The 57671-nt window shown below is 41.8% G+C and carries 55 protein-coding genes, 1 other RNA gene and 3 pseudogenes (2 of these 59 running past the window's edge); 32 read left to right on the top strand and 27 right to left on the bottom strand.

Annotation, left to right across the window (positions count from 1 at the left end; genetic code table 11):
* The 5 genes from minE to ACNQO6_RS03055 all read right to left on the bottom strand — a co-directional run.
* Positions 1-259 carry the 5' portion of a cell division topological specificity factor MinE gene (minE, locus tag ACNQO6_RS03075; protein ID WP_004655180.1) on the bottom strand. 14 nt of this gene lie to the left of the window's left edge, so only the first 259 of its 273 coding nucleotides appear in the window; it begins with the start codon at positions 257-259; its stop codon lies beyond the left edge, outside the window.
* A gap of 2 nt (positions 260-261) precedes the next feature.
* Complete coding sequence (gene minD, locus ACNQO6_RS03070; protein WP_009516152.1) at positions 262-1074, bottom strand: septum site-determining protein MinD; 813 nt, start codon at positions 1072-1074, stop codon at positions 262-264.
* A 65-nt stretch (positions 1075-1139) separates the two neighbouring features.
* On the bottom strand, positions 1140-1859 hold the full coding sequence (gene minC / locus ACNQO6_RS03065; protein WP_123774949.1) for a septum site-determining protein MinC: 720 nt from the start codon (positions 1857-1859) through the stop codon (positions 1140-1142).
* Between the two features lie 116 nt (positions 1860-1975).
* The gene (locus tag ACNQO6_RS03060) at positions 1976-3034 is read right to left on the bottom strand and encodes a preprotein translocase subunit SecA (protein ID WP_440208046.1); all 1059 of its coding nucleotides are present in this window, start codon (positions 3032-3034) and stop codon (positions 1976-1978) included.
* 24 nt (positions 3035-3058) lie between these two features.
* Positions 3059-3976, bottom strand: coding sequence for an acyltransferase (locus tag ACNQO6_RS03055; protein WP_343579631.1), 918 nt, complete (start codon positions 3974-3976; stop codon positions 3059-3061).
* A 379-nt stretch (positions 3977-4355) separates the two neighbouring features.
* Between ACNQO6_RS03055 and ACNQO6_RS03050 the strand changes: the two genes are divergently transcribed.
* From ACNQO6_RS03050 to ACNQO6_RS03005, 10 genes are all read left to right on the top strand, one after another.
* Positions 4356-5009, top strand: coding sequence for an OmpA family protein (locus ACNQO6_RS03050; RefSeq protein ID WP_004655170.1), 654 nt, complete (start codon positions 4356-4358; stop codon positions 5007-5009).
* A 197-nt stretch (positions 5010-5206) separates the two neighbouring features.
* Entirely contained in the window at positions 5207-7246 is a 2040-nt protein-coding gene (gene rep / locus ACNQO6_RS03045; RefSeq protein ID WP_005229067.1) for a DNA helicase Rep, read from the top strand.
* 23 nt (positions 7247-7269) lie between these two features.
* Positions 7270-7722 (top strand): dUTP diphosphatase, encoded by a 453-nt coding sequence (gene dut, locus ACNQO6_RS03040; RefSeq protein ID WP_005229068.1) that lies wholly within the window; start codon positions 7270-7272, stop codon positions 7720-7722.
* A 193-nt stretch (positions 7723-7915) separates the two neighbouring features.
* On the top strand, positions 7916-9337 hold the full coding sequence (locus ACNQO6_RS03035) for a phosphomannomutase/phosphoglucomutase (protein WP_440208045.1): 1422 nt from the start codon (positions 7916-7918) through the stop codon (positions 9335-9337).
* 13 nt (positions 9338-9350) lie between these two features.
* A complete protein-coding gene (argB, locus tag ACNQO6_RS03030; protein ID WP_262765272.1) occupies positions 9351-10250 on the top strand; it encodes an acetylglutamate kinase in 900 nt (299 codons plus the stop codon).
* A 126-nt stretch (positions 10251-10376) separates the two neighbouring features.
* Positions 10377-11153, top strand: coding sequence for a GNAT family N-acetyltransferase (locus tag ACNQO6_RS03025; protein ID WP_005229071.1), 777 nt, complete (start codon positions 10377-10379; stop codon positions 11151-11153).
* 99 nt (positions 11154-11252) lie between these two features.
* Positions 11253-12101: a class II glutamine amidotransferase gene (locus ACNQO6_RS03020; RefSeq protein WP_343579628.1), complete on the top strand. Its 849-nt coding sequence runs from the start codon at positions 11253-11255 to the stop codon at positions 12099-12101.
* A gap of 284 nt (positions 12102-12385) precedes the next feature.
* Entirely contained in the window at positions 12386-12841 is a 456-nt protein-coding gene (locus tag ACNQO6_RS03015) for a bacteriohemerythrin (RefSeq protein WP_004770972.1), read from the top strand.
* A gap of 246 nt (positions 12842-13087) precedes the next feature.
* Positions 13088-14170, top strand: coding sequence for a hypothetical protein (locus ACNQO6_RS03010; protein ID WP_440208044.1), 1083 nt, complete (start codon positions 13088-13090; stop codon positions 14168-14170).
* On the top strand, positions 14170-14493 hold the full coding sequence (locus ACNQO6_RS03005) for an RnfH family protein (RefSeq protein ID WP_440208043.1): 324 nt from the start codon (positions 14170-14172) through the stop codon (positions 14491-14493). Before ACNQO6_RS03010 ends, ACNQO6_RS03005 begins: the two co-directional genes overlap by 1 nt.
* A 53-nt stretch (positions 14494-14546) precedes the next feature.
* Here ACNQO6_RS03005 and ACNQO6_RS03000 read toward each other — a convergent pair whose 3' ends face one another.
* Positions 14547-14945: an outer membrane protein assembly factor BamE gene (locus tag ACNQO6_RS03000; protein WP_004770975.1), complete on the bottom strand. Its 399-nt coding sequence runs from the start codon at positions 14943-14945 to the stop codon at positions 14547-14549.
* 111 nt (positions 14946-15056) lie between these two features.
* On the opposite strand from ACNQO6_RS03000, the gene fur reads away from it, so the two are divergent.
* Entirely contained in the window at positions 15057-15494 is a 438-nt protein-coding gene (fur, locus tag ACNQO6_RS02995; protein ID WP_004770976.1) for a ferric iron uptake transcriptional regulator, read from the top strand.
* 97 nt (positions 15495-15591) lie between these two features.
* Here fur and ACNQO6_RS02990 read toward each other — a convergent pair whose 3' ends face one another.
* Positions 15592-16710, bottom strand: coding sequence for a PilT/PilU family type 4a pilus ATPase (locus ACNQO6_RS02990; RefSeq protein ID WP_004770977.1), 1119 nt, complete (start codon positions 16708-16710; stop codon positions 15592-15594).
* 24 nt (positions 16711-16734) lie between these two features.
* The gene (locus tag ACNQO6_RS02985; RefSeq protein ID WP_005229075.1) at positions 16735-17772 is read right to left on the bottom strand and encodes a type IV pilus twitching motility protein PilT; all 1038 of its coding nucleotides are present in this window, start codon (positions 17770-17772) and stop codon (positions 16735-16737) included.
* Positions 17773-17899: 127 nt separating this feature from the next.
* Between ACNQO6_RS02985 and ACNQO6_RS02980 the strand changes: the two genes are divergently transcribed.
* The gene (locus ACNQO6_RS02980) at positions 17900-18592 is read left to right on the top strand and encodes a YggS family pyridoxal phosphate-dependent enzyme (protein ID WP_343579623.1); all 693 of its coding nucleotides are present in this window, start codon (positions 17900-17902) and stop codon (positions 18590-18592) included.
* A gap of 225 nt (positions 18593-18817) precedes the next feature.
* Here ACNQO6_RS02980 and ACNQO6_RS02975 read toward each other — a convergent pair whose 3' ends face one another.
* From ACNQO6_RS02975 to ACNQO6_RS02965, 3 genes are read right to left on the bottom strand one after another with little or no spacing between them, the layout of a single operon-like run.
* The gene (locus ACNQO6_RS02975) at positions 18818-19483 is read right to left on the bottom strand and encodes an HAD family hydrolase (RefSeq protein ID WP_343579622.1); all 666 of its coding nucleotides are present in this window, start codon (positions 19481-19483) and stop codon (positions 18818-18820) included.
* Positions 19484-19524: 41 nt separating this feature from the next.
* Positions 19525-23121 (bottom strand): SbcC/MukB-like Walker B domain-containing protein, encoded by a 3597-nt coding sequence (locus tag ACNQO6_RS02970; RefSeq protein WP_440208042.1) that lies wholly within the window; start codon positions 23119-23121, stop codon positions 19525-19527.
* Between the two features lie 9 nt (positions 23122-23130).
* Positions 23131-24381, bottom strand: a complete 1251-nt coding sequence (locus ACNQO6_RS02965) for an exonuclease SbcCD subunit D (RefSeq protein WP_343579620.1) — start codon at positions 24379-24381, stop codon at positions 23131-23133.
* A 163-nt stretch (positions 24382-24544) separates the two neighbouring features.
* Here ACNQO6_RS02965 and ACNQO6_RS02960 point away from each other — a divergent pair, with 163 nt between their 5' ends.
* Positions 24545-25327 carry a crotonase/enoyl-CoA hydratase family protein gene (locus tag ACNQO6_RS02960; RefSeq protein WP_440208041.1) on the top strand — a complete coding sequence of 261 codons (783 nt, stop codon included), beginning with the start codon at positions 24545-24547 and terminating at the stop codon, positions 25325-25327.
* A 29-nt stretch (positions 25328-25356) separates the two neighbouring features.
* On the opposite strand, the gene ACNQO6_RS02955 is transcribed toward ACNQO6_RS02960, so the two are convergent.
* Positions 25357-25734 carry a VOC family protein gene (locus tag ACNQO6_RS02955; RefSeq protein ID WP_343579617.1) on the bottom strand — a complete coding sequence of 126 codons (378 nt, stop codon included), beginning with the start codon at positions 25732-25734 and terminating at the stop codon, positions 25357-25359.
* Between the two features lie 161 nt (positions 25735-25895).
* On the opposite strand from ACNQO6_RS02955, the gene ACNQO6_RS02950 reads away from it, so the two are divergent.
* From ACNQO6_RS02950 to ACNQO6_RS02940, 3 genes are all read left to right on the top strand, one after another.
* Complete coding sequence (locus ACNQO6_RS02950) at positions 25896-26345, top strand: GNAT family N-acetyltransferase (protein ID WP_440208040.1); 450 nt, start codon at positions 25896-25898, stop codon at positions 26343-26345.
* A gap of 289 nt (positions 26346-26634) precedes the next feature.
* The gene (locus ACNQO6_RS02945) at positions 26635-27081 is read left to right on the top strand and encodes an ABZJ_00895 family protein (protein ID WP_440208039.1); all 447 of its coding nucleotides are present in this window, start codon (positions 26635-26637) and stop codon (positions 27079-27081) included.
* An 85-nt stretch (positions 27082-27166) separates the two neighbouring features.
* A complete protein-coding gene (locus tag ACNQO6_RS02940; RefSeq protein ID WP_343579614.1) occupies positions 27167-28072 on the top strand; it encodes a TIGR01777 family oxidoreductase in 906 nt (301 codons plus the stop codon).
* On the opposite strand, the gene thiO is transcribed toward ACNQO6_RS02940, so the two are convergent.
* Together thiO and hemB are read right to left on the bottom strand one after the other, a co-directional pair.
* Complete coding sequence (thiO, locus tag ACNQO6_RS02935; protein ID WP_343579613.1) at positions 28058-29179, bottom strand: glycine oxidase ThiO; 1122 nt, start codon at positions 29177-29179, stop codon at positions 28058-28060. The two genes, ACNQO6_RS02940 and thiO, sit on opposite strands and share 15 nt — an antisense overlap.
* Before the next feature lie 59 nt (positions 29180-29238).
* Positions 29239-30252 (bottom strand): porphobilinogen synthase, encoded by a 1014-nt coding sequence (gene hemB, locus ACNQO6_RS02930; RefSeq protein ID WP_005229100.1) that lies wholly within the window; start codon positions 30250-30252, stop codon positions 29239-29241.
* 169 nt (positions 30253-30421) lie between these two features.
* Here hemB and ACNQO6_RS02925 point away from each other — a divergent pair, with 169 nt between their 5' ends.
* The 5 genes from ACNQO6_RS02925 (at position 30422) to ACNQO6_RS02905 (ending at position 35609) form a co-directional block, all read left to right on the top strand.
* Complete coding sequence (locus ACNQO6_RS02925; protein ID WP_005229102.1) at positions 30422-30919, top strand: thioesterase family protein; 498 nt, start codon at positions 30422-30424, stop codon at positions 30917-30919.
* A gap of 265 nt (positions 30920-31184) precedes the next feature.
* Positions 31185-32600, top strand: coding sequence for an anthranilate 1,2-dioxygenase large subunit (gene antA, locus ACNQO6_RS02920; RefSeq protein WP_032867845.1), 1416 nt, complete (start codon positions 31185-31187; stop codon positions 32598-32600).
* A 3-nt stretch (positions 32601-32603) separates the two neighbouring features.
* A complete protein-coding gene (gene antB / locus ACNQO6_RS02915) occupies positions 32604-33095 on the top strand; it encodes an anthranilate 1,2-dioxygenase small subunit (protein ID WP_440208038.1) in 492 nt (163 codons plus the stop codon).
* Between the two features lie 6 nt (positions 33096-33101).
* Positions 33102-34139 (top strand): anthranilate 1,2-dioxygenase electron transfer component AntC, encoded by a 1038-nt coding sequence (antC, locus tag ACNQO6_RS02910; RefSeq protein ID WP_440208073.1) that lies wholly within the window; start codon positions 33102-33104, stop codon positions 34137-34139.
* A 135-nt stretch (positions 34140-34274) separates the two neighbouring features.
* A complete protein-coding gene (locus tag ACNQO6_RS02905) occupies positions 34275-35609 on the top strand; it encodes an MFS transporter (RefSeq protein ID WP_440208037.1) in 1335 nt (444 codons plus the stop codon).
* A gap of 47 nt (positions 35610-35656) precedes the next feature.
* Here ACNQO6_RS02905 and ACNQO6_RS02900 read toward each other — a convergent pair whose 3' ends face one another.
* Positions 35657-36643: an AraC family transcriptional regulator gene (locus tag ACNQO6_RS02900; protein ID WP_440208036.1), complete on the bottom strand. Its 987-nt coding sequence runs from the start codon at positions 36641-36643 to the stop codon at positions 35657-35659.
* A gap of 472 nt (positions 36644-37115) precedes the next feature.
* Here ACNQO6_RS02900 and ACNQO6_RS02895 point away from each other — a divergent pair, with 472 nt between their 5' ends.
* The 7 genes and pseudogenes from ACNQO6_RS02895 to ACNQO6_RS02865 all read left to right on the top strand — a co-directional run bounded on the left by ACNQO6_RS02895 (position 37116) and on the right by ACNQO6_RS02865 (position 45298).
* Complete coding sequence (locus ACNQO6_RS02895; RefSeq protein WP_440208035.1) at positions 37116-38264, top strand: HlyD family efflux transporter periplasmic adaptor subunit; 1149 nt, start codon at positions 37116-37118, stop codon at positions 38262-38264.
* A 6-nt stretch (positions 38265-38270) separates the two neighbouring features.
* Entirely contained in the window at positions 38271-39797 is a 1527-nt protein-coding gene (locus tag ACNQO6_RS02890) for a DHA2 family efflux MFS transporter permease subunit (protein WP_343580560.1), read from the top strand.
* A 306-nt stretch (positions 39798-40103) separates the two neighbouring features.
* Entirely contained in the window at positions 40104-42098 is a 1995-nt protein-coding gene (gene ggt / locus ACNQO6_RS02885) for a gamma-glutamyltransferase (RefSeq protein ID WP_440208034.1), read from the top strand.
* 160 nt (positions 42099-42258) lie between these two features.
* Positions 42259-42618, top strand: a transfer-messenger RNA (tmRNA) gene (gene ssrA / locus ACNQO6_RS02880).
* 183 nt (positions 42619-42801) lie between these two features.
* A pseudogene (locus ACNQO6_RS02875) lies at positions 42802-43455 on the top strand (tyrosine-type recombinase/integrase); the annotation flags it as partial.
* A gap of 480 nt (positions 43456-43935) precedes the next feature.
* Complete coding sequence (locus tag ACNQO6_RS02870; protein WP_440208033.1) at positions 43936-44679, top strand: hypothetical protein; 744 nt, start codon at positions 43936-43938, stop codon at positions 44677-44679.
* A gap of 37 nt (positions 44680-44716) precedes the next feature.
* On the top strand, positions 44717-45298 hold the full coding sequence (locus tag ACNQO6_RS02865) for an amidase domain-containing protein (RefSeq protein WP_440208032.1): 582 nt from the start codon (positions 44717-44719) through the stop codon (positions 45296-45298).
* 537 nt (positions 45299-45835) lie between these two features.
* Here the strand turns inward: ACNQO6_RS02865 and ACNQO6_RS02860 are convergent.
* The 6 genes from ACNQO6_RS02860 to ACNQO6_RS02835 form a co-directional block, all read right to left on the bottom strand.
* Complete coding sequence (locus tag ACNQO6_RS02860) at positions 45836-47017, bottom strand: MFS transporter (protein WP_126687410.1); 1182 nt, start codon at positions 47015-47017, stop codon at positions 45836-45838.
* A 35-nt stretch (positions 47018-47052) separates the two neighbouring features.
* The gene (locus tag ACNQO6_RS02855; RefSeq protein ID WP_309350295.1) at positions 47053-48081 is read right to left on the bottom strand and encodes an alcohol dehydrogenase; all 1029 of its coding nucleotides are present in this window, start codon (positions 48079-48081) and stop codon (positions 47053-47055) included.
* 18 nt (positions 48082-48099) lie between these two features.
* On the bottom strand, positions 48100-49182 hold the full coding sequence (locus ACNQO6_RS02850; RefSeq protein WP_309350298.1) for a flavin monoamine oxidase family protein: 1083 nt from the start codon (positions 49180-49182) through the stop codon (positions 48100-48102).
* Positions 49179-49862, bottom strand: coding sequence for a cupin domain-containing protein (locus tag ACNQO6_RS02845; protein ID WP_309350301.1), 684 nt, complete (start codon positions 49860-49862; stop codon positions 49179-49181). The genes ACNQO6_RS02850 and ACNQO6_RS02845 overlap by 4 nt, the downstream gene beginning before the upstream one ends.
* A gap of 77 nt (positions 49863-49939) precedes the next feature.
* Complete coding sequence (locus tag ACNQO6_RS02840; protein WP_046739503.1) at positions 49940-50281, bottom strand: carboxymuconolactone decarboxylase family protein; 342 nt, start codon at positions 50279-50281, stop codon at positions 49940-49942.
* A gap of 98 nt (positions 50282-50379) precedes the next feature.
* Complete coding sequence (locus tag ACNQO6_RS02835) at positions 50380-51150, bottom strand: SDR family NAD(P)-dependent oxidoreductase (protein ID WP_126687415.1); 771 nt, start codon at positions 51148-51150, stop codon at positions 50380-50382.
* A gap of 140 nt (positions 51151-51290) precedes the next feature.
* On the opposite strand from ACNQO6_RS02835, the gene gcvA reads away from it, so the two are divergent.
* The gene (gcvA, locus tag ACNQO6_RS02830; protein WP_309350306.1) at positions 51291-52211 is read left to right on the top strand and encodes a transcriptional regulator GcvA; all 921 of its coding nucleotides are present in this window, start codon (positions 51291-51293) and stop codon (positions 52209-52211) included.
* On the opposite strand, the pseudogene ACNQO6_RS02825 reads toward gcvA, so the two are convergent.
* Both ACNQO6_RS02825 and ACNQO6_RS02820 read right to left on the bottom strand, forming a co-directional pair.
* Positions 52201-52530: pseudogene (locus ACNQO6_RS02825) on the bottom strand (helix-turn-helix domain-containing protein); the annotation flags it as partial. The gene gcvA and the pseudogene ACNQO6_RS02825 sit on opposite strands and share 11 nt — an antisense overlap.
* Before the next feature lie 94 nt (positions 52531-52624).
* Positions 52625-52714 (bottom strand): annotated as a pseudogene (locus ACNQO6_RS02820) (ERF family protein); the annotation flags it as partial.
* A 37-nt stretch (positions 52715-52751) separates the two neighbouring features.
* Here ACNQO6_RS02820 and ACNQO6_RS02815 point away from each other — a divergent pair.
* Positions 52752-52889 (top strand): glycoside hydrolase family protein, encoded by a 138-nt coding sequence (locus tag ACNQO6_RS02815; RefSeq protein WP_440208031.1) that lies wholly within the window; start codon positions 52752-52754, stop codon positions 52887-52889.
* 186 nt (positions 52890-53075) lie between these two features.
* Here ACNQO6_RS02815 and ACNQO6_RS02810 read toward each other — a convergent pair whose 3' ends face one another.
* Positions 53076-53720, bottom strand: coding sequence for a glutathione S-transferase family protein (locus ACNQO6_RS02810; protein WP_440208030.1), 645 nt, complete (start codon positions 53718-53720; stop codon positions 53076-53078).
* Between the two features lie 358 nt (positions 53721-54078).
* On the bottom strand, positions 54079-54942 hold the full coding sequence (locus ACNQO6_RS02805) for a metal-dependent hydrolase (RefSeq protein WP_440208029.1): 864 nt from the start codon (positions 54940-54942) through the stop codon (positions 54079-54081).
* Between the two features lie 109 nt (positions 54943-55051).
* Between ACNQO6_RS02805 and ACNQO6_RS02800 the strand changes: the two genes are divergently transcribed.
* On the top strand, positions 55052-55675 hold the full coding sequence (locus tag ACNQO6_RS02800; RefSeq protein WP_440208028.1) for a TetR/AcrR family transcriptional regulator: 624 nt from the start codon (positions 55052-55054) through the stop codon (positions 55673-55675).
* Positions 55676-55953: 278 nt separating this feature from the next.
* On the opposite strand, the gene ACNQO6_RS02795 is transcribed toward ACNQO6_RS02800, so the two are convergent.
* On the bottom strand, positions 55954-56214 hold the full coding sequence (locus ACNQO6_RS02795) for a hypothetical protein (RefSeq protein WP_126687421.1): 261 nt from the start codon (positions 56212-56214) through the stop codon (positions 55954-55956).
* Positions 56215-56350: 136 nt separating this feature from the next.
* Positions 56351-57028, bottom strand: a complete 678-nt coding sequence (locus ACNQO6_RS02790) for a DUF421 domain-containing protein (protein WP_126687422.1) — start codon at positions 57026-57028, stop codon at positions 56351-56353.
* A 432-nt stretch (positions 57029-57460) separates the two neighbouring features.
* Between ACNQO6_RS02790 and ACNQO6_RS02785 the strand changes: the two genes are divergently transcribed.
* On the top strand, positions 57461-57671 hold the 5' portion of the coding sequence (locus tag ACNQO6_RS02785) for a hypothetical protein (protein WP_440208027.1). Its footprint extends 269 nt past the window's final position; 211 of the gene's 480 nt are visible here — the first part of the coding sequence; its start codon is at positions 57461-57463; its stop codon lies beyond the right edge, outside the window.

Genomic DNA, 57671 nt, shown 5'->3' with positions numbered 1-57671 from the left:
GTAAATTGATATTCATTTCTAGCATTTCAATGTTTGCTTCTGAACGAACCTGCATTTGAATATGCTGTTCATCCACCCCACGAACATAACGACTCACGACCTGCATGATTTCTTTTTTCATTTGGTCGATTTTGTCCTGGCCTAAGCGACGGCCCAAGCCTTGTTCAGATGCAACAATAACTTTTAAACGATCTTTGGCAGTTTGTGCACTTGATGGTTTTTCATCACTGCTAAAAAGTTTACTCCAGAATCCTGCCATAATTACGCTCCAAATAGTCTAGCTAACCAACCTTTTGGCTGTACTGCAATGTGTCGATAAGGACGGTCTTCGCCAAGGAAGCGAGCCACTAAGTCATCATAGGCTTGTCCAGCTTTTTCATCTGAATACAGAATCACAGGCTTACCTTCGTTTGATGCTTGAAGTACGCTTGGGCACTCAGGAATTACCCCTAAAGTCGGCACACGTAAAATATCTTTAGAAATATCGTCGATCGTTAACATTTCCTGTTTATCGGCACGTTCCGGATTGAAACGGGTGATACATAAATGCTTACGGATACGACCTTCGTTTTGTTCAACTTTTTTGGTTTTGCTATCAAGCATACCAATAATACGGTCAGAGTCACGTACTGATGAGATTTCAGGATTCGTCACAATGATTGCTTCATCTGCATGGTACATGGCTAAGATTGCACCACGCTCGATCCCCGCAGGTGAGTCACAAATGATGTAGTCGAATTCTTGAGAAAGTTCGTCGATCACACGTGCAACACCTTCATCACTCAACGCATCTTTATCGCGGGTTTGTGACGCAGGGAGAATATATAAGTTTTCAATATCTTTATCACGGATGAGTGCTTGTTGTAAGCGAGCTTCATTATTGATGACATTGACAAAGTCATAAACTACACGGCGTTCGCAGCCCATGATCAAATCAAGATTACGTAAACCCACATCGAAATCGATCACAACAGTTTTATGACCACGTAGGGCTAAACCTGTTGCAAAAGATGCACTTGTTGTAGTTTTACCTACACCACCTTTGCCTGACGTTACGACAACAATTTTGGCCACCGAATCCACTCCTATTTATGGTCATACGCCCCTAAAAGGGCTTTTTTGGTGTTTAATGAGATAAATTAAAACTGCAAGGCCTCAAATTCAAGTTCTTGCTTGTTATTTAAATAAATATGTACAGGCTTTTTGATCATATCTTTTGGAATATCATCTGCAACACAATAGGTCCCTGCAATCGAGATGAGTTCGGCTTCTAACGAATGGCAGAAAATACGTGCTGCAGCTTGTCCACCTGCACCTGCAATGACTCTACCACGAGCATTGCCATAAATGTGAATATTTCCAGATGCAATGACTTCCGAACCACTATTCATGCCTGCATTTAAAATGATATCACCCTGATCTTGCACCAAACATTGGCCTGTACGCAAAATTTCATCATGATACGAGGTGATATAGGCATTCGATGTGTTTTTTTGTGGTGTTTGTATTGCTGAATTATCCGCTGCTTTTGCCGGAGCTGGATCAACCACCTGTTCTTTAGATGCCTTGATACGTTGCAATGGCTGATCTACTGGCAAAACAGGAAATTGAATGGCACGGGCTTCATCGCCCAGAATGCCATCAATCACAGCCATCGGTTGCAGGCCCAGATCGATCAAGAGCTGAATTAAGGCAATCAGTTCTTGTTCAACAGTACTGTCAATAATGACCAGTGTACCGATATAGGAACCTTCATTCAGGGTGCTGGTAAGTTGCTGTCGGATTGCATTATGGTCATTTGTGTCGAACGTGAGTCGACTAAAATTCACCATTCTGCCCGTAATCCGTATATCAGCCATAATTTATCCTTCAGGGCTTTTTAAGCGCTCTATTGTGTTAAAGCAGTTGTAAATAAAAGCAAATGCTAGAACAAATTACACGAATTCTCTAGCTCGATTGGTAATTTTTCTTGTAATCATTCTGCTTTTTTATCCAATTGATCAGATTCTTGCAAAGTTTGCTGCCATTGCTTCACTTTTACTTGTTTTCTGATCGCTTCAAGGCTTTCAAATACCACCGATTCGACCAGTTCTTCCAGATATTGATTGTCAATATTCAACTGGCTGACTTGCTCGGCAATGTATTGATAATTTTCATTCGGCCGCTGAGCTGATCCCGCGGTAAACGGCTCGATCAAACCCGCACTGATATTCTCACCCAAACGTTGACCAATACTTTGAATCTGTTGTTCGATTCTTCCCCCAACAATCGGGATTAAGCGTAACAGTTGCGTCAGTTCGGGCGTATCTTCAATCGCTTGATTGACAATAACGCCGACTTTTTGGGTAATGAGCGGTTGCTGTTGTTGTAATGCTACAGCAAGTGACTCCTGTAGCATCGAGGCCAAGGTCACCGTAAACAGTTGTCGATGATGATCAACCAGATCATGAATAATTTTTTTATGATGCGAACTGGTTTGCAATTCATGACGGATTCCGTCAATGACGGTAATCACGACACGATCTGATAATTCTTCCATGACCACGCGATAATAAAACACCGCTTTGATGCGGATGCCGTCAGGTACTACTTTATAGCCGAGTTCATATAAACGGTAAGCAATCACGCCTGCACGGAACAAACGTAAAAAACGGAAATACGGAATGATTGCTAGAATTTCATACCAGTGCACAAAAGGAAAGAACCACCAGCGTGCATGATGTTTTTGCACAATCGACAGAAACCAGCGAATGACCAGTTCTACAATTAAAAAGATAATAAACCAGGCTTCTGTGGTAATCACCCACGGGTGTAGGTGAGTCCGGTAAAACTCCAGCACCGTCGGAAGCTGGATGGTATTAAAAAACCAGCTCCCGATATTGCTCATCAGGAAAAAGTTCATGCCTAAGCAGAACAGGTTAAAAACAATAATAAAGACCATAAAAATGTCATAGACCAGAAACAGCTTGAAGAACTTGCTGTTCGGATTGACATAGTTATATTTAGAGTTTTTTCCTGAGTCCGGCTGGGTCATGTCTTACTACAATTCCTTGTGAAACTATTGCTGGTATTTGGCTTTCATTTGGCTAATCAACTGGTCTTTCTCAGACCAGATTTGATCTACCCATTTCTGGAAGCGTTCACGGTAAACGGGATCATCTTCATAATTACCACCAAGTACCCAGTCTGGAATATCTATTTTACGTAAATCCACTGCAATACGAGACACATCACCCAGCCAGAATTCGCCGTAACCTGGCGCACCGTCTGGATAAACAATGGTCATGTCGACCAAAGCATCAATTTTATCACCGAGAATATTCAGTGCTAAAGCCAGACCACCGGCTTTAGGTTTAAGCAGGTTTTGATAAGGAGATTGCTGTGCAGCATGTTTTTCAGGCGTAAAGCGGGTACCTTCTAAATAATTCAGTAAGGTAAAAGGCTGACTGAGTAATTGTTCACAGGCTTTACGTGCTTCCAGCATATCACGCGATTTGAGTTCTGGATTCTTCGCGATTTGTTCTTTGGTATGACGTTTCATCATTGGGAAGCCGAGGATTTTGAATGCCTGCCCGACAAATGGAATAAAAATGAGTTCCCATTTGGTAAAGAAGCGGGTGAGCGGCATACGGGTTAGGCCAAAATACTGATTGACTGTGGTATCGACCCAGCTTTGATGGTTACAGATCATCATATATCGACCTTGCAGATTCAGGTCGAGGCTTTTATCAATACTGATATCCCAGTGTAAATCTGGCAATACATTGTCAATTAACCAGTTATTTACCCCTAACCAGCTATTGGTAATCTGAATATTGGTTTCGTCTACTTTTGATGATTTTTTAAATAATTTGGTTAAACCTAATGCCAGTACAGGAGGGCCATGAAAAAATGTACTTCCTGTAATGACTGAACTAACGGTTAATCCTTTACTGACTTTTTGCAATAAGGACGCTTTTTTATTGGCGTTAGACATAAATCGAGCCTTGAGTGCAGAGGTTTGAAAAAAGAGATGTTCCAACTATAAACAACAGATGTTGAAATACAACTGTATATTTTGAGATGTTGACAATTTTTATATATTTAGGCGGGTTAACCCTACTTTTTCCGATTAAATGTGATTTCAGGACGGGCGGAAGCGGATTGTTTTGTTTGTGATGAGTGTCACATAAAATATTTATTGTGTGAAAACCATAAACATGAAGAAATTGTGATGCTTTATTCAAGCAAAATGCATCAAAATATTACAAAAATACAAATAAAGTGTTTATTATTAACAAAATATCAATGGTCTAGGACTGTTTTCTCATTCATTATTTGTCCAGACAACAAAATACATAGACAGGAGCTACGCAATGCGTGCATTAGTAATTTCAACACTCGTAGGGGCTGGATTGGTACTTTCTGGTTGCCAAACTACAGGTAATAACATCGGTGGCGTAGAATATGACAAATCTGCTTTAGGTGCATTAATTGGTGCAGCAGCAGGTTATGGCGTATCTAAAGGTAACGCAAATACAAGTAAACAAAACAACCGTGCTGCAGCAATCGGTGCTGTGCTTGGTGCTGCTGGTGGTTTATATCTCGACAATAAAGAGAAAAAATTACGTGAGCAAATGGCGGGTACTGGCGTAGAAGTTGGCCGTAACCCAGATGGTTCTGTTCAGTTAATCATGCCTGGCAGCATTACCTTTGATACCAACAAATCAAACATCAAACCTAACTTCTACGGTACTTTAAACAAAGTAGCGCAAACTTTAGGTGAAGATAACAAGAGTGCGATCCTTGTAACGGGTTATACAGATAATACGGGTAACGATTCAATCAACATCCCATTATCTCAAGCACGTGCGCAATCAGTTAAAAACTACTTAGCTGGTCAAGGCGTATCTTCTAGCCGTATCGATGCACAAGGTTATGGTTCTTCTAACCCGATCGCTTCAAACGCGACTGCTGCTGGTAAAGAGCAAAACCGTCGTGTAGAAATCAGCATTTATGCAAAACAGTAATTTTTACTGATTTCTAAAAAACCACCTTCGGGTGGTTTTTTTATTGCCTATTCAGTCAGGCGACAAGCCGTGGCGTAGCATTTGTACAAGGCATCATAATTTATACATATCCCTAGATTTACTATTGGGATTCTAAAACATAGATGTCTATAATTGTGCTCGAAAAATCAGGCTCGGAAACGAGAGAGGAATAACCAATGTCATCTGCCAGTCAACTTAATGACAAGCAACTTGAAGCCATGAAATATGTTCAGGGGCCTTTGTTGGTACTCGCAGGTGCAGGTTCGGGTAAAACATCGGTGATTACCCGAAAAGTGGCTTTCCTGGTACAGCAATGTGGCATTCCGGCTTATCGTATTACGGCAATGACCTTTACCAATAAGGCTGCACGTGAAATGAAGGAGCGTGTCGGTAAATTACTGTCACGTGAAGAAGCAAAAGGGCTTTCGGTTTCGACCTTCCATACCTTTGGTTTGAATTTGCTCCGTCTTGAACTAAAACATTTACCGCTTAAAAACAACTTTTCTATCTTAGATGCGGACGACTGTAAGCGAATCCTGATGGATTTGATGCAGCGTGACAACTTGTCAGGGGCAGAAAGTAAAGAACTGCTTGCCAAGGCAATGAAGAAAATTTCGGACTGGAAAAACGACCTGATCGTTCCAGAACAAGCCCATTCAACTTGTGAAACGGTTGAAGACGTCCAGTTTGCCCATCTTTATCAGCTCTATGAGCGTAACTTGCGTGCCTATAACGCGGTAGACTTTGATGACCTGATCGTCATGCCGACACGTTTGCTTCAGGAAAATGCGGAAGTACGGGATAAGTGGCAAAACCGTGTTCGCTATTTGCTGGTTGATGAATATCAGGATACCAACACTGCGCAGTATACTTTGGTCAAGCTATTGGTGGGGGTGATGGGGCAGTTCACCGCCGTAGGGGATGATGACCAGTCGATTTATGCATGGCGTGGTGCCAAGCCTGAAAATATGGCGTTATTGAAAGAAGACTTCCATAATCTCAAAGTGATTAAGCTTGAACAGAACTATCGCTCGACCAGCCGTATTTTAAAAGCGGCCAATGCCGTGATTGAGAATAACCCGCATATTTTCGACAAGAAATTGTGGAGTGATAAGGGGCATGGTGAAAGTATTCGCGTGATTACCTGCTTAAATGACGATGATGAAGCAGAGCGCGTGGTGAAAGACCTGATCACGCATAAGTTGATGAACGGTAAAAACTGGAAAGATTATGCGATCTTGTATCGTGGTAACTTCCAGGCTCGCGTGATCGAAACCCAACTGCGTCAGATGCAGATTCCTTATAAATTGTCGGGTGGTCAGTCCTTCTTCGCGCGTGCCGAGATTAAGGATGTGATGAGCTATTTGCGTCTTATCATTAACCCTGAAGATGACAGTGCATTCTTGCGTATTATTAATACGCCAAAACGTGCCATTGGCCCGGTGACTTTGGAAAAACTCGGTTTATTTGCACAGGAGAATACCCTGTCTTTGCTTACGGCATCGTCTGATCAGCGCCTAAGCATGGTGTTGCCGAAGAAAGCGGCCACCCAATTGCATGAGTTTGCAGATTTTATCGCGACATTTACCCGTGAGTTACTTGATGATGATGAGCCGATGCCAAAGGTTCGTCAAATGATCAATGAAGCGGGCTATATCGATTATATCCGTGAACAGGCCGCAACGCCTGCTCAGGAAAAAACCAAGCTCGACAGTATCGAAAGTTTGTATAGCAGTATTCAAAATCTATTGAATCGAACTGATGATGTCGATGAGAAAAATATTGAAAGTGTAATTCGTAAACTGGTATTGCTGGATATGCTTGAGCAGCAACAGGAAGAAGAAGACACCGATAAAGTGAACTTGTTGACATTGCATGCGGCAAAAGGTCTGGAGTTCCCTTATGTGTATATGATTGGTCTGGAAGAAGAACTGTTACCGCATAAGAACTCGATTGCATCGGAAACTATCGAAGAAGAACGCCGTTTGATGTATGTGGGCATTACCCGTGCGCGTCAAGGTCTGACTTTGACACTGGCAGAACAGCGTAAGAATGGCGGGCAAATGCGTCAAATGACCCCAAGTCGTTTTCTGGACGAAATGCCGCAAGATGATCTGGAATGGCATGGTCGTAAAAAGAAACTGGCGCCGAATGTTGATCCAAAAGAGCAGGCACAGCAGTATCTTGCCAATTTAAAAGCACTGTTGAAACGATAAGAGTTTGTAAGTAGGAAGTTGTAATGAAAGTCCAAGTTAAAGTATTAGATGCGCGTTTAGGTCAAGAGTGGGCTTTGCCTTCTTATGCAACCACAGGTTCGGCAGGTTTAGATTTACGTGCATGTTTAGATGCAGCGATTGATATTGCACCAGGTGAAACGGTTCTAGTGAAAACCGGTTTGGCAATTTATATCGAAGATCCAAACTTTGCAGGTTTGATTTTGCCGCGTTCAGGTCTAGGTCATAAACACGGGATCGTTTTAGGTAACCTGGTCGGTTTGATTGATTCGGATTATCAAGGCGAATTGATGGTCTCGGTCTGGAACCGTGGTCAAAACACCTTCCGTTTAGAGCCAGGTGAGCGTTTGGCACAATATGTTCTGGTACCTGTGGTACAAGCCGAGTTTGAACAAGTCAGTGAATTTGTAGCAACCGAGCGTGGTGCTGGCGGTTTCGGGCATACTGGACAGCAATAATTTCCGGTAAATATCACTTAAAATGCAATGTTTTACTGGGAAACGTTGCATTTTTCATATTGATTGTTTGTTTAAAGTATATTACAAAGCAACTGATTAATTATTTTAATTTTTCTGAACAAGGGTTAGTTAATTACTTAATAATTTCGCCATTTTTGCATAATCAGAATGATTATAAAAATAGGGGCTTGCTGTGAATATACAACAAACATTTCCTTTGAATATTTTCCGTGCCTATGATATTCGCGGAAAACTTTCAAATCTCACACCAAATATTATTTGTTCAATTGCGCATGCCCTAGCTTTACACTATAAAAATGCTGGACAGAATCAGGTCGTGGTAGGCTATGATGCGCGATTAAGTAGTCCTCATTATGCTGAAATTATTCAGCACGTTCTTCAGCAACAAGGGGTGCAAGTCACCAATATCGGTTGCTGCTCATCGCCGATGATGTATTATATTGCCCGTGATTTTGGGGGTAATGGCATTATGGTCACCGCCAGTCATAATCCAAAGTCCGATAATGGCATTAAATGGATTATGAAAGGGGAGCCTCCGAGTCCAGAGATGATTCAATCCGTTGGACAACTTGCCCAGATTTCCCAGCCCGCCTCAAAAGAAAATTTCACTGCCGATATCCGACCGCATCAGATCGTTTCTCAATATTGTTTGCATTACCAACAGTCCTTAATTGATGATATTCATCTGGTACGTCCCTTAAAAGTGGCTTTGGATGGTTTACATGGCTCGGCAGGCCGTTGTGCAAAACAAGTGCTGGAAAAGTTAGGCTGTGAGGTGATCGCATTACGTTGCGAAGCCAATGGACATTTCCCTGATCATGCCCCCGATCCTTCCCATGCCGAGCATTTAAAGCAGTTACAGGCCATGATCCTTTCAGAACAGGCAGAACTGGGTATTGCTCTGGATGGTGATGGGGATCGGGTTGTATTGCTGGATGAGCAGGCGAATATTATTAGCCCTGACCGTTTGTTATCCCTATTTGCACAAATCTGTTTACAGCAGCATCCGCAAAAAGAAATTGTATTTGATGTGAAATGCTCGCGTATGGTGGCGGATACGATTCAGCAACTGGCAGGCCATGCCAAAATGATCCGGACAGGAAGTAGCTTTTTACGGGCCTATTTATCTCAATCCAAAGGCGAAGCCATTTTTGGCGGAGAATATGCAGGTCATTATGTCTTTAATGACGGACGTGGTTATGGCTATGATGACGGTCTCTATGCGGCTCTGCGAGTGATGGAATATCTGACCCAATCAACTGCAAAAAGCTTGTCTGAATTACTGAGTATTTATCCTGAACGTTACTGTACAGAAGATACCTATATCAGTACCCATGATGCCAACCCGCAACAGGTTTTAAATGAAATAGAGATTTTAAGTCACCGTTTAGGCGCACGTTTAAGTAAAATAGATGGGGTAAGACTTGATTTTGACGATGGTTTTGGCATTATTCGAGCATCAAATACGGGTGAATATTTTACCGTCCGCTTCGATGCAGACAATCCGGACCGGTTAATCGACATTCGCCAGAAGTTTGTTTCCATGTTACAAGATCATTATCCACAGATTGCACAAGAACTCGCACAGGCTTAATAAGGAGAGACGCATGCCACATGAGCATATCGGCATTGATAAAGCAAAAATTTTGATTGAAGCTTTGCCGTATATCCAACGATTTGCAGGAAAAACGTTGGTTGTAAAATATGGTGGTAATGCGATGACTGATCCTGAACTGGAAAGCTCATTTGCCCGTGATATCGTGTTATTAAAAACGGTCGGTTTAAATCCGATCGTTGTCCATGGTGGCGGTCCACAAGTAGATTCATTATTAAAACGTCTAGGGCAGGAATCTGACCGAATTGATGGCATGCGCGTAACCGATGAAGCGACCATGGAAGTGGTTGAGATGGTATTGGGCGGTAGTGTCAATAAATCGATTGTGAATCTGATTAACAAACATGGTGGTCGTGCCATTGGTTTAACCGGTAAAGATGGTAATTTGCTGCGTGCACGCAAATTGTTGATGGAAAAACAGGAAGCAGATGGTTCCATTTCACAAATTGATTTGGGCATGGTTGGCGAAGTCACAGGTGTAAAAACCGACGTCCTTGAAATGTTTACCCAAAGTGATTTTATTCCTGTCATTGCACCGCTTGGTGTCGATGAAGAAGGCAATACTTATAATATCAATGCAGACCTTGTGGCTGGAAAAGTTGCAGAAGCGTTAGGTGCAGAAAAACTGATCTTATTAACCAATATCACTGGTGTACTGGATGAAAATAAGAACCTGTTGACGGGTTTAACTACGCAAGAAGTTGACCGTTTGATTGAAACAGGTGTGATTTACGGTGGCATGATTCCAAAAGTCGGTTGTGCGCTAGATGCAGTTAAAGGTGGTGTGGTGAGTGCGCATATCGTTGATGGGCGTGTACCGCATGCAAGTTTGTTAGAAATCTTTACCGATCATGGGGTCGGGACTTTAATTACCAATCGGGTGAAGCATTAATTCTGCCGATTAAAAACTGAGGCCTGAATAGGGCCTCTTTTTTTTCGTCATGTGTTGTTCATGTTTTAGTCATCTCAATGTCATTTACGCGCTTTAAGGTAAAGCTAGTCATAAGGAGCTTTCATTATGCTAGAAAAATTAAATCAATATCGTCAGACATTGACTTTACCTTTACGCCACAAACCAGCTCAAAACCAGTTCCGTTTTGAATGGGTGGATAATTTAAAAGAATTACAAGATGTACAACGTTTTAGAGCCACGCAATTTAGCCATCAGTTTGGCATGTCTTTTGAAGACGGTTTAGATCAGGACCTGTATGATTTTGGCTGCGAACATGCTGTTTTACGAGAGAAATGGACAGGTGAAATTGTTGCCTATACCCGCTTGAAATTATTTCAAGGCCATGAAATCGGGCAGAGCTACAGCGCGCAAGAATTCGAAATTGTTCCGCATTTATCACATTTACCGAGTGTTTTAGAAATTGGCCGAACCTGTGTTCACCCTCAATTTCGTTCTGGTAAAGCACTCTCCATGCTATGGTTGAACCTGGTGCCTAAAGTATTATGGTCAATGCGTGCCAAATATTTAATGGGCTGTGTCAGTATCCATTTAGACGATAATCTGGCCCGTGCCTATTATACCCATCGCCAGATTCAGCAACTGGGTGAGCATCAAAGTATTGATATTCGTTCAAAGCGTATTTTTGAACCAGAACGCCCGGACTATAGTTTTCCGCAGGATGAGCGCATGCCAAAACTATTCCAGACTTATTTGGGCATGCAGTCGAAACTTTCAAAACAGGCATTTTATGATGAAGACTTTAAGTGTCTGGATTATTTTGTGTTTCTGGAAGTGAACAAGATTGCCATGTCTTTTGTCATGAACAAAATGGTGCAACGCTAGTGCTTTATCATTCTTAATCTAATAGTGAGCACATATTCAGATTTACAAGCGATCTCAACCTCATGCACAATAGGCATAGATGTTAGATAGTTAAAAGATATGTGCCAGCTATTAGGAATGAATTGTGCTACCCCGACAGATATTACCTTTTCGTTTCGTGGGTTTTCCCAACGAGCAGGGGTCACGTCTGATCATTGTGATGGTTTTGGTATCGCATTCTTTGAAGATAAAGCCTGCCGCCTGTTTGTTGATAATCAGTCCGCAGTCGAATCTCCGATTGCCGATCTGATTCGTAACTATCCGATCAAGTCCCGCAATGTGATTGCGCATATCCGTAAAGCGACACAAGGCAAAATCAATCTGGAGAACTCACATCCTTTCTTGCGAGAGTTGTGGGGCCGACACTGGATTTTTGCCCATAATGGCGATTTGCATGACTTTAAACCTGAATTAAGCGGTCGTTTTGAGCCTGTTGGTAATACCGATAGTGAACTGGCATTTTGTTATTTGCTGGATCAGATGGTTGAAGCATTTGGCTACACCGAGCCAAGTCTAGAAGAAATTTTTTCATTATTGGAGCGTATTTCTCCACAAATTGCCGAGCATGGAACTTTTAATTTCTGCTTGTCGAACGGTAAGGCGCTATATAGCTATGCCACCACCAAATTGCACTGGCTGGTACGTGAATATCCCTTTCAGCATGCACATTTAATTGATCTCGATGTTGAAGTTGATTTTAGTCAGGTTACGACGCCCGAAGATCGTGTGGCAGTGATTACCACAGAACCTTTAACGCATAACGAAGCATGGACTGCGTACCAGCCTGGGGAAATGATTTTATTTCAATGCGGTAAACCGATTTTACATGCTTTAACCCGAGTCGAGCGTTTAATTCGTGAGGCAGAAAATCCGGCATTAAAAAGAGTAACCAGAGCAGACCAATATTAATAACAATGATATAACCGGAAGTTATGTTTTAACGGTTTTTTGATTCAGAAATACTGCTTATTTTTCTGGTTATATCAATAAAATTAGATAGATAGTTTTTCTTGGTGGTTAAAAAATACTTGAGTGTTTTGATCGGCAAAAATATTAAATTAAATATAAAACAAGAGCTTATTATATTTTATAGATGAAAAGTGTAAACCTGACAAAAATGCTGCGTTTTTATTTAAATACTTTATCGATATTATATTTGTATTCAATAAATCAAATATGGTTTGGGGTTCGATATGGGTATGAAATGGTCTGTCGAATATAATACAGGAATCGAGGTGATCGATGATCAACATCGTCGTATTCTAGATTATATTAATGAAATTGATGAATTAAAAGAAGACGATGACCGTGCAAAGTTAAAGGGGATTCTGGATAATATTATTGATTATACCCAGTCTCATTTTACCTTTGAAGAAAGTTTGCAGGAAGAAGCAAATTATAAGTATCGTGTACCGCATAAGCGAGTTCATGACTTATTTATCAAAAAGATAGAGACTTATCGTCAACGTTTTGAATTGGGGCAGGAAATTGATAGTGAGCTACATGAAGCACTATCAAAGTGGTTGATTAATCATATTCGTCATGATGATGCTGATTATGTTGGTGCTGTCAAAGAAAATATGATTGGTATTATTAAAGAAAATGAAAAGAAAAAAGGGAAAAACTGGTTTTCTCGATTCTTCTCATAATAATAAGATAATAAAAAAAGATCCCTTGTTATAAAAAATAATAAGGTTGGTATGAGTGATATACAGGGGGTCGAATGAATAAAATAATAACTGGTGCGCAGCAAATCACCTTATGGGGTGATTTGCTTTTTTCTTTCGATATCTTTTGTTTTGATTTTCAAGCGTGAGAAAGGCAAAATAGATTGAATATTTCATTGCAAACTCCATAAAGCGCAATGAGTTCAAAGATTTTTCAAGGAATGCATTATGCAGGACACAACTCTGTCACGCTGGTTTGCCCCAGTGATGGCGTTTTGCCTATCTTTTGTCATGATTACCACATTGGCACCGACGGTGGGGATCCAGATTGATCGTCAATTCGATTTCTGGTTGCTCTGGTTAGGGACCATGATTTTATTGGCACTGCCAATCGGCTATCTTGAAATCGCTTTAGCAAAGCGTTCACAAACCACTGCATTGCAAGCACTTTCAAGCCTGACACGTGATGCCGATGCTTCACCAAGATGGCGTTTAGTTGGCTGGTTAGCAGTTGTTTTCGTCCCGTTTTTTGCAGGTAGCGTATTAAGCACTGCAAGCCATGTGGTGAATGAGCAACTGGCATCTAATATTTCGAGCCAGATCCTGTTCGCGATTCTTGCAATTGTGGCATTTGCACTTTCTTTTATTCCTCGTCAATTCCTGATTGTCCTGACAACGATTGGTGTGATTGCTGCGTTCATCTTGGCAAATGTCATGGGAACCCAGTTACAGGCATGGCACTGGACAGGTGTGGAGTTTAAAGAGTGGGGTAATGCCACCGTGCTGGCCTTGGTCGCAAGTGGTTTAGGTTTGGGCTTATATTGGCAGAGTAGTCTGGCAATAGTGAAAAAGCAGGAAGCTGCAACCACTTCAGTGTTGCCGATCTGGATAGCTCAACTGCTTGCCGTGATTGCATTTGGTTTCTTCTCGATTCAGGCTCAGTTGCCTGCGTTGGCTTGGGGTTTTGCTGCCCTGATGTCGGCTGCCTTATTAATCCAGTTTGCAAAAGAGCAACTGGCGCAGCGCCAGCTGGCGATTGTAGTGCAATGGGCAATTTTACTTGCAGCCGTTGCAGTATGGGCAGTGCCTCAAGTTGAGCAAGTTTTTAATACTGTATTGATGCTATGGGGACTGGTCATTTGCCTGATCTATGCCATCTTTGCTGGCTGGATCATGAAGATCAGTCATCTGCGTAAAGCCATGGGCTTTAGCAATGAGCTGTTCTATAACCTCTGGCGTATTGCGATCCGTATTGTGTTACCCCTTTCAATTGTAGTCGCGATTATTGCGGTTATTGGGCAAGTGATCTAATGGAACAGGTCAAACAGGTTTGGGTTGCTTATACAACACCTGAGCAGCAATTTCATCTTGCTGTTGAATTCAGTGAGGGGATGACGGCCCAGCAGGCCATTGATGCCAGTGGTCTAGCCGGGAAGGTGAGTCTGCCAGAAGTTTTACAACTGGGAATCTTTGGCAACAAGATTGAAGCAGATACTGAGCTACAAGCCGGTGATCGTGTCGAGATCTATCGTCCTTTAACCATCAATCCCAAAGATATCCGTCGGAAACGGGCAGAAAAGAATCCGGTAGGACGATTTATCAAGGGCAATCGTTTTAGACCATCAAGTTCATAAAGAAAACCCCTCACGATTATCTCGATGAGGGGTTTCTTTTTATGGCAAAGCCGTTATAGTGGGGGCGCAGTTAAAATCGCTTCTTTTGATGCCGGTAAACCAGGTTGTGATTCTGGAATCGTATCTAAGCCTTCCAGACGTTCAACATTACCATTCGCATCAAAATAAATTTTTAAATGCTGGCCGTGTGCCGCAGGTATTTTTGCTTTTTTGGCATAAGTTCCTGGGATGTAGTTATAGATGTAGTCCCAACGTAACGGATTCAAAGGATCTGTAACTGTTGGACTACCAAGCAAGAAACGGACTTGCTGAAAGCTCATGCCCACTTGTACTTGAGATGCTTGTGCTTTGGTTAATGGTGTTCCCTGTGGAATATCGACTTTATAAACACCAAAGACTGAACAACCGCTAAGTACTGAAGTGACGAACAACGCCAGCATGATTTTTTGCATTTTGCTACACTATCCTGATAAATGATGATGCATTTGGTTCAAGGATAGATCATACTGCATCTAAACTCTATTGCCTATTCCAACTTAAGATTTGTTGAGAGACCTTTTTTTATGCCGATTTCCAATCAAGACTTACGCAAAGCTGGACTTAAAGTTACCCTTCCTCGTATTAAGATTTTGGAATTATTAGAAAATTCAAAACAACATCATTTAAGTGCTGAAGATATTTATAAAACTTTGCTTGAGCAAGGTGAAGATGTAGGTCTAGCAACGGTTTACCGTGTGTTAACACAATTCGAAGCTGCCGGTATCATTCAGCGTCACCATTTTGAAAACAACCATTCTGTTTTTGAAATCATGCAAGAAGATCATCATGATCACCTCGTTTGCTTGAACTGTAACAAAGTTGTTGAATTTACAAATGATATTATTGAGCAAGAGCAACATGCGGTTGCCGATAAACATCAATTTGCCTTAACTGGCCATTCTTTAAACCTTTACGGATATTGCAGTGATGCAGAATGCCAAGAGGCTTATCGTAAAAAATAAGCACTGTTGGGTTAATATTTTTAAAGTTCACGAAAATTGAACAAATAAAAAGGGAAGGTTACAAAAACCTTCCCTTTTTTTAATGGCTTAGTTTGAACTATTGTCCATCAAAGGTAATGTTACGGCTGGCACTTAATAACTGGTCTGCGCCTTCTTCGGAAAGTTTGATGGTGAGACGCAAGTCGTTTGGCGAATCGGCATGCTTTAAGGCATCTTTGTAAGTGATCTGTCCTGCCTTATAAAGGTCGAATAGGGCTTGGTCAAAGGTCTGCATACCCAACTCACGTGAACGCTTCATCAGGTCTTTAATCTCGTGAATTTCACCCTTACGGATATAGTCGGCCAGAAGTGGGGTATTAATCAGAATCTCAATCGCAGCACGACGTGAATTACCATCAGGCGTCGGAATCAGCTGTTGCGCCACTAAGGCTTTTAAGTTCAGCGACAGGTCCATATACAACTGACTGTGACGATCAGCTTCAAAGAAGTGAATAATACGATCTAAGGCCTGGTTGGCATTGTTGGCGTGCAGGGTCGCGAGTACCAAGTGTCCTGTTTCTGCGAAGGCAATCGCGTAGTCCATGGTTTCACGCGAACGGATCTCACCAATCAGGATCACATCCGGTGCCTGACGTAGGGTATTTTTCAAGGCCACTTCAAATGAATCGGTATCAATGCCGACTTCGCGTTGCGTCACAATGCAGCCTGCATGTTGGTGTACGAATTCGATCGGGTCTTCAATGGTAATAATATGGCCTTTGGAATTCTGGTTACGGAAACCGATCATCGAAGCAAGGGAAGTCGACTTACCTGTACCTGTTGCCCCTACAAAAATGATGATACCGCGTTTGGTCATCGCCAGTTCTTTCAGTACTTCAGGCAGTTTCAGGTCATCCATGGTGGGGATATGGGTCTCGATCTTACGTAACACCATGCCCGGCATATCACGTTGCTGAAAGGCACTGACACGGAAACGGGCCGTTTTTTCACGATTCATGATCGCGAAGTTACATTCACGGGTATCGGCAAATTCTTTACGCTGTTTATCCGTCATGATGGACTGTACCAGTTGACCGACGATTTCCCCAGACAGCTTGGTTTTTGAAACAGGCACAATCTGCCCGTTAATTTTCATTGAAGGTTCAACATCCGCCGTGACAAATAAGTCTGAGGCATTCTGCTGAATCATCAAATTGAGTAAGTCATTAAAGTCCATGATATTTCTCTAATCCCTTTATTTTTATAGGAATGACTCGGGTTGTTTCGCTACGGTACGTGCCGTTTGCGGGCTGATTAAACCTTTGGACACTAATGTTTTCAAACTTTGATCCAATGTGGTCATACCGTAGTTGGCACCTGTCTGGATCGCTGAGTACATTTGCGCGACTTTATTTTCACGTACAAGGTTACGGATTGCCGGAATCCCGATCATGATTTCATGTGCAGCAACACGACCACCGCCATTCTTTTTCAATAAGGTTTGTGAAATCACGGCTTGTAGAGATTCGGACAACATGGCACGTACCATGTCTTTTTCTTCAGCAGGGAATACGTCGATGACACGGTCAATGGTTTTTGCGGCAGAGGTGGTATGCAGGGTACCAAATACCAGGTGGCCGGTTTCCGCAGCTGTTAATGCCAGTCGAATGGTTTCCAGGTCACGCATCTCACCGACCAGAATAATGTCCGGGTCTTCACGTAGGGCAGAACGCAGGGCCTCATTAAAGCCATGCGTATCACGGTGCACTTCACGCTGGTTGATCAGGCATTTCTTCGACTGGTGTACAAATTCGATTGGATCTTCGACTGTAAGAATATGGTCATAACGGTTTTCATTAATATAGTCGATCATTGCCGCGAGGGTCGTTGACTTACCTGAACCTGTCGGGCCTGTCACCAAGACAATTCCACGTGGATAATCACAAATTTCCTTGAAAATTGTACCGAGCCCTAAATCTTCCATCGTCAGGACTTTAGAAGGAATGGTACGGAACACGGCACCAGCGCCACGGTTCTGGTTGAAGGCATTCACACGGAAACGGGCAATATTCGGTACTTCAAACGAAAAGTCAGTTTCTAGGTCTTCTTCAAAATCACGACGTTGTTTATCATTCATAATGTCGTACACTAGACGGTGTACATCTTTATGTTCCAGTGCTGGCAAGTTGATACGACGGACTTCACCATCTACGCGAATCATAGGAGGCATACCCGCTGAAAGGTGTAAATCTGACGCACCGTTTTTAACCGAAAAGGCGAGTAATTCTGTAATATCCATAATTTCCCCGAAACAAACTCAAAAAGTCTCATTATTTTGTAGAATAATATAAGGCTTTCATTCCGGCTTACCAACACCTTAAAGAATGGGAAAGCAAAAAAACATTTCGTAAATGAGAACTGTGTCAATGAATCAATCGCAACAATCCCGCCAAACTGTTTTAAATCAAATAGAACACGCCTGTCAGCAAGTTCGGCGAGATCCTGCGACTGTGCAATTGTTAGCCGTTTCAAAGACTCATCCTGCTTCAAGCTTAAGAGACATGTACGCAGTGGGGCAGCGTTGTTTTGGTGAAAATTATCTACAGGAAGCCTTGGGAAAAATTGAGGAATTACAGGATTTAGAGATCGAATGGCATTTTATTGGGCATGTACAGCGCAACAAAACCAAGCCTCTGGCTGAGAAATTTGACTGGGTGCATGGGGTTGACCGTTTGATTATTGCCGAGCGTTTATCTAAGCAACGTCTGGAATCGCAAGCACCGTTGAACATTTGTCTGCAAGTGAATATTGATGGGCAAGCATCTAAAGACGGTTGTCAGCCAGAACAAGTGGCTGAACTGGTTGAGAATATTAGCCAGCTTCCACATATCCGCTTACGTGGCTTGATGGTGATTCCTGCACCTGACAATCATGCGGCATTTGCACAAGCTAAAGTGTTATTTGACCAAGTGAAATCTCAACATGCGCAACCGCAAGACTGGGATACCTTGAGTATGGGCATGTCGGCAGATCTGGAAGCAGCGATTGCAGCAGGTTCAACCATGGTCAGAGTTGGGACAGCATTGTTTGGTGCAAGGGATTATTCAGTAAAAGCCTAAAGAACTGTTGTCGGTTTTGACTTACACGTACTGGTCTCTTTAGCGACTATAGATAATGGTCTTTTTAACTTAATATGACTTTATCAGGAACAGGATGTTTCGTATAAGAACAATAATGAGTGTTGAATGGAATCAGGTACGACAGGAGTTATACCTTTGCAGAATCTAAAAAAGTCTCGACAGGATGTCGGGGCTTTTTAGTTTTAATTATAGTTTTTATTCAATTCAAATGGTTTTCAAAAGATCGATCAGGTTTGTATAGTAGTGTAGCGTTGCATCAGCGATTAATGACGTTATTGATGGATCAGGATGAAAGAAAATGGTTTTCATCCCAACAGCCTTTGCACCTTGTATGTCTGCCACTTCATTATCACCGACAAAGATACAATTTTTCGGACAAACATCAAGTTCTTTACAGCATAAGAGAAAAATTTCAGGATCGGGTTTTCTGATCCCGACTGCTTCAGAAATAATAATGCTTGAAAAGAATGTCGTCAGACCCAGAGCATAAAAATTATGTTCTTGAAAGGAGGTTCTACCATTAGAAATTAGTCCAATCAGATAACCTTGTTCTCTCAGTTCAATAATTGTGCTTTCTACATTCTTAAAGCAACATGAAAATTTATTAAAATCATTAATATAGCTGGATAAAAGCCTATCATATGTAACATGATCAATTGAAAACTCATGAATGAGTTGTTCATAAACGCTATCTTTCCAAATTTTTCCATTATCATCCAGTTCAAGAAAACGCTGAATGAAGAACTCCTTTTTCATAGTAGAAACTAATTGGAAAAAATTGATCTGCCAATTTAAGAATTTTATTAAGGAGGTTGTTCTATCCAGTATGGTTTGATCAAGGTCAAAGATAATGGCTTTCTTAGGAATCATTAGATCTCAGTATTGTGATTATTCAATCATCATAAAATGCTTTAACCAACAATTTCAATCCGACTCGAACCTGAGCCAACCGGTTGAACCTGAATCTGTACAGGAATCCGTTCATGCATTTCCTGAATATGCGAAATTAAAATCACTTTACGGCCTTGGCTTTGCAATTGGTCCAGCGCATTCATCACCATGTGCAATGATGATGCATCCAGTGTTCCAAAACCTTCATCAATAAACAGTGATTCGATTTTCATGGAGCCAGAGGCCATATTGGCTATCGCCAAGGAAATCGCCAGAGCAGTGAGGAAGGATTCTCCCCCTGAGAGCGAAGCCACCGAACGGGTTTCGCCGTCCATATCATGGTCGATAATCGCCAGACTGAGCGAGTTATCCAGACGTTTTAAGGTGTAACGCTGTGACAGCATTGCTAATTGCTGATTGGCATATTCCAGCAAAATATCCAGATTATACTGTTGGGCCAAATCACGGAAATCTTTGCCCTTAGCATCGCCAATCAGGCTCGAAATCTTATTCCAGCGGTGCTCCTGTTGCTGAATTTGCTGGATCTGCTCGGCAAACTGTTTTTGCTTGGCAAGATTTTGCTGATGCAGTTCCAGCTGAACTTTATATTGATCGCGTTGTTCAAGCTGCTGTTGCAGTTTGTCCTGATTTAACTGAATCAGTTCAGTCAGCTGTTCCTGCTGGATCTCAGGCTGTTGTTGTTGATGCTCATTGAATTGCTGTTGTGCAGTTTTAAGCGCATAGGCAGCTTCGCTGAGAACACGCTCTGCATTTTGCAGCGTTAAGCGGATCTGCTGTTCTTGGGTAGACGAAATCGCCAGCAACTGACTTAACTGTAGTTCCTCAAACTGGGTGTACTGCGTCAGCCATGCACTAATTTCATTTTTGCATTGAGTCAATGCTTGCTGATTGTGCTGATGCTGGGCTTTGAGCTGTTCCAGTTCATTCTTGTGTTGCTCAAAGTTTTGTCGCGCCAGTTCGAAATTCTGTTTAAGTTGCTGGTATTGATGCTGCACCTGCTGACGTTGCTGATCATGCTGTTGCAACCATTCATTGGCTTTGAGTTCAGTTGAACCAGCCATGGCTAGAATGAGTTGATTGGCAGCCTCACTATTGAGTTGGCCTTTCTTCGCAATGTCCTGCAACTGCTGAGACAGTTCAGCATGTTGGGTATTCAAGGCATTCAGATTTGATACGAATAAATTGAGCTGTTGAGTGAGCTGTTGGTGTTGCTTACTGAGCTGATCGGCTTGTTCAAGCTGTTGCAGGCGTTGTTTTAACTGCTGCACAACCTGTTGCGACTGGCGACGAGGTTGTTCTAGCCAAAGCGTTTTCTCACGACTTTCCAGACAATCTACAATATGCTGAATCTGTTGTTGTAATTGCTGTACTGTTTCGAGTTGATAGGTCGTATTCTGGACAGCTTGATTTAAATGAAGCTGCTGTTTGCTGGCCTGGCTGAGCTGTTGTAATTCCTGCTCAAGCTGTTGTTTTGTCTGTGTAGATTGAATGCTTAAGCCTTGCAGGTAAACTTCGAGTTCAGGTTGCGTCACATTCAAATCGAGTTGAATCTGGGTTTGAGCCAAATAATGCTGTAATTCTTGCTGTTGCGTGTTTAGCTTGTTGTGGGCCTGTTGTAAGGCATTTTGCTGCTGCTTTTGCTCGGATTGCAGTTGGGTAAATTGCTGCTGTGTATGCTGCCATTGTTGAAAGCTTTGCTGTTCTTGCTGTAAAGCCTGTTGTTCCTGCTGTTGTTGTAATGCAAATAAGGCCTTAGACACCTGACTTTCATCATCACGATAGGGATGCTCGGTACTGCCACAGACCAGACAGGCTTCACCTTGTTTCAGTTCAGCACGTAAATGTTCAATATTTTCTGCGTGTAACAGGCGTTGCTGTTGCAGAATATGTTGTAATTTTTCCCGTTCGGTTTTTGCGGCCTGAAATTCACTTTCCGCTTTTTGAGTATTTTGCTCAAGCTGTTGAGATTGGTGTTGTAGTGCGTCCAGGGTTTGTTTGAGTGCTGAGGCTTCATTTTTTAATTGAAAATGGTGCTGTAATTTCTGTTGAATCACATCCAGTTGATTCAGTTGAGTCAACAATTGCTCTTTGTGTACCTGTTTTTGTTCTAGCTTAGACTCCATCTGCTGCGGGCTACCAAACTGTGTAATCAATTGAGCAATTAGGTTTTTATCTTGCTCAAGTTTGGCCTGAGCCTGTTGAATATTCCCAAGGGTATTTTCAACTTTTTGATAGTGTTGAATAAACTGTTCGAGCTGCTGTACATGGGCATGCAGACCCTTATCTAATACCGAGAAGTGACCACTGTGCTGTAATTGCTCAACACAGGTTGCCTGTTGTGTACCGATATGCTCCAGCTTCTGCTCAAGTTGTTGCTGCTGTTGCAATAGAGGTTGTTGCTGAGTTTCAACATGTGCCAGTCTGCTTTTGGTCTTTTTATAATCTTCTGCAATATAATCACGTTCCTGCACATATTTACGAACCTGATTCAACTCATCTTGATGTTGCAGCTCAAAATTCTGAAACTGTTGTAGCGCCGTTTCTGCTTGCGTATAGCGGACTTTTTCCTGCTCAAACGCTGAGGTTAAGTGACTAAAATGTTGCTGTTTCTGCTGCAGTTGTGGTTCAAGCTGCTGCAATACTTTTTGGATTTGCTGCTGTTGAAAAGCAACAGGGCGAATCTCGGAAAAGATATCCAGTTGTTCGAGCAGTTGGCGATCTGTTGCCAATGCAGTATGGGCATTGAGTTGCGTCTCATGCTGCTGTTGTTTGAAGATTACTTCACTTTTAAGCTTTTGTTGCCGCTCAAACCACTGTTGTTGTTGTTTAAGCTGGTTTCGCTCGTTCTCAAGTTGCTGGACCTGTTGTTGGAGCTGTTGAAACTGAGCCTGTAATTCGGCAACTTCCTCATCGGAGCGAATTTCGATATGGCCTAAAACATTTTCCAGCTGTTTACGCTGATTGGTGATTTCTCGGGTCTTTTCAAAGGCCAGTTGTCCAATTTTGGCAAAGATACTTGAATTGGTCAGATACTCCAGCAATTCGCCCCGTTCGGTATCACGGGCTTTTAAAAATGCCGTGACCTCAGACTGTGCCAGTAAAACGGCACGAGTAAATTGTTCAAAACTGAGTTGGGTAATTTGCTGGATATGGCTTTCGACGGCTTTGGTCTTGTCTGCCACCACCACACCGTCGGTGAGACATTTAAGCGAGCGCTGCACACTTTGCAGTTTCCCACTGGCATTTTCACGGGCACGTTTAATTTCCCAACGCGCCTGATAATGTTTTTGGTCTTGTGCCACAAAACACAGTTCAGCAAAGCCGTGTCCTGTACCACGACGTAAAACAGTCAGGGGAGAGTTGGTCAGCAGCTCAGAACCATCCACATCCAGAAGCTTGCCATCACTTTCCTTAAGACGGGGAATTTTATTAAACAGGGCCAGACACATGGCATCTAAAATCGTGGATTTACCTGCACCTGTTTTGCCGACAATGGCGATCAGCCCTGCATTGGCCAACGGGTCGCATTCAAAATCAATAAAGTGTTCGCCTGCAAGAGATGCCAGATTTTTTAGTCGAATCGATAAAATTTTCATGGCAAATCCTTAAGAACTTTGATCATCTTCAAGTTTTTTCTGTGCTTCACTCACCAGACTTAAGAAATCTTTGGTGACGTCATCATCGGCGTGATAGCCCTTTTTCTCCCAGATTTGCTGGAATAGTTTTTCCGGTGTCGGTGGTTCCAGACTAATGCTCTGCTTGGTTTCAGCATTATTTTCATTCGATAAATATTGTCTGGAAATACGCACCAGACGGTAGCGATCCTTCGGCAAGGCATCTTCGAATTGTTGGCGCAAATTCGGCTGTGGAGGAATCGCCGTATGATATTCGATATCGACATATTCACGATGCTCAATATTTTCGATTGGTTCATTTGGCAGGTTGCGAAGGCGTTGCATGACCTCGGTCAGTTCATCCTTAATCTTATAGAGTTGAATGCTTCTTGGGATCGCTAGAGCTTCAAAGCTAAATGACTCTTCACTGTTTGCGGGATCAAGGGTGACTTCAACCACTTGATGCTTATAGTTAATTTCACTAAATGACAGTGGAATTGGAGAGCCGCTATAACGAATATGTGGATGTTGTACTTTTTGTGGTTTATGCAAATGCCCCAACGCTACATAATCGATGCTGTCATCAAACAGGCTGGTAGACAGGGCCTCTTCATTGCCAATGATAATTGGGCGTTCAGAATCAGAAGTTTCCCCGCCTTGCATATGTGCATGCGACATCAGAATCAGCGCTTGATCCTCGGTTTTACGACGTTTGGCTTCTTCGATTAATTGTTGGTGTAGATAAGCAATGGCATTCTGGCTATTGGTGGTATGTTCATTAAATCCCGTGATTTCGGCAGAACGCAAGAAGGGTAAGGCAATACACCACGCGACAATCTGTTTTTGCTCATCATAAATCGGCAGAATTAAACGTTCCAGATCCAGTGTTTTATCTTCCTTCCAGCGAATCACGCCAACCGTTTTGGCATTATATTTGGCCAATAAGGGTTCAACCTGTTCAATTCGGTAGCCTGAATCGTGATTGCCTGCGATCATGAGGGTTTGCATATGCGGTGCAAGTTCATGCGCATCGGCAAGGAATTGGTAGAGCTGTTTTTGTGCCTGAGAACTCGGATTGATGACATCAAAAATATCACCTGCAATCAGCAGGGCATGCGGCTGTTTCTGTTTGATTTGCTCAAGTAACCATGCCAGAAATTGTTCATGTTCATAATGGCGGGAATGATTATAAAAGAACTGCCCCAAATGCCAGTCAGAAGTATGAAAAAAACGCACAGTCATAAATGAATCTAAAAAATGGATTGAACCAGAATAAGGTAGCACGTATTTAAGCGGAAAGGAGAATCTTGCTGAGCAGAAAAGTAGTACATGATCGCGCTTGATCATTTTTAAACGTTGCTCTAGTTTGAAGATAAAGTCATGCAATAAAAAATGAGGCATCGAGATGAGCTTAGGTAAAGTAAGCCGTGAAGTGACGGATCAGATTATGTTGATTGGGCTGGACCGTATGGAAAAACGGAATGCCTTTGATAGCCATATGATTCAGGATTTGTCGCTGGCATTGACGGAATACGAAAATGATCCAGAACTCCGTTGTGCGGTGATTTTTGCACATGGCGACCATTTTACAGCGGGTCTGGATCTGGTTGAGTTACAACCGAAGATATCTGAAGGCATCTTTAATTTTGCGGAACAACAAATTAACCCGTGGGGAACAACGGGCCGGCATCGCAGTAAACCCGTGGTGGTGGCGGTACAGGGAATTTGTTATACCGCAGGAGTTGAGTTGATGCTCAATGCCGATGTGGTCATTGCCAGTGAAAATACCGTCTTTGGTCAGCTTGAAGTGCTACGTGGCATCATGCCATTTGGCGGTGCAACGGTGCGCTTTGTGCAGGCTGCGGGATGGCAAAAAGCCATGCCATATTTATTAACCGGCAAAACTTTTGATGCGAAAACGGCGGATCAACTCAATCTGATTTCCGAGATTGTGGAAAATGGTCAACAGTTGCAGCGAGCCATTGAAATTGCCAAAGAGATTTGCCTCTCCGCACCACTTGCGGTACAGGCTTTATTAGCTTCTGCAACCGATGCGCTAACTCAAGGGCAGATGGCGGCATTTGAAAAGATGAACAGTTATCTGATGCCATTGTTTGAATCACAAGATGCACAAGAGGGTGTCCGTGCCATGTTAGAAAAACGTCCGCCGCAGTTTAAGGGAAAATAATCATTTTGACTTCACTTGAGCCTGATCGGTTATTGCGCCTTTTCATCTAGCTCACAAATACCAAAAGTATTATGGTCAGGATCAAGAAAATAGCCCTGCCAGCAACGATTCGGGATCGCGAATTTATCCATTGCCACAATGCCGCCGAGGCTGAGAATTTTAGCTGCCGTTTCATCAAAATTTTCGACTTCTATGGTACAGGTAAAGGCATTGGTCCCGCATCCTGTGGGTGGAATCGCCACTGGGCGTTGTAGTAAGCCGCCGTGAATTCCATCTGTTTCAATGCGATAATATTCAATCGGCAGGCCTTCCACTTTTTCAAAATGCCAGCCAAATGCAGACTGGTAAAAATGGACGTCGCGTGAAGGGTTGGATGACTGAATTTCAAAATAGGTAACGGTATTCATGATTTTATTCCTTGGTCTTTATTGTGCTTGATTCATTCTAGACAGAACTGGCATGAGCGTGCTAAAGCTTTATGTAAATGAGTAAACTTGTCCTTTCTGATTTGATTACTCAAATAACTTTTATGAGTTTAACTCGAATAGTGGAGATTGATTAAACCTTGATGAAGATAATGAAGTTAGCCGATCATCCTGAATGGTTAGATCAGGCAGCAAATTGGTTTTCGCAGAAATGGGAGATTCCTGTTGAAGCATACCGTGACAGCATGCAGACCTCGATTGAACAGTCACAAGCCATTCCACAATGGTATGTGATTCTGGATGACAGGCAGCACATTATTGCGGGTGCAGGGGTGATTGATAATGACTTCCATGACCGCAAAGATCTGACACCAAATTTATGTGCTTTATTTGTTGAAGAGACTCATCGAAAGCAGAATATTGCCAGACATCTATTAGATTTCGCTCGGACAGAGATGAAAAACGCTGGATTTGAAAAGTTGTATCTGGTGACGGATCTAGATGATTTCTATGAAAAATGTGGCTGGACATTTTTAACGAGGGTCACCGAAGATGATGGTGAGTTGATCAACATGTATGTTGCCGATACCTGATCAAACTCAAATCGCAGGCAAATAAAAACCGACGATTCGAGTGATGATAAATCGTCGGTCAAAATCTTTTTCAATGGTTATGGCTGCTAACACAACCATTGTTAAAGATGGAGAGTCATAATGAAAGGTCACCGAAAACATTGCGGATGCCGTGCAATGTCCAATCGGTTGCTGCGACCTTGTACCCTATATAACGCTGCTGGTTGAGGATTGGTTGACATAAAAATGAAAAAAAAGTGAAAAAAATTTATAATTATTTCTTAAAGCCAGTCTAATTAGGTTTATCTTTATGATTTCATTGCGTTTGTATTATCTCTGGTTTTTTATTATTTGTTTGGCCTCGACGTTAATTGCCGGTGTGCTGGCCGCAATTCTACCCAATAGCTTAGGTGGGGTACTCACTGCAATTCCTTATCTGATCGCGATTATCTTTGTTTTGTTTAAATTTCTCAAGCAACAGTGCCGTGCACCGACTGCGCAAGAGAAAAAGCGCTTAAGCATTGGCTTTAGTCTGATCTTTTGGGGGTACAACGCATGTGGTCTGTTACTCGGCCTTTTCATATTCGCCCGTAAAGATCCTGAAATCTGGCAGAATTTCCTGCTTTATTTAAAACAGCCACAATTTTTACTTGCTGTATTGGGTATGTGGTTTGTGATTGCCTTGCCCTTATTTCTCATTACTTACTGGTTTTATGGGCCGCAGGCACAAAGAATGGCCACAAAGATGTTTCACTAATTAAAGAAAGTTTACTTGTCATTCACTTTTATTCTGCTAAGACTTAGATATCGATCTGATCAATATCATGCAGGATGAGGGTGTAATGCAGAAACAGACGGTTTTAATCACAGGTGCAAGTGGCTTTATCGGTTCGTATTTGCTGCCTTTCTTGTTAGAGCGGAACTATCAAATCATTGCGCTTACCCGTCAGCACAATCGGGTGTCAACGCATTCAGCACTACGTTGGGTAAATGATCTTGATCAAATTGAAACACAACACATTGATTATGTGATTAATCTGGCGGGCGAAAATATTGGCGTAAAACGCTGGACGGAACAACGTAAACAGCAGTTGATACACAGCCGTGTGGCAATGACCGAGCAACTGTATCAATGGCTGGAACAACGGCAAATTTTTCCGACATGTATTATTTCCGGTTCTGCGATTGGTTATTACGGGATTGATCCTCAACAGCAATGGAAGCTTGTTTGTGATGAAAATACGCCACCGCAGGCGATTTTTATGTCTGAGTTGTGCCAGAAATGGGAGCAAACGGCTTTAAAATTTACCCAGCAAAAGACCAAGATTATTCGTTTAGGCGTGGTTTTCGGGCAGGGTGGAATTTTGCCGCAGATGCTGTTACCGATCCGCTTAAATGCTGTTGCCAAAATTGCTTCAGGACAGCAACCGGTGGTGTGGATTCATATTCAGGATGTACTGAATGCCATCCTTTTTCTGCTGCAATCGGATCATCGCCAAAAGGTGTATAACCTGGTTGCTCCTGATCAGGTCAATCAACAACAGTTTGCTCAAGTGGCTGCCCACATTTTAAAGCGCAAACCTTTTATGACCCTGCCCAAATGTGTGTTTACCTTGCTGTTGGGCGAGCAATCACAACTGATCCTCAATGGACAGTATGTGTTTCCCAAGGCTTTGCTGGATCAGGGCTTCCAGTTTCAATATCCTGATTTAAATACAGCCTTAACCGAAATTCTAACAAGACATTAAATTCTGTTGTTTTAAGCGCAAGGGTGAATAGGCTTGGGGATCAACAATGGTCTCTTGCCCTAACAGCAGTTGGCGTAACAGTCGTGCTGAGCCAGAACCCATGCATAAGCCGTTACGGAAATGTCCAAAATTAGCCCAAAGGTTTTCCAGTTCAGGCATGGCACCAATATAGGGAATCCCTTGAGGTGAGCTTGGACGCAATCCAGCCCAACGTTTTACGATGGGGAATTGCGCTAACTCAGGAACCATCTCTAAGCAGGCTGCAAGAATATCCTGTTGGGTCTGTTCATCTACCGCAGTGCTAAAGCCCGTATCTGCCATGCTTGAACCGCACACAATGTGTCCATCTTGGCGTGGAATCAGGTACATCACCCGATTCATGCACATGGTCGGTAACCAGTTTTCAGGAGTTTTAAATAACAGCATCTGTCCTTGGACCGGTTGTACAGGAACATGGCATTGCAGTTGTTCGGCCCATTGCTGACTCCATGCACCAGACGTAATCACGACATGATCTGCTATAAATTTTCGACCATCTTCGGTTTCAATTCCGAGCACTTTGTTATTCTGAATCATTAATTTTTCAACAGGACAATGTTCAAAAAAACGGACGCATGGATGTTGTTTTAAATAGCTGATCAAGGATTGTAATAAACGTGGATTGCGGACATTGGACAGTTGGGGAAAATAGATTGCTTGCTGGAATTGTTGGGAAATATAGTGATTAATCTGTTCGAGTTTGGAGCGATTGAGCAACTCACATTGCTGCATCGGTTCCTGATATCGAGTGGCATAATTCAAGCCAACCTCGAAATCTTCCTGATCAAAGATCAGCATGCCGGTATCGTGGATTTGAAAATCAATGCCAGTGACGGGGAGTAACTTTTCGTTCCAGGTCTGGTACAGCGATTTTCCGTATTGCGCCAATTGATTGACTTCAGGCGCATAACGCCATGGATACATCGGGGAGAGAATACCGCCACCTGCCCATGAAGCGGCTTGGCCTGCTTGTTGTTGATCAAAAATATCGACAGAACAGCCTTGTTCAGCAAGTTCCAATGCTGACATTAAGCCACTAATACCTGCACCAATGATGGCAATATGCATGATAAAGTTAAACCAGTTTAAAGATTTCCCCTCTTTATTAAAGAGGGGCTAGGGGAGATTTATCTCATCTCTTTTAATTTACGTGCTGCATCTTCAGCAAAATAGGTCCAGATCCCATCAGCACCGGCACGACGGCAGCACATCAAAGATTCCAGAATCACGCTGTCAGATAACCAGCCGTTCTGAATCGCACCTGCAAGCATGGCATATTCGCCACTGACCTGATACAGGAAAGTTGGTACGCCAAAAGTATCTTTGACTTCACGTACCACATCCAGATAAGGCATGCCCGGTTTAACAATGACCATATCTGCACCTTCTTGCAAATCCAGTGCGATTTCATGTAAGGCTTCGGCACGGTTGCCAATATCCATTTGGTAATTGTATTTATTGCCACCTTTCAGGTTACTGGCAGAGCCGACCGCATCACGGAAAGGACCGTAGAAGCTGGATGCATATTTCGCTGAGTAGGCCATAATGTTGGTATAGATAAAATCGTTTTGCTCGAGTGCTTGACGAATCGCACCGATACGACCATCCATCATGTCACTTGGTGCAATCACATCAGCCCCAGCTGCAGCATGACTGAGTGCCTGTTTCACCAGACATTCAACCGTTTCATCATTTAACACATAACCTGTGTCATCAATAATACCGTCTTGACCGTGTGTGGTATAAGGGTCAAGCGCGCCGTCGGTAATCAGCACCATTTCTGGTAATTCTTTTTTGAGTAGACGACAAGTGGTTTGAACTAAACCATTTTCGTCCCAAGCGGCTTCCGCGGTTAAACTTTTATCTTGTTGTGGCGTCACAGGGAATAAAGCAAGTTTCGAGACACCGAGTTCAAGCAGGGTTTCCGCTTTCTTTAGCAGTAAATCAGCCGATAGACGTTGCACATTCGGCATGCTTGGAATGTCTTGAGTTTGTTGTTGTCCCGGTAATACAAACACTGGATAAATCAAGTGATCTGCCGTTAAATGCGTTTCGCTGACCATGGCACGAAGTTGGTCATTTTTACGGATACGGCGCATGCGAGTCGCAGGAAAAGCGGGACGATTGAACGTATAAGTCATAACAATCTCGATGTTCAGTATTACACTAGGGGAATAATTGAGGTATTAAGTCACGCCAGGGAGAGCTTGGTGACACCGCTCAATTACGAACCCCGCTATTGTAGCCCCATATTTTTAGATTTGTGCAAAATAATGGAAAGTTATTCTTTCCATTGAGTGTAGGCCGCGTATGAATGATGTAAAGAAAAACTGGACTGGTAATATTCAGTTAGGTGCCAAGGCAGATCACCAGGTGGTCTTGAAACAGCTATGTAAGGCATTTAATGCCTGTCCATTTTTTAAATACAGTGGCATGGTCATGCGCGTGGTGGATGATCAGATTGAAGCCTATGTAGAGATGCAGCCAGAACTGGTCGGGAATCTGGCATTCCAGATTTTACATGGCGGTGTGGCGGCTACGATTCTGGACAGTATCGGTGGTGTAGCAGCGATGGAGCAGCTTTATCGTCGTGCCGCACCCGAAGATTTACCTGATACCATCAAGAAAGTATCCCGTCTGGCCACGGTGGATATGCGAGTCGATTATCTGGCGCCAGGGCGTGGCAAATATTTTATTGCCCGTGCCGAGACCTTACGTCTAGGTCGTAAAGGCTGCACCATGCGCATGACCATGGTCAATGATGAGGACAAGCCGATTGCCACTGCAATCGCATCGTATGCCTATTAACCTGTTAATGCTTATAAATAGAACGATGTGAAGGCCTTTTATGCCACGCTTGAGAGGCTAATTTCATTTTAAAAGCATTTTATTCTCCATTCTTATTGTTTTATAGCAGGCCTAAGGCCTGCTTTTTTTGTGCCTGAATATTCGCACTGCAAGCTGAGTCAAAATGATTCACAAACTGGATAGAGATCTGGAAAAAGTGGATAGAGTCCAGCCATAAATCAGGCTTCAATCAATAAAAGATTTTTATGGATTGGAGGAGATAAAAATGACGACACGTAATATTGCCGAATGGCAGGACTTTGTGAGTGGATGTCTGGACTTTCGCCCGAAAGATGGGGTGTTTCGTATTGCGCGCGAGATGTTCACTGAAGCTGAACTGTTCGATTTGGAAATGGAATTTATTTTTGAAAAAGTCTGGATTTATGCCTGCCATGAAAGTGAAATTCCCAATAATCATGATTTCCTAACCGTTCAGATTGGACGCCAACCGTTAATTATTAGCCGTGATGGTCAAGGTCAACTGCATGCCATGATCAATGCCTGTGAGCATCGCGGTGCGACCTTGACACGCGTTGCCAAAGGCAATCAGTCCACTTTTACCTGTCCCTTCCATGCGTGGTGCTACAAGTCCGATGGCCGTCTGGTCAAAGTCAAAGCACCTGCAGAATATTGTGAAGATTTTGATAAGTCCAGCCGTGGCCTCAAACAAGGACGCATTGCCAGTTATCGCGGTTTTGTCTTTGTCAGTCTGGATACACAGGCTACGGATAGTCTCGAAGACTTCTTGGGGGATGCCAAAGTCTTTCTGGACTTAATGGTAGAGCAGTCACCAACTGGTGAGTTGGAAGTCCTGCAAGGCAAGTCGGCTTATACCTTTGCAGGAAACTGGAAGCTGCAAAATGAAAATGGGCTGGATGGCTATCACGTCAGTACCGTGCACTATAACTATGTCTCCACCGTACAGCATCGCCAACAGGTCAATGCGGCCAAAGGTGATGATCTGGATACCTTGGATTACAGCAAATTAGGGGCCGGTGATAACCAGACGGATGATGGCTGGTTCAGTTTTAAAAACGGTCATAGTGTTTTATTCAGCGACATGCCCAATCCGGCGGTGCGTCCTGGCTATGATACGGTGATGCCGTATCTGCTGGAAAAATATGGTGCCAAGCGAGCTGAATGGGCTATGCATCGTCTCAGAAATCTGAATCTTTATCCAAGTTTATTCTTTATGGATCAGATCAGTTCACAGCTGCGCATTGTGCGTCCAGTGGCATGGAACAAAACTGAAGTGATCAGCCAATGTCTGGCGGTAAAAGGAGAGTCAACCGAAGCGCGTCGTAACCGTATTCGTCAGTTTGAAGACTTTTTTAATGTTTCGGGCTTAGGAACGCCAGATGATCTGGTGGAATTCCGTGAACAGCAAAAAGGTTTTCAGGCGCGTCTGGAGCGCTGGAGTGATATCTCTCGTGGTCATCATCAATGGTGTTATGACATGACTCAAAATGCACAGGATCTCGGGATCCGACCTGTGATTACGGGCCGTGAACTGACGCATGAGGGTTTATATGTCAATCAGCATGGTCATTGGCAACGTTTAATGCTGGATGGCTTAAATCGCAAGGCTTTAAAAATGCAGGATATTACCTATCAACTTGATACAGCAACGGAAGAGGTATAAGTCATGACTGCTGAATTACATTTTGCCGTTTCACAATTTCTTTATCAGAAGTCTGAATTATGCGACCGCTATGACTGGGATGCCTATCTGGAACTGTATGATGAAGATAGTGAGTATCACATTCCGCAATGGATTGATGATCATCGTTATGTCGAAGATCCAAATCAGGGCTTGTCTTATATCTATTATGCAGACCGTTCGGGTCTGGAAGATCGTGTATTTCGTATCCGTACCGGAAAAGCGGCCTCAGCGACACCTTTACCACGCACCCAGCACAGTATTCAAAATGTACAGGTGAAAAGCCTGCCAGATGGCTTGATTGAAGCCAGAGTCGGTTGGAGCACCTTATATAACCGTCAGGGGCTGGAAGGTTGTTTCTATGGACGTGCCACTTACTTGTTAAGACCAACCGCTGAAGGATTCCGTATTCGCCGTCAGCACACGATTTTGCTGAATGACAAAATTGATTCGGTCTTGGATTTTTATCATGTTTAAGGGAGCATCATGATGGGACATTCAGTTGCACTTAATTTTGCCGATGGGAAAACCTTTTTTATTTCAGTCCAAGAGAATGAGTTGTTATTGAATGCGGCTATTCGTCAGGGCATCAACCTACCCTTGGATTGCCGTGAAGGCGTATGCGGAACCTGTCAGGGCCAATGCGAAACAGGCATTTATGAGCAGGAATATGTGGATGAAGATGCGTTAAGTGAACGTGACTTAGCAGAGCGCAAAATGCTGGCCTGTCAAACAAGGGTCAAATCCAATGCGGCATTCTATTTCGATCACAATTCTGAAATTTGCAACGCTGGCGAAACACAGAAAATTGCGACGAAAGTGACTCAGGTTGAACTGGTGTCCGAGACAACCGCGATTTTGCATGTTGATGCCAGTGCATCTGCCAAGCAACTTGAGTTTTTACCCGGCCAATATGCGCGTTTGCAGATTCCCGAGACGGATGACTGGCGTTCTTATTCTTTTGCCAATCGTCCGAATCAGACCAATCAATTGCAGTTTTTAATTCGCTTATTACCCGATGGCGTGATGAGCAATTATTTACGTGAACGTTGCCAAGTGGGTCAAACCATCATGATGGAGGCACCTCTCGGCAGTTTCTATTTGCGTGAGGTTGAACGACCGCTGGTGTTTATTGCGGGTGGAACCGGGCTGTCGGCTTTTTTAGGCATGCTGGACAATATTGCGGAACAAACGAATGCACCTGCAATCCAGCTGTATTACGGCGTCAATCAGGCAACCGACTTATGTGAACAATCCCGTTTGCAAGGCTATGCGGAACGTTTACCAAATTTCAATTATCAACCTATTGTCACGCAAGCTTCGGAGGCTTGGGCAGGCAAAACCGGTTATATCCATGAGCATCTGGATCGGGAGCAACTGGCAGAACAGCCCTTTGACATGTATCTATGCGGCCCGCCACCGATGATCGAGGCTGTTAAAGGCTGGCTGGATGGACAAGCCTTAGACAACTATCGCCTCTATAGCGAAAAGTTTTTACAGAGCAATACGGCTGGTCATTGATCGGCTGTATTGCCAGACGATTAATGTAAAACAGGGGGAGAGGAAATCCCCCAGGTTAAGATAAATCAGCAGTTTGAAAAATTAAAAATCTCAACGTGAGCATACGTTGAAACATCGACTTTTAAGGGAATAAAAATGAAGACAATTGATGTGAATCATGTGATCAATCGGGAGCGGCTGTCACCCTTGCAATGGCTGGTATTTGCCTTGGGCTTTCTAGTGTTTTTCTGTGATGGTTTGGATACCGGAATTATCGGTTTTATTGCGCCTGCCTTGCTGGAGGATTGGGGCATCAGTAAACCTGAATTGGCACCAGTGCTGAGCGCGGCACTGGTGGGGATGTCGATTGGTGCGATTATTTCTGGGCCATTGGCGGATAAATTTGGACGTAAAGGCGTGATTGTGTCCACGACTTTATTATTTTCTATATTTACCATCCTGTGTGGTTTTGCCTCTTCTACCCAAGATCTGATGCTTTACCGTTTTATTACCGGTGTGGGATTAGGCGCAGCCATGCCGAATATCAGTACCATTGTTTCAGAATATATGCCTGCAAAACGCAAAGCTTTCCTCACGGGACTGGCCGGTTGTGGGTTTATGTTGGGCATTTCTTGTGGCGGGGTGTTGTCAGCCTATTTACTGGAAAATCTGGGCTGGGCCAAGGTGGTGATTCTGGGTGGGATTATTCCTTTATTTCTAGTGGTCGCTTTAATCTTGAAATTACCGGAATCTGTACCGTATCTGATTAAAAAAGATCAGCAAAATAAAGCTCAAAGCATTCTGGAAAAAGTTCAAGGTCATGCTTTTGCTGACACGGTCAAAATTGAGTTAGCTCAAGTCGATGTCAATCATACTGATAGTCCTGTCAAAACCGTACTAACGAAATATCTCTGGGGATCAGTCATGCTGTGGCTGTGCTGTTTTATGAGTCTATTGGTATTCTATTTGCTGACCAGCTGGATGCCGACGATTCTAAAAACAGCGGGCTTTAGTACCCAGCAATTTAGCCTGATCGCTTCCATTTTTCCTTTTGGTGGTGTAATTGGTGCGGTGATCATGGGCTGGTATATGGATAAGCTCAATCCAACTCAGGTGATTAAATATGCCTACCTGTCTGCATTTGTGCTATTCATTGTTGCAGGCTTTGTCAGCTCCAGTATTGTGTTACTCGGCATCAGTATTTTCCTGATCGGTGCGCTGTTGACGGGTGCCCAATCGTCACTACTGCCTTTGGCTGCTTTATTTTATCCATCACAGTGTCGTGCAGTGGGGGTGTCGTGGATGCATGGCCTTGGTCGAGTTGGCGCCATTTTCGGGGCATTTTTCGGTTCGTATATCTTTACCTATGAAATCAGCCTCGGTGGTATTTTCTACCTTTTGGCCTTACCGACGTTTATTGCTTTTGTCGCGCTGAGCTTGAAAGCGATGCATCAAAACAAGAAAGCCAATCCTGTGTTAAGCACCAGTTAATGGCAAGAAAGCCCAGTACGCTGACTGGGCTTTTTATTTAACAATGCTTACTCATGTTTATTTCGGGTTTCACTCGGTTTTTCGCCAAATTCATCTTTATATTCCTGAGCAAAACGGCTGAGGTGATTAAAGCCCCAATCATAGGCCAGTTTGGAAATTGAAATCTTTTGATGCTTGGCGGCATTACTTAATATTTTATAAATTTGTTGTAGGCGATATTTACGTAGATAGGCCATCGGACTCAGACCATAATGCTGCTGAAACTCTGCATAAAGCTTGGATTTAGAGACACCTGCCAGGCGCTGTAAACTCTCGGCATCGAAGGATTCACGTGCATGTTGCACAATAAAATTCTTCACTTTACGGATATAGGCGGGTTCCATCTGATTGCTGCGTTCATGCAGGGCTGCAGAATAATTATTTTCCTGAGACAAGAGCAGGGCTTTAATCACAAAATTTTCATAGTCTTCAGAAAACATCGGTAAGCCAGCAAAATCAGCATAATGTGATTTCAGTTGTAGAAAATTTTCAATATTATGCCACCAGGCTTGCATTAATCCGGTCATGCCGAGCGAGATTTCAGGGTTAAACACCAAGGCCTGCTCAAGCGGTTTATTCAGCAGTTCTGCAAGGACCTGATGCAGACTCTGTTCAGGAATCACCACCTGAAATTTTTGACAATCCTGATGAATGACCAAGTCCTGTAAATCCTGATTGGAAACAATGAGCCCTGTATGGGCATCGGATTGGTATTTGGCGCCACCAATACTCAGTGTCTGCTTGCCATGAAAGGGCAGACTGATGCTATAGGCTTTCAGGTGGGAAATATTGATTGCGACATTGGCACCATAACTGATGGTCCCGATGGCCATTTTTTTATGCGGGAGCCGCATACCATCATAATGAAAGTCGAGTGTCTCCCGACACAACGTATCCAGACGGTGTTCGCCACAGATCATCGACATTACATTTTGTGCAAAATCGGCTTGATGCGAATGATGGATAAGATCCATATTTTGGCTGAGTGATGTCATCGTCCTTTCACCTAGCGAAGTGCTTATTGTTTTAGCAGCAAGAAAAATGCCATTTTGTTCCATAAATGACGCTATTTACGCTCATTGCCAGCAATCGGGAATTGAGCAGAAACTCTGATCCAGCTTGGTTTATTAGAACAAATTTGGCTCAATACGCAAGCCCATAGGGAATATATCTTTATGCTTTATAGGTATGTTAAATGCTGTGATCTGCCAGATTGCATGGTTCGTTTCATCAATCAATAAGCAAACTTAAAGTTTTTAATCGTCATTAAAATATCAATTTATAAGAATTGAACGCATCAGTTATTTTTTTTAATCTCGCCATATGATTTTTTGCCGTTAAAATGCGAAATAATTTTTGCGCTTATGTTGCACTTTGGTTTTTAACATTCAGTTAAGTTTGCAAAATTAAACTGATCGGCTGATTAAACCAAAAGTTAAAAATCTCTTTAATTTTCAGGAATAACTTATGACTGACGCTCAAGCCAATTCACAGGATGCCGCTTCAGATTCGGCATCAGATGATGCAATGAAAGCAAAACGTAAAAAATTTCTCGGATTTTTCGCGCTCATTCTCATTCTTGCTGCAATTCTGTATGGCATCTGGGCGTTATTCTTTAATCATTCTGTCAGTACCGATAATGCGTATGTGGGCGCTGAAACTGCACAGATTACCTCAATGGTGAGTGGGCAAGTTTCTGAAGTCATGGTGAAAGATACCCAACAGGTGAAAAAAGGCGATGTGCTGGTGCGCATAGACGAGCGGGATGCCAAGATTCAACTGGCACAGGCGCAGGCAGAACTGGCCAAAGCACAACGCCAATATAAGCAGACTCAGGCAAATAGTAGCTCTTTAAATTCTCAGGTTGTGGTGCGTAATGATGAGATCAGCAGCGCACAGGCGCAAGTGACCAAAGCACAAGCCGATTATGATCGTGCTGCATTGGAATTGAATCGTCGTAATGAGCTTGCTGCGACAGGTGCAATCTCTAAAGAAGAATTAAGCAAGGCACAAAGTGCGGTTTCGACGGCAAAAGCCAGTCTGGACCTGGCTCAGGCGGGTTTGGCACAGGCTACTTCTAGCCGTAAAGCTGCTGAAAGTACTTTCGCTGCCAACGAGGCCTTGATTCAGGGGGTAAATGAAGCCTCAACACCTGATGTACTGGTGGCAAAAGCCCATGTGGAGCAGGCTGCGCTGGATCTGGAACGTACCGTGATCCGTGCACCTGTGGATGGAGTAGTCGCGCGTCGCAATATTCAGATTGGGCAACGTGTTGCACCCGGCACCGTGATGATGTCTGTGGTGCCTTTATCTGCACTCTATGTCGATGCCAACTTTAAAGAAAGCCAGCTGGCGAAAGTGAGAGAAGGCCAGAAGGTCACACTACGTTCCGATCTGTATGGCGATGATGTGGTTTATCACGGGACGGTGCAAGGTTTCTCGGGTGGAACTGGCGCGGCATTTGCCTTGATTCCAGCGCAAAATGCGACAGGGAACTGGATTAAAGTGGTACAACGTTTACCGGTACGTATTACCCTTGATCCCAAAGAGCTTGCACAACATCCATTGCGCGTCGGGTTGTCGATGCAAGCGGATATTGATCTCGCATCGAAGTAATCAGCCATGAAAACGCAAACTCCTTTTGCAGAACTCAGTGGCGGGCGCTTACTACTCGCAGCTTTTGTGATCGCCCTTTCAAATTTTATGGTGGTTCTGGATACCACCATTGCCAACGTATCTGTCCCGCATATTACCGGCAACCTTGCGGTTTCCAGTTCCCAAGGGACCTGGGTCATTACTTCCTATGCGGTTGCTGAAGCGATTTGCGTGCCCTTAACCGGATGGCTTGCAGGGCGGTTTGGGACAGTCCGTGTGTTCATATTCGGTCTGATTGGTTTCACCATCTTTTCATTCCTGTGTGGCTTAGCCACCTCGCTGGAAATGCTGGTGTTTTTCCGTATTGGGCAAGGTCTCTGCGGTGGCCCGTTAATGCCGCTCAGTCAAACGCTGCTCATGCGAATTTTCCCACCAGAAAAACATGCACAGGCGATGGGTCTTTGGGCCATGACCACCGTGATTGGACCCATTCTCGGGCCCATTCTTGGGGGCTTGATCAGTGATAATCTGTCTTGGCACTGGATTTTCTTTATCAATATTCCGGTTGGTATTGTCTGTGCCTTAGCCGCCGTGCGACTGCTGACTGTAGCTGAAACCAAAACCGAAAAATTGCGGATTGATGCGATTGGTTTGGGTTTGTTGGTGCTGTGGATTGGTGCACTGCAATTGATGCTGGACCTCGGACATGAGCGCGACTGGTTTAACAATACCAGTATCATTATTCTGGCGTTGGTGGCCGTTGTTGGCTTTATCGTGTTTATGATTTGGGAGCTGACTGAAAAGCATCCTGTGGTCAATCTGTATGTGTTCCGGCATCGGGGGTTTGCGGTTTCGGTACTGGCACTGGCCTTTGGTTTCGGTTCCTTCTTTGGCAGTATTGTATTGATTCCACAGTGGTTACAGATCAATCTCGGCTATACCGCAACATGGGCGGGTTATCTGACCGCGACCATGGGCTTTGGTAGTCTGACCATGTCACCGATTGTGGCGAAGCTGTCGACCAAATATGATCCGCGGGCATTGGCAAGCTTTGGGCTGGCCTTGCTCGGCGTGGTTACTCTGATGCGGGCATTCTGGGTGACTGATGCTGACTTTATGGCCTTGGCTTGGCCGCAGATTCTGCAAGGTTTTGCCGTGCCGTTCTTCTTTATTCCGTTGTCGAATATTGCAATGGGATCTGTATTGCCCCAAGAAATGGCATCTGCCGCAGGCTTGATGAACTTCCTTCGAACCATGGCTGGTGCGATTGGTGCGTCAATTGCAGTCACCATTTGGGATGATCATGCCAAAGTGGCACGTAGTGAAATGGTCAATAATCTGCATCCGCAAGAAGTGCAAAACAGTTTACTGCAGAATGGATTTTCTCCCGATGCAACGCTGGGCGTGATTGCCAATCTCGTAGATAAAGAAGCCATTACCATGTCAGCCAATCATGTGTTTATGCTACTGGCGATTGTATTTGTCTTTGCCAGTGCCCTGATCTGGATGAGTCCAAAACCGAAAGGCAATACCGGTGGCATGCCGACCCATTAGAAATTCTGAACCAAACAGGCATCTCTCAGGAGATGCTTTTTTATGTATAAAAATAGTGTCTTAAGCCAGAATTGATAGATTTTGCCTGTTTTTATTCAGGCAAGGCATGCCAGAATTCAGCTGCAAATGATGAAAAGACATAATCAAAACAGGGAGGAGCATTGCTGGCAGAGGAACGTCAGCCCCAAATCATTCAATATTATTAAAATTTTATTTTGAGCAAAGATTAAAAGTTTTATCCCTGAGAACAAAGTTGCCCGCATGAAAATTGCATGGATTGGCATACACATATAGTGGAGTTATCACGTGAATCATCGATATTCATTTTGGTTGAGCAGCGTATTGGCTGTTGGTTTATTACAAGGATGTGGGAATGATTCCTCATCAGATCAATCAGGCACAGATCCAAATACAGGCCATCCTTCAACCCCCAACCTGATCGTTGATCAGGACCCAAGTAGCTGTAGCAAACGGGCAGAAGATGGCTCAAGTGTGGTGGTCGGTTCGGATCAGAGTGGTGATCCCGCAGCGCCTGAAGGCGCCTCAGGCTATCGGTTAAACAATACGGTGAAATATGCCGATAAATATATGGTGGTGGCGAACACGCCATTGGCCGTAAAGGCGGGCTGTGACGTCTTGAAAGCGGGCGGCAGTGCGGTGGATGCGGCGGTTGCAGTACAGGCGGTATTGGGTTTGGTAGAACCGCAATCCAGTACCATTGCGGGGAGTGGTTTCATGATGTACTACGATGCTGAAAGCAAAACGATCACCGCCTATGACGGACGGGAAACCGCACCTGCTGCTGCCAATGAATATTACCTGGTTCGACAGGATCTGCATGATCCGGCATCACCTGCACCTGTACCGAGTGCCCGTCGCAGTGGTCGTTCGATTGGTGTCCCAGGGGTCATGCGCTTGCTGGAACAGGCACAACAAGAGCATGGCAAACTGAAATGGAATCAGCTTTTTGATCAGGCCATTGATCTTGCCGATCATGGTTTCCGTATTCCTGGGCGTCTGGCAGATGCAATTGCCAGCAATGCAGACTATCTGGCACTGGATGCCAATGCAGTCGCAACCTATTTCTATCCAGATGGTAGCCCTCGAAAAGTGGGTGAGACCATGACCAACAAAGCCTATGCCAAAACCCTGGAAGCACTTGCAAGTCAAGGGGCAAAGGCAATGTACAGTGGGCCGATGGCGAAAAATATTGTGGCTAAAGCGGGACAAATGGTTGGGGATGATGCAGCTCGGACACCCATCACTCCAAGTTTGATGACCTTACAGGATTTAGCGGATTATAAAGTCAAAAAACGCACGCCAATCTGCACCACTTACCGCGATCGTTACTATGTGTGTACCATGCCACCGCCATCATCAGGTGGGATTGCAGTTGCACAAACGCTAGGCATTTTAGAAAATTTTGAGATGAGTAAATATCCGCCTAAGAACCCAGAGAATGAAGGCGGAATTCCGGATGTCATGGGCGTGCATCTGGTCACAGAAGCTGAGCGACTGGCCTATGCAGACCGCGACAAATATGTGGCAGACACTGATTTTGTAGCTTTACCAGCGAAGGGTATCGCCAGTTTGATTGATAAAAATTACCTGAAACAGCGTGCCGGATTGATCAATCCAGATCAAAGCATGGGCGTGGCGCCAGCCGGTCAATTCAACTCAAATGCAGGGATAGATAAGACCGTTGAACATGGCACCACTCAATTCACCATTGTCGATGCCTATGGCAATGTGGTGTCGATGACCTCAACTGTTGAATCGAGTATGGGTTCATTCCATATGGTGGATGGTTTCCTGTTATCCAACCAGTTAACGGACTTTAGTGCCAATCCAGTCGATCAGACGGGTGCATTACTGGCGAATCGGGTAGAGGGAGGTAAACGTCCACGTAGTACCATGGCACCCACCTTGGTCTTTAAAGGCTCAGCACCGGGTGATTTTTATATGGCAACCGGTTCACCGGGTGGCGGCACCATTATTCAATATGTGGTAAAAACGCTGGTGGGTGCATTGGACTGGAATCTGAATGCCCAACAAGCCACGTCTTTGATGAATTTTGGTGCGACCAATAGTCCAAATACCAATATTGACAGTTCAAATAGCCAGTTATCCTTACTTGAACTGATTGATGCTTTGAAAGCAAAAGGACATGGTATTTCCAATACTGCTCAAACCAGCGGTATTGCGACAATAATGAAAGTGAAGATTGATAATCAAAGCAAATATGCGGGTGGTGTTGATCCACGCCGTGAAGGCATTGTATTAGGCAATGGTGCGTTATAGTTCAAATTCAACAAAAGCTGTCCTTAATGACGGCTTTTCGATTTCGTACTTGAAAAATAAAGTGCAGTCACCATATACAGCAATAAGCGTATATTTTGCTGATTGGTTAGAAATTAAGATTTAAATTCTAACGATCTATGTTATGATTGCGCTGTACTTTGGGGATGTTTCTGGCTTCGACGCTGGTGATGAAACTCATAGATGCATGCCGAGAGCGCATTTTCTCTCGTAAATAAAATTTGCATTTTAATAGTCGCAAACGACGAATCATACGCTCTAGCTGCCTAAGGGCAGCTTGTCCGCTTCACTGAATACTTGTGGTCAGTGAACCCGACTGAAGCGCACGCACACAAGTCCGTATAGTGTTGAGCCTCGGGACACTATACCAAATCTAGAGGATCGCGCTGAGTACCCTGTTCGTCGGGTCGCTTAGCGTTAAAACAATAGACGATATCTAAGCATGTAGTATTCTCGAGCGTAATGCTGGCGGACGCGGGTTCAACTCCCGCCATCTCCACCAAAATATTATTCGGGGCTGTTTAATCCGATATAAAAAAGCCTTTAAGTTCAATACTTAAAGGCTTTTTTATTTGCCTGTTAGTCCGATATTATCCGACTTGATTTGACCTTATTTTTGCCTTCTATGGGTAATTATTGGGAAAATTTACCCAATAATTTGAGTCTCGATAAAGGGTAAATACAGATGAAGCTTACCGATACAGAATACAGAAAAGCACAGCCAAAAGAAAAACGATATCGTCTTTCGGATGAGAACGGTCTATCACTTCTCGTAACGCCATCAGGGCAAAAATACTGGAACATACGCTTTACTGTTCTTGGCGAGCGGAAGTCAGAGTCACTTGGTCCATATCCTGATATAAGTTTAAAGCAAGCAAGGGAGCTTGCACTTGAACTGAAATACAAATATTCCAAGTCGGTGTTGCACGAGGACATTAAGACATCCTTTAAAGAAGTGGCTAAAGATTGGTTTGAGAATCAAAGAGAAACTTGGTCATCCAAACATATCAGTAATGTGCGAGCATCTTTAGATGAGCTTTATATTGCTTTGGCCAATAAACGTATTAATCAAATCCAGGCACCAGAGATATTGCAGATAATCAAAAAGATCGAAGCTAGAGGTTCATTAGAGGTGGCTAAGCGCACTTTGTCACGTTGTGGTATGGACATGAAATATGCCATAGCTCATGGCTATAGATACGATAATCCAGCAAGTGATTTGGTCTATGCGCTCAAGAATAAAAAAGTGAAGAACTTAGCTTCATTATCAGAAAGCGAAATGCCCGAATTCCTTAGACGCATCAAAACCTATCCAGCAGATGCTCAAACCCACTATGCAAATTGCTTTGGCGCTAAAAGAGATCATATTTAGAGATGGGAAAATGGTGGTACCCAACTTTACCCGCTGATTATCTTATGAAGATAATAATCTATTTCTATGATAAGCATAGTTTTCAACGAGAATGTTTGAAGTACAACATTTGGTAGTTCTATAGGCGGGAAGTATTTCGCTTGATGCAAAGAATAGAAATTGTGTTGGGATTGTCACGCTTAATTTTATTAAGATGTTCTCTATGCTGAAATGAGCCAAAATTTCACTAAATACATAAGAGTTTGGTTTGAATTAAAGTCGGGAAGTCAGGAAATGTTACATTTATTTTTTATATAATATGGTTATTTAATTACCTGAATCTTAAAAATAATATTCCAGATATTATGTGAAAATGAAAACAATAATAATGAGATCAGAAAAAATAGTTGAAAATGTGGAATAGGTTGTCTATTTTATAACAAAAGGTAAGTATAAGTTTATGAAAATATGAGTAAAAAAATTAAAATTTTATTTTTTATGTTATTTGTTCTTGTTTTTGCTGCTTTGATCTATTGGATGTCTCCCGATGTTGAAGTGCCTAACAATACAGAGCACTTAAAAGAGGAAAAAGTTGATAAAGTTAATAATGTTAGTTCTGAAATTAAATCAAATAACAAACTAACTCCGGTTAAGTTTAATCCTAATACTCATTGGAAAGATAAGACGTTAAATTTTAATGGTAAAGAGTTGAACTATAAATTTGGTGAAGGAAATCCAGCTGAAACAGCTCTTTCCCCAGATGAATACTTAGCAAAAGGTGAAAAAGATGGAACTCCATACGTCACACCAAAAACCGAAAAAGATCTATATAACTTTCTAAATGATGATGATTTACCCGCTGTTTTAGATAAATGTGAAAATTACAATAGACAGAATATGATTAAACTAAATCCTAATTTACCTGTCGATCAGATACCTATTCTTCTAAATCCAAGTGATTTTGATATTGAAAATATTATGACAATTAATCCTGAAACAGGGCGTAAAGAAATCAACGAAGATATTGCTAATCGTATTAATGAGTTTCTTAATATTTTATCAAATCCAATGGCTGGCACTGAGTTTGGTGATAAATGTGCTGGAACAGCTTATAGCCAAAGTATTGAAAGAATTAAAAATAAATTTTCTGAATTCAACAGATCTTACATTAATGGAGGAGAGGGAATTAAGGGGAGCGACTGGCCTAAATAAAGAAATCTTTTAAAAAACTATTAAAGAGGAAATATAAATGTTTAAAAAAACAATTATTGCACTTGCTTTGTGCATGACAGCAGTATCCGTTAATGCAGATGCCCCACGACAATCACCTTGGAATTATACAGCAGCTACTAACTATGCTTTGCAATGGGCTTTGTCAAGAAATCCAAACTATGTCAACTTTTCGAATGATTGTACAAACTTTGCAAGTCAAGCATTAAGAACAGGTGGCTGGAAAGATACAGTTACTGTTAATTCAACACAAGCATCTAGTTGGTTCTATAAATCCTCTACTAATTATGCCCAAACGTGGTCTACCGCCAATGGGTTAAAAAACCGTTTTGTAAATGGTTATGAATTAGGGGTGGAAAAATTAGGTAAGAGTTTCTTAGGTACAGGACCTGAATATCTAAATAATAAAATCAGAACTGGAGATATTATTCTTGCTGATTGGGAAAGTGATGGAAGATTTGATCATACTATGGTGGTGACGCAAGTAAGCTTTTCATCAACCTTAGTTTCTTACCATTCTCAAGATTACAAGAATGAACCGATGTCATCTATTTCAAGCAGATATCCGAATGCTACATTTTACGTCTATCACATAACCTAATTCCTAAATCTAACTAGAATATAACAACATTATTCTTTAAGTGTAATGCAAAAAAAATGCCTCAATCATAAAAAAATATTGGGACATTTTTTAATACGTAATATCAATATTTTTAAACCACTTTACGAATCACATACTAGCCGGAATATTGATAGTTTTGATTCAGCAGTGAATAGCGACTTTTGTTCAATTGTCAGTTTTGTCTATTGAATGCAATTGTCACAGAATCCGGCAATGATGAAGATCAATGGAGCATTGTTAACCTTAAAGTAATGGGTCAAGATTGGGTAAATTTAAGTTTTTTAATAAAACAAAAACAATATTTTATCAATCGTATTCAACTGCCGCCACCTCCAACGAACTGTTATCAAATATCATTAAGTTTATGTAAAAACTAAATTAAAGCATATTGTTGATACTTCTTTTCGGATGACGTAATTAAAATAAATGGCTTATAGCAATCAGTGCAAGTTTAAAACTAAAAAACCTAAGTTACTTAAATTCAATCTTTATATTTAAGTATGTCAAAAGAGAGCTTTACACTCTTTTATTTTTTGCGTGTAACCACCCTAAAGACAAAACTGTGATGATTAACAAAGGAATAAGCGCGATGTTCATTGCCTTCCATCCGATCATATCCAGTAATGCCCCAGCACTAAATGAACAGATTAACCCCACTACAAAAACAGTCATATCATTAATGGCTTGTGCTTTAGCTTTTTCTTCATGGGTATAAGTGCCTGTCAGTAATGAGGTACTGCCAATAAATAGGAAATTCCATCCTACACCTAATAAAATTAGGGAAACGGCAAATGAATGAAACTGTAAGCCAGACAAGGCAAATACAATATAACAGGCAAATAACAAAACACCTGCAAACATGATTTTTAGCACACCAAAACGGGCAATCAAGTTGCCTGTAAAGAACGATGGTAGGAACATACCCAGTACATGCAGTTGAATTACTGTGGTGATAGCACCTAATTCATGGTGTGAATGGCGCATGGCAATTGGAGTTGCTGTCATACCTAAGATCATGATGCCATAACCTGTGATTGCGCCAAGCAAAGCGACTAAATATGTTGGCTGGAATACAATTTGATGCCAAGGTCGTCCAGCACTAAAACTAGTTTTGGCTTCTATCTGATCAGGAATATGCAGTCTAGATAGAATTACCATTGCAATTAGGGAAACAATAGTAATAATCAGGAACGAGCCGATATATTCCAGACGATTGAATAATGGCCCACCAAACCGAGCCAAAACTGGCCCAATCAATGCAGCAACTACACCACCTGCCATAACAAAGGAAATAGCACGAGAACGAAAGGCATCATCTGCCACTTCACTGGCGGCAAAACGATAAAACTGGGCAAAGGATTGATAAGCACCGACACAAAATGTGCCTAGTGCCAATAAATATAGCGAACTATAGAGAATGCCAATCGCTGCAAAGATGCCACCTAAAATTCCTAATAAAGCACCACATAAAAAACCATTACGTCTGCCTACCTTTGCCATCCACATGGACGCAGGGAACATCATCACGGCTGTACCTAGGAACATTGAGGCTATTGGTAGTGTGGCAAGGGTTGGTGTATTGGCAATATTTGCGCCTGCCAAACCACCAATAGTCATGACCATCACTGAAACTGTTTGGAATAAAGATTGTGAACTCGCCAGAATTAAGATCTGACGGTGCATGGTATTTTGCAACATAAGAATGAAAACCTAAATTTTGGTGAATTAAGTGACTAATGAGTGTTCTGGCTTACAGTCAATACAACCCGAAACTGTGCCTGACCTGACTTCATTCGTAGATAAGCTTGCTGTGCCTGTTCCAGGGGGAACGTTTCAATCATGGCTCGTACATCAGTCAAGACGCTGAAGTCCAGTGTCTTTTCAATTTCGTAAGGTGTACCCGTAATTGAACCCTGAACACTTCGTTCAGCACCCACTAATAATGGTGATGGAATGACTAAAGGTTCTTTGCCCACACCAACCACCACTAACTTGCCACGAGGAGCAAGACCTGCAAATAATGTTGATGACACTTCGCCATTGGTAATCGTGGTTAAAATGACTTGAGCTTTACCAAGCCGTTGCAGCCTTTCAACGGCATTTTCCTGCTCGGTATCAATATAAATATGTGCGCCTAATGTTTTGACCTGATCTGTAATATCCTGTCCACGTCCAATAGCGACCACTTTAAAACCCATGCGTTTGGCATATTGAATTGCCAGATGGCCTAACCCCCCGATTCCGAGAATTGCAACCAAGTAACCAGCTTGTGCCCCTGAATTTTTTAAGGCATTAAAAGTGGCAATCCCAGCGCATAACAAAGGTGCAGCTTCAACTGAACTTAGTTCATCAGGAATAGCCACTAATCCTGTTTCTTTGGCAAGCATCATTTCTGCATAGCCACCGTCATGGTTACTCCCCATAACAGGTTGATCATTGCAAAGATTAAATAAGCCCTGACGACATTCAGGGCAGTGATTGCAGTGTCCACCTAAGCGACTGATCCCGACACGCTGACCAATTTTCCAATAGGATGAGGAATTAGCAATCGCAACAATCCGCCCGACCGCTTCATGACCTGGCACACGGGGATATTGAAAATCAGGATTGCTACTTTCGACTGTGGTTGCATCTGCACCACAGATGCCGCAGGCTTCCACCGCAATCAGAACTTCACCTGCCTGTGGTGTGGGAATAATTCGTTCAACCATTTCCAGTTTACCAAATTGACTCACCTGTACTGCTTTATAAGTCTTTTGCATAAATGTGCCTATTGAATTTTATAAGAGTTGTTGGATACGCTGAACACCCTCTTGGGCAGCACCAATTGCCCCTGCCAAATAACCTGAATAATGCTGTGACCATTCACTGGCAATTCCAATGATACGGTTATGCCAAATCTGGTCATTCGGGGTATTTTCAGGTGCTACTCCATGAGAGACAGCAGGGTTTTTCCAGTCTTCTTCAGTGGCTGTAAAATTGTCTGCTGACCAGTCTTTGATATATTCATATTCGGGTGTTGCAGCTTCTGAACCAAACAGACGAACCAGTTGTGCTCGACAATGTGCCATCAAGTCTGCTTCACTGACTTTTTGGCGAACGTCTGCAGGAATACCGAGAAAACCAAATAACGCAGCATGACCACTGGACGTAGACGCATCGTGAATTTCACCCATAGGGCCAACATGGCTACTGGCTTGACCAGACAAGCCTTGTTTTCTCCAAAAAGCTTCAGGATAAACCGCAACATACTTGGCATGAGGGGCCATCCATGTTGCTGTGTGTTTCCACTGGTTCAGTAGTGCAATGGGCAAGGCTGGAGAGAATAAAATGTGTTGAACAGTCAAGCGTGGTGCCAGTGCAATAAGGACATAATCTGCTTTAATAACTGTTTCATCACCTACTTGATTCTGACTAATTAAATGAATAGGTGCTTGTTGCTGTTGAGTAATATGAGTGACCTGATGTTGAGTCATAATTTTTTGTGCAGGAATTTGTTGGGCTAAGCCATGAATCAGGCTGCTCATTCCCCCCTCAAGGCGAATCGAGGGTGTCGATGCCCAAGGACTTGATAACTGTACAGGGGGGATGCCTCTTTGCTTTTCAAAGACCAACTTTCCCTTTTCAAACTGTTCGGAAAATGGCAATCCCAGTTGATGTACCAGTTGCATCAGATCAGGATTGAGTTCGGGCCAGATCCATGTTGCGCCTAAATCAAATCCTTGCTCTGAATAGACACGGCCACCTAAACGATCTCTTGCTTCAAGCACAATATAGTCTGTGATTTTGGCTTGTTCCAGTAAATAGGCAGCATATAAACCACTTAAACCTGCACCAATAATGGCAATATTGGCCTGGATCATGTTTGTTGCTCCACAAAGTTTTGTGCAGATAGAAGATGGCCTGTTTTTACATATAGCATTGCACTTATTTCACTTGCATAAAAACTATGGCTACTTTGGGTGGGTAAACGAATCCATGAACCTGTGGGATAACACTCCCCATTTGCAATCAATTCACCTTGTAAAATCAAAAGCTCTATCCCATTTAAACTGTGTTCATCAAAGCTTTGATAGGGGGTAAGTTTTTCGAGATAGGTATTTTCATCAGGCGAGAGGTTTAAGGGACAAATCAGACGTTGATCAATTGTTTGCCAATTTTCAGGATCATGAGTATTGATACGCACAGTCTCAGTATTAGTCTTGGACATTTGCATGAGTTTGACAAAAATCATTGTGCCATCTTCACTGGATGGGGTATGTTTTGAACCATCTGGATTGCGTAAATACCAGCCTGCTGGATAATGCTGATCACCATTTTCAGTGAAAGTTCCTGAAAGCACCAAAATTTCTTCACCCAATGGATGCTGATGTTCTGGAAAAATAGTGTGTGGTAAATAACGAACCAGACTGGTGGCACGGGCAGTTTCTTTTCCAACCCGATCTAGCATAACTCGTTCCACTTCACCACGAGAGGACTTGACCCATTGATAATCGTTGGGTTTAACCACAGCCATTCGGGAAAAATCAGCGTTAATCAACATGCTCTATCTCATCCATTCAAAAAGGCAAATATCCTATTGATCTAAGGCAGATCAATAGGAGGAAGAATTTAAAACAGTTATTGCTGACTTACGCTATCTACCGCTTCTAAAACACGGGCTGAATAAGTGAGGGCTGCACCAGCATTTAATGCAATTGCTACAGATAGAGCTTCTGCAATTTCCTCACGGCTCACACCTAGTTCAATCGCTTTTTTAGAATGAACGGCAATACATCCATCACAGCGTGTTGTCACAGCAACTGCCAGAGCAATCAACTCATGGGTTTTAGCATCTAGTTTGCCAATTTTGCTTGTACCAGCTTCCATTGAGGAGAGGCCACGCATGGTGTCTGGTGCTAATTTTGCATAATCAGCCACATGCTTAAGCAGAGAATCACGGTAGTTATTCCAGTCTTGCATATTAAAATCTCTATTTGCTTTATTAAGTTAAACAATTGTGTTACCTCTCAATAAGTTCATGGTGGTAGCACTTGTTTTAGCCTTGTTAGAAAGACATCTTAATGTCCTGCCATGACTCCACCATCAACAGGTAAAATTGTTCCTGTAATCCATGCTGCGTTAGTTGAGGCAAGGAATAAAATAGCTTCTGCAACATCGGCAGGTTGACCGTTACGACCTAATGGATGGAACGAGTTAAAAGATGGAAGCGCTTCTTTCACTTGATCATCTGTCATAAAGGTGTTGTACACAGGTGTTTCAACGACAGCAGGAGCAACGGTATTAATACGGATATTCGCCTCTGCAAGTTCAATTGCTAAGTTATGAGTTAATGCATGCACACCAGCATTCGCAGCAGAATATGCTGACGATGGGGTTGCCTTAACGGCCTGTAATGCCCATAAAGAACCTGTTTGAACGATTGCACCGCCACCACGTAACTGCATGGCTTTTGCGGCAGCCTGAGCCATGAAAAACTTGCCTTTTAAGATGATGTCCAGAAACCCGTCATATTCAGATTCGGTGACTTCCAAAAATGGTTTAGGCGCAAAAATGCCAGCATTGTTAATCAGGATATCAACTCCACCAAATTCTGCAGTGGTGAAATCAACAAGTTGTTGTGAAGTTGCTGGGGAGGCAATGTCCGCAGCAAAATAACGGATATGCTCACCTGTGGCATTAATATCCTGAGCAGCCTTTTTTAACTTATCTTCATTACGTCCAGTAATGACAACATTTGCACCCTCTTTCACCAAGCGAGTGGCAACCTCTTTACCAATACCTGAACCACCACCTGTTACAATTGCTACTTTCAAAGAAAATCTATTCATGACTATGCCATCCTCTATCAGTTTTGAATTTTGTCTTGACACATCTGTTCTTTATGTCCTTTGCATGGATTGATTTTATGATTCTGGTCCGTTATAAACAAATGAGATAATCTTGTGGTAATTGATAGAAAATCTTTAGAATGAAAACTCCTGTATATCTCAACGCATTAAGAGCTTTTGAAGCAAGTGCCCGACATCAAAGTTTTTCGGCCGCTGCTGATGAACTCAATGTTACCCCTGCGGCTGTAGGGCAATTGGTTAAAAGTCTGGAAGATTACCTCGGCTTGAGCTTATTTCAGCGAAGTACAGGAGGGAAAGCTCGGTTAGTGGCAACTGAAGCGGCATTACTGGCATTACCTGATATTCGTGCAGGATTCGACAGGCTGATACTTGGATTGGAAAAACTACAGGCTCAAACCTCAACAGGGGTGTTAACTGTTGCCATCAGTCCTGCCTTTGCGGCGAAATGGCTGTTACCAAGAATTGATACTTTTCAACAAGCTTATCCTGAGATAGATATTCGACTGGATACCAATTTAAAGCCTGTCGATTTTGGTCGTCATGGTATTGATATTGCGGTGCGATATGGACAAGGCAACTGGTCAGGATTGATTGCAGAGAAGTTAATGAATGAGGAAGTTTTTCCAGTCTGTTCATCAGCGTTTTATCAGAAGTATCAGAAACAGTTACAAGACCCTAAGAGTTTATTAAACTTACCTTTAATCCATGATTTAACTATGGATGCCCATTCAGGCTTTACCACTTGGGATACATGGTTGCAGTATAACCAGATTAGCAATGAACCAACCCAAAGAGGTTTAAAAATCAATAATTCTGCTGCGGTATTACAGACAGCTATAGATGGACATGGAGTAGCATTGGCCAGAAGTGTCATGGCAGCAGATGATTTAAAAACGGGGCGTTTACTTCGTTTATATCCAGAAATGAAATGCTCTTCCACATTGGCTTATTACATGGTGTACCGGGAAGAATGCCGCAATATGCCGAAACTTCAGGTTTTTCGGAATTGGTTAAAAGATGAAGTAAATCTTATAAGTTAAATTGCTTTCGATAACGCCACAATGTTGTACGGCTAATTCCTAATGCGTTTGCTGTTAAAGCTAAATCACCATGATGTTTAATCAAGGTCGTTTGTATTGTGGTCCTATCCAGTTTACCTGTTCGGGATAATGGCTTTAAAATTAATGATTGAGAAGTTGTATAGTATTGAGGGGCGCGAATTTCATCTGGCAAATCAGTGATATCAATACAGGATTGTCCATTTGCCATCGTGATTGCATACAATAAAGTATTTTTAAGTTCTCGGACATTCCCATCCCAATCATATGCAATTAAAGTTTGAAGTGCCTGTTCGGTTAGACAGAGTGAACTTTTAATAAGAAATAAAAAAGCCCCCATAAAGTGGGTTTTTTTAATTTTTGCAATGATTAAATATATGGATTTTAAATTTTAAATTAGCAATTTGGGTATCATCAATCAGGAACAGGCCATTCAATGTGTATTTACGTGCATAGGAACTGGATGAGCCAAATGTCAGGGCTAACTTACAACATTGGTGAGAAAACCTTTAAGGATTCTACTTGTTGGAAAAACTAAACAAGGGAGATTATATCGGTGCTGCCGAACAGTTTCCATGCTGGAATAAGGGCGGTGGGGAGGTAATGATGGGTCTTGTTCGCCGACGTGCTGATGAGCGGAATCTCTTCTTAAAAAAGTAATACATCATTGCGGGATTGCGGGCGCTTATTAGCTTCTCTAGCATTGAGCTTTGCGGTATTAATACTTTTGCCTAGATGTACGGCGCATACGATCAACAATAATATTCATGTAGGGATATGTGTAAAAGCCCTCTGATTAAGGCTTTTACTATTGCTTAATCTCTTTGTAAATTTTTCTAATTATGCTTAATTTTTACCTTTTAAGATTAAGCTATCTTTTTCAATCTTTTCTGCTGTTTTCCAACTAGGAAGAAGACTTAAACGCTCAACATAGCTTTGAATATGTGGATAATTTTCACCTTGAGCCATATTATAGATTAAACCATGAAGTCCGAATCCCATCATAAAGTCAGCTCCAGTTAAACGATCGCCTACCAGAAAGTCCTTATCCTTTAAGTAATCATTTAAAAAACCAAATATTTTATCAAATTCAACTTGAGCATAGGCTTCTAGAAATGCTAATTTGGTTCCATGTTTCATTTCTATCGCATTAAACATTTTTAGTAGAAATGGGACCATGGCAGAACTTTCTGCGAAATGAATCCACTGTAGATAATCTGCATAGGAAGTGTCATTTATATCTGGTGCCAGGTGCGGGGCTAGTTTTTGAATTAATAACTCTACTATAGCTCCCGACTCTGCAATGACTTTGCCTTGCCATTCAATAACGGGGGATTTTCCTAAAGGATGGATATTTTTTAGTGATTCAGGAGCCAAATGAGTATTTAAGTCTCGGTAATAGCATTGCAACTGATAAGGTTCTTTAATTTCTTCAAGTAACCACAAAATTCGAAAAGAACGTGATTGGTTTAAGTGGTGTAATGTAATCATGATAATTCCGATTTTAAAAAATTATGGGTAATTTCCCATGCTGCACAACTTTCAATATACACCTAAGTTTATAACTGCAACTAATCGATTAGCTATAGGGGGCAAAGGTAGTAGAGAATCCTAAGGAAAGATTTAGTTCACCATCATATAGTAGAGCTTGAGCTGTTTTGAAGAAGTACACTATCAGTGCGGACGCTCAGTGATATCACTATCAAACTTGAATTTGAGTGTTACTGCGTTACATTTATTTAAGTAAAAAAGCGACAATTTCTTATGTTTGCCGCTATTTTACTTTTGACATATTTAATGACTTTAAAAAAAAAGATGGAGCATTTTTAGAAAGAGCTAAACAGTATTTTTAACTTCTAAGAGTTTGATTTAATATACCATTTTCACCAAATAACTTTTCTCTATACTCCAATTCAAGCAATCCGGTTTGCATGTGTAAAGGATTGAAGTTTTTCTCTCTTACATCAAGCATCTCTATAAAAGTTTTGGTGAAAATACCTAACCGATCTATACCACCAAATCCAAGATATAATGCTTCTTTTAAGTCTCTTAGAGAAAAATGAATATCTTTACGTTTTAAGATATAAAACCAAGATTCAAATGTTATAGGTGCAATCATTCGAACCACTCGAATTAATGCTTTTCTCCGGTTCCTAACAGTATTGCCACCAATTGCACTCAAAACATCAAATGCAACTGATTTGTGTTCTAATTCTTCCAATGCATGCCATTCCCATAAATTTCTCTTCTCTTGAGTGGTTTTCTTTTTTATTAATGGATCTGTCAATAGTAGACGAGCTAGAGTAGCGGTAAAGTGTTCCATTACAACTGTAGCGGCAAGTTGGTCAATTTTTGACAACTTTCTTAATTCATCTAAACGGGCTTTTGTTTTAGATTCAATTTGATGAACTTCTGGATATTCTATTTCAATATTTTTATTAAGGGATTTGTGTTCACGACTATGGAAGGCTTCTTGAGCTATAAAATTACGGATATCTTCTTGAAGCTTTTCATCATCTATTTTGTCACGAACATTGCGGATACTATCAATAAAAAACATTTCACCAGGAGGAAACATAGCTGATAAAACTACAAATAATGATGCTACCGCAGCATTGTCTTCGTAATAGAATGAAAATTTTTCATTCTTATTGAAGGGTAGCTCAACATTCCGTCGAACTATCTTCTGTGTGGTTAGGCTAGTTTTATTCATAAAAATCCTCTCATTTCCATATTTACATGGTATTGTCCCAATTAGATTTTTATAATTTATCAATGAAATTATACGGAAAAAATACGGATATTAATGTAGGGAGATTATCTTGGTAACAGTAAGAAAACCAAAGCAAAAACGTTCAATCAATACATACGATTCTATTATAGAGGCCGGATTTTTAGCGGTAAAAAGATATGGATTGGATCACACAACAGTCTTGAAAGTATCCGAAATTGCAGGTGTCGGCTCGGGAAGCTTTTATGAATATTTTAAAAATAAAGAAGCTTTGTTTGTTGAGATGCAACAACGTTTTGTTTCAGAGCTGGCTAAAGTGATTTATGAAGTAATCCCCACCATACAAGAAATGGAGATTCCAGATGCAATAAGATCAATTTTTTTAAAAATTGGTGTCTTTTTAGCTCAGGATGATAACAAGTATTTTTATTGGCTCAGTGTTGCAGGCAAATATAGTACCGAAGCTAGTCATGTAAAAGCAGTTAAAGCGGTCAATACTTTGGCAATTGAATATGCAGTAAAGCATCCTGAAGTTTTAAGAATAAAAAATCTAAAACTTATGGTATATATCCTAATTAATTCAGGTGTTGCGCTTACCATAAATTTCTTTACATCTCAAAATACAGGTTTTACTTTTGAGGAGTTAATCAATTGTTTAATTGATATTACGATGTCTTATATTGAAGATGATAGAAATAAAATTAAAATACAATGACTTAAATCAATATACTATAAGTCTAGTAAAAATAAATTAGTTGTAATAATTAGAATTTTGAATAGAGCTTTCTTATACCCAGAGCATGACTATCAACTAATCCTATCTAAATGAGTTTTGCTAAATTTGTGGCAGCCTAGGGGACCAGTTTTAGTCTGGAGCAAAGCTAGGGTATGCTCCAATTCTATTTTCAAACTCCTGATGAAGATATACTATCGCCTTCATCAGTCTCCCTTTTTTGTATAAAGAATACGCATAAGTGAACTATTGAACTTCAATCATGAATATCTGGTTTTATTAAAAGAATTGATTTCAATTACTTTATATAACTTATTTTTATATTTGATAAATTTATTCAGATAAGCGCTATCTAGCTCTTCCCAAATTGAAAAATAGAAGAATTCACTCGTATCAGCGTATATCCATAACCAATTTGAAACAGTTTTTAATTCAATAGGGTTAAAAACTGTGTCTTTGACTTTTTTGAGCTTATGCAAATTCATATCTTCATCTTGAAGGACAAGCTCGATAATTTCCATAAATGGAGCCATTGAAATAAGGGGGGTCTAGCATAACCACTATTCATATCATTTTTGCATTTGTTATGTATCTTTTGACCAGAATTTCTCAAGTTGTTTTTTTTGACGATGCAGTATAGAGGGTGCAATGGAGTGATCAACCGATCCGGCATGTCTTTAACGATTCAGCCCAACTATGATGTTTACATCGAGTACATTCCTGGTCGATTTCATTCAATATTTTAGTCTCTCCACATTTCATACATGAGTAAAAAGTATTTATTTTAAGTATGGTGGCTTTGCAATAATTATCAGGAAATAAGGGGAGACCCCATTTCACCTCTTTCTCTTCATAAAAAAGTAGGCTTAATGCACCATCTGTCTCGAGAATAGCTGTCCTAACTTGACCTAAATGTTCAACATTTTGTTGTCGCATTTCTGAAAAAAACTCATCATGAGAATAACTTTGTTTAAGAAAATCTTTATAGACGAGGAGACCATTCTTAACTACACAAAGAGCTTTTCCTTCTAATAGGTCCTCTATCTTTTTTTGTTTTACCATGCTCCAGGTGGTCAATCGGTAGAGAGATAGAATAATAATAAATACGGTTACCGCATGGATGATTGGAATATCTTCAGTAAACATTGGATCGCCCGCAGCAGACCCTAAACATAAAATAATCGCAAGTTCAAAAATCGATAGCTGTCGAATACCACGTTTACCAGACAATCTTAAAAAACTGATAATGACAAAGAACATAACCAGACAACGGATTATGATTTCTAAAACGAAGCTCCAAGTAGTATCTCCAATAAAAATTTCAAAAAGATCCATTTTATCTATTCCTTTCACAGAAAAATTTATTATTAATATTCAAAATAATGATTTTAAAGTAACAAATAGTTGAGATGAGTGGTAATTTTTTTATCATCGTAGCAGGAATATTAATATGGTCTTAATGTATTGATTTTAATGGATTTGTTTGAATCACCCTATGCGTGATAAATATTATTTTACTTTTTGAAAGTAGACCTTTATACTTGGTTTTAAATTTAAATTTTTCAAAAAATATATGTAATATTTTATTGATTTAAAGCTTAAATTTTATTTAACTCATCACAAAAAATATAAAGAATGTGATTTTTATTTTTAATTTTTTACACTAATACTGTGGAAGAAACATATATCACTTAAAGCTTTACACTTATTAATACTTGAAAAGTCATACTTTAATCTGGATAATTTAAATACTTTAGGATAATAAAAATGCCACAATATCTACGTTTAGCTGACAATTTATATAATGTACTTGAGGAAAAACAACTGTTTACATATGATTCTCAAGAACTAGTTAATCTAATTTTTAGAGAATTGAGAAAGGCTCTAAAAGATACAGACCTTAAGCTTCTAGTTAATTTTATTGATATGGAGAAAGGGCTTATACAAGCTCAGGAAGGAGAGTTGTATTTTGATTTGA

It is taken from the genome of Acinetobacter calcoaceticus (assembly GCF_051947995.1).
Classification (GTDB): domain Bacteria; phylum Pseudomonadota; class Gammaproteobacteria; order Pseudomonadales; family Moraxellaceae; genus Acinetobacter.
This window is presented reverse-complemented; position numbering and strand designations above follow the sequence as displayed.

Coding starts and splice junctions, on each gene's coding strand:
- minC (WP_123774949.1), bottom strand. CDS start 1,859: ATGGCTGATATACGGATTACGGGCAGAATGGTGAATTTTAGTCGACTC.
- ACNQO6_RS03060 (WP_440208046.1), bottom strand. CDS start 3,034: ATGACCCAGCCGGACTCAGGAAAAAACTCTAAATATAACTATGTCAAT.
- ACNQO6_RS03055 (WP_343579631.1), bottom strand. CDS start 3,976: ATGTCTAACGCCAATAAAAAAGCGTCCTTATTGCAAAAAGTCAGTAAA.
- ACNQO6_RS03050 (WP_004655170.1), top strand. CDS start 4,356: ATGCGTGCATTAGTAATTTCAACACTCGTAGGGGCTGGATTGGTACTT.
- rep (WP_005229067.1), top strand. CDS start 5,207: ATGTCATCTGCCAGTCAACTTAATGACAAGCAACTTGAAGCCATGAAA.
- dut (WP_005229068.1), top strand. CDS start 7,270: ATGAAAGTCCAAGTTAAAGTATTAGATGCGCGTTTAGGTCAAGAGTGG.
- argB (WP_262765272.1), top strand. CDS start 9,351: ATGCCACATGAGCATATCGGCATTGATAAAGCAAAAATTTTGATTGAA.
- ACNQO6_RS03025 (WP_005229071.1), top strand. CDS start 10,377: ATGCTAGAAAAATTAAATCAATATCGTCAGACATTGACTTTACCTTTA.
- ACNQO6_RS03020 (WP_343579628.1), top strand. CDS start 11,253: ATGTGCCAGCTATTAGGAATGAATTGTGCTACCCCGACAGATATTACC.
- ACNQO6_RS03015 (WP_004770972.1), top strand. CDS start 12,386: ATGGGTATGAAATGGTCTGTCGAATATAATACAGGAATCGAGGTGATC.
- ACNQO6_RS03010 (WP_440208044.1), top strand. CDS start 13,088: ATGCAGGACACAACTCTGTCACGCTGGTTTGCCCCAGTGATGGCGTTT.
- ACNQO6_RS03005 (WP_440208043.1), top strand. CDS start 14,170: ATGGAACAGGTCAAACAGGTTTGGGTTGCTTATACAACACCTGAGCAG.
- ACNQO6_RS03000 (WP_004770975.1), bottom strand. CDS start 14,945: ATGCAAAAAATCATGCTGGCGTTGTTCGTCACTTCAGTACTTAGCGGT.
- fur (WP_004770976.1), top strand. CDS start 15,057: ATGCCGATTTCCAATCAAGACTTACGCAAAGCTGGACTTAAAGTTACC.
- ACNQO6_RS02990 (WP_004770977.1), bottom strand. CDS start 16,710: ATGGACTTTAATGACTTACTCAATTTGATGATTCAGCAGAATGCCTCA.
- ACNQO6_RS02985 (WP_005229075.1), bottom strand. CDS start 17,772: ATGGATATTACAGAATTACTCGCCTTTTCGGTTAAAAACGGTGCGTCA.
- ACNQO6_RS02980 (WP_343579623.1), top strand. CDS start 17,900: ATGAATCAATCGCAACAATCCCGCCAAACTGTTTTAAATCAAATAGAA.
- ACNQO6_RS02975 (WP_343579622.1), bottom strand. CDS start 19,483: ATGATTCCTAAGAAAGCCATTATCTTTGACCTTGATCAAACCATACTG.
- ACNQO6_RS02970 (WP_440208042.1), bottom strand. CDS start 23,121: ATGAAAATTTTATCGATTCGACTAAAAAATCTGGCATCTCTTGCAGGC.
- ACNQO6_RS02965 (WP_343579620.1), bottom strand. CDS start 24,381: ATGACTGTGCGTTTTTTTCATACTTCTGACTGGCATTTGGGGCAGTTC.
- ACNQO6_RS02960 (WP_440208041.1), top strand. CDS start 24,545: ATGAGCTTAGGTAAAGTAAGCCGTGAAGTGACGGATCAGATTATGTTG.
- ACNQO6_RS02955 (WP_343579617.1), bottom strand. CDS start 25,734: ATGAATACCGTTACCTATTTTGAAATTCAGTCATCCAACCCTTCACGC.
- ACNQO6_RS02950 (WP_440208040.1), top strand. CDS start 25,896: ATGAAGATAATGAAGTTAGCCGATCATCCTGAATGGTTAGATCAGGCA.
- ACNQO6_RS02945 (WP_440208039.1), top strand. CDS start 26,635: ATGATTTCATTGCGTTTGTATTATCTCTGGTTTTTTATTATTTGTTTG.
- ACNQO6_RS02940 (WP_343579614.1), top strand. CDS start 27,167: ATGCAGAAACAGACGGTTTTAATCACAGGTGCAAGTGGCTTTATCGGT.
- thiO (WP_343579613.1), bottom strand. CDS start 29,179: ATGCATATTGCCATCATTGGTGCAGGTATTAGTGGCTTAATGTCAGCA.
- hemB (WP_005229100.1), bottom strand. CDS start 30,252: ATGACTTATACGTTCAATCGTCCCGCTTTTCCTGCGACTCGCATGCGC.
- ACNQO6_RS02925 (WP_005229102.1), top strand. CDS start 30,422: ATGAATGATGTAAAGAAAAACTGGACTGGTAATATTCAGTTAGGTGCC.
- antA (WP_032867845.1), top strand. CDS start 31,185: ATGACGACACGTAATATTGCCGAATGGCAGGACTTTGTGAGTGGATGT.
- antB (WP_440208038.1), top strand. CDS start 32,604: ATGACTGCTGAATTACATTTTGCCGTTTCACAATTTCTTTATCAGAAG.
- ACNQO6_RS02905 (WP_440208037.1), top strand. CDS start 34,275: ATGAAGACAATTGATGTGAATCATGTGATCAATCGGGAGCGGCTGTCA.
- ACNQO6_RS02900 (WP_440208036.1), bottom strand. CDS start 36,643: ATGACATCACTCAGCCAAAATATGGATCTTATCCATCATTCGCATCAA.
- ACNQO6_RS02895 (WP_440208035.1), top strand. CDS start 37,116: ATGACTGACGCTCAAGCCAATTCACAGGATGCCGCTTCAGATTCGGCA.
- ACNQO6_RS02890 (WP_343580560.1), top strand. CDS start 38,271: ATGAAAACGCAAACTCCTTTTGCAGAACTCAGTGGCGGGCGCTTACTA.
- ACNQO6_RS02870 (WP_440208033.1), top strand. CDS start 43,936: ATGAGTAAAAAAATTAAAATTTTATTTTTTATGTTATTTGTTCTTGTT.
- ACNQO6_RS02865 (WP_440208032.1), top strand. CDS start 44,717: ATGTTTAAAAAAACAATTATTGCACTTGCTTTGTGCATGACAGCAGTA.
- ACNQO6_RS02860 (WP_126687410.1), bottom strand. CDS start 47,017: ATGTTGCAAAATACCATGCACCGTCAGATCTTAATTCTGGCGAGTTCA.
- ACNQO6_RS02855 (WP_309350295.1), bottom strand. CDS start 48,081: ATGCAAAAGACTTATAAAGCAGTACAGGTGAGTCAATTTGGTAAACTG.
- ACNQO6_RS02850 (WP_309350298.1), bottom strand. CDS start 49,182: ATGATCCAGGCCAATATTGCCATTATTGGTGCAGGTTTAAGTGGTTTA.
- ACNQO6_RS02845 (WP_309350301.1), bottom strand. CDS start 49,862: ATGTTGATTAACGCTGATTTTTCCCGAATGGCTGTGGTTAAACCCAAC.
- ACNQO6_RS02840 (WP_046739503.1), bottom strand. CDS start 50,281: ATGCAAGACTGGAATAACTACCGTGATTCTCTGCTTAAGCATGTGGCT.
- ACNQO6_RS02835 (WP_126687415.1), bottom strand. CDS start 51,150: ATGAATAGATTTTCTTTGAAAGTAGCAATTGTAACAGGTGGTGGTTCA.
- gcvA (WP_309350306.1), top strand. CDS start 51,291: ATGAAAACTCCTGTATATCTCAACGCATTAAGAGCTTTTGAAGCAAGT.
- ACNQO6_RS02810 (WP_440208030.1), bottom strand. CDS start 53,720: ATGATTACATTACACCACTTAAACCAATCACGTTCTTTTCGAATTTTG.
- ACNQO6_RS02805 (WP_440208029.1), bottom strand. CDS start 54,942: ATGAATAAAACTAGCCTAACCACACAGAAGATAGTTCGACGGAATGTT.
- ACNQO6_RS02795 (WP_126687421.1), bottom strand. CDS start 56,214: ATGGAAATTATCGAGCTTGTCCTTCAAGATGAAGATATGAATTTGCAT.
- ACNQO6_RS02790 (WP_126687422.1), bottom strand. CDS start 57,028: ATGGATCTTTTTGAAATTTTTATTGGAGATACTACTTGGAGCTTCGTT.